The organism is Streptomyces sp. NPDC055955 (genome assembly GCF_042270245.1).
Lineage (GTDB): Bacteria > Actinomycetota > Actinomycetes > Streptomycetales > Streptomycetaceae > Streptomyces.
Genome location: NZ_JBHJYS010000014.1, coordinates 190,266 through 244,319 on the forward strand (window position 1 = coordinate 190,266; position 54,054 = coordinate 244,319).

The window sequence follows — 54,054 nt, forward strand, 5'->3', positions numbered from 1 at the left end:
GCAGGGCTGCCGACACGGATGTGTGGGTACAGGAGATCCTTGGAGTCGCGAACAGCCACGATGCCGGGCAGGTTAGTGGCCACCTCGACACACTCGCCGTTGCCGCTGCTGTAGGTGGACTTCGCGAACTCGAAGGCGGACATGTACTAGATCTCCTCGCGGATGCTCTCGATCAGGGCACGGGAGTCGTGCTGTGCCATGGAGAGCCGGGCGATGCGGCCGAACAACGTGTTGTGATGCGTCGCATCCTTCTCGCTCTCCAGCCACAGCGTAGAGGAGGTCGTGTCCATGTAGACCACGTCCATCGCGCCAGGATCCGTGAAGGAAACGATGTTGAAGGAGCTGGTCATACCGGGGTGGGCACCCGCGAGGCTGGGCATCACCTGAAGTTTGACGTTGGGGAGCTGGGCTGTCTTGAGGAGATGGTTCAACTGTGCGCGCATGACGGAACGTCCTCCGACGAGCTGTCGCAGAGCGGACTCCGCGACAATGGCCCAGATCTCGAGAGGCGAGTCTCCAGTGAGTCTGCTCTGTCGTGCGATTTTGGCCTCGACGAAGCGTTCGATCTCGTCAGGATCTTCCCAATCCGCACTGCCGACAGCGAGGGCGCGGGCGTAGTCGGGGGTCTGGAACAGGCCCGGAACGAAGGCGAGTTGCCAGGTTCTGACGGACGTGGCGACATCCTCAAGGGCAACGTACTCAACGAGAGTGCGCAGCTCGGGGTATTGATTCCACCAGCCGCGGGCCTTGCGTCGATCGCGATCCCTGTCTGCGAGCGTGAGCAAGTGCTTGATCAGGCCGAGGTCAGTGACGCCATAGCGGTCGCAGAGGGCGCGGATGTCAGGGTCGCGCATGGGGACCCAGCCGCTCTCCATCTTCGCGACCTTGGCCGTCGAAGCGGATAGAGCTTGGGCCGCCTGTCCCTGCGTAAGACCGGCTTCAAGACGCAGCTTGAGGAGCTCTCCGCCTAACCGTCGGCCAAGGACCGTGGAGGCACGATTTCCCTGTGACGGTGGATCTGGCTTCACGTGGCGCCCTCCCTGTATGCACGCACAGTTTGCGGTTCGGCGGCGTCGGCACGCAACCAGTCCGGGTGTAATTTTCCCCGAGCTGATTGCATCCAGTGTAGTCGTCTCCGTACTCTCTGTACCCAAGGGCCCAACCGGCGTTGCCAGTTGGCTGTGCGTGTCTTGCGTCCGGAGGTACATGCAGATGGCTGAGGTGAACGCTCAAGAGGGCGTCATCCGCTCCGACAAGCTCTCCTACACCGCGTACCCGAGAAGCGTGTCCCTGGCTCGGCGCCGCGCGGCCCGCCTGGTCGAGGAGTGGGGCCATGGGGATCAGGCAGGTGCGGTCGCCCTTCTGGTGTCGGAGCTGGCGACGAACGCGCTGTTGCACGGCTGCTTCCGGGGTCGCCTCTTTCAGGTGGAACTGATCCTCACCAGCGGCGCGTTGAGGATCTCGGTGTCCGACCCCAGGGGAGAGGTGCTCCCAGAGCCGCGCGCAGCGACCGAGAACGAGCAGTTCGGCCGAGGGCTGCTGATCGTGCAGGAGCTGGCGTCGGGCTGGGGAGTTGAGGGGCGAAACGTCGGTAAGACCGTGTGGTGCGAGGTACGTGTGGGTTAGCTCAAAGCCGCACGCTTTTCATTAGCCAGCCTCTTGAAGTCTGTCGAGATCGACGATGCGGCTGTCGAGCTGATCGCAGATTTGCGGCTCTGGACCGCGGCGAAAGGGCGTGATCCGGATTACTTCCTTGACGGCCTCATGCCCACTATGAGGCGGAATCGGGCGCCGCGTAGTGAGCGCTCTGAACGGACTTCCGGATCGCGGACCGAAGGGCATCTGGAGTGCGCCAGGATTCTCCTTGGTGACCCTTGTGACACATGCGGTGGCAGTTGGCGCACAGGAAAGCGAGATCGTCGAGCTTGGTCTCGGTCGGCCCGGAGATATGGAGGGGCAAGGTGTGGTGAACCTCGATGTACCCGTCTCCGAGGTCGCCGTAGAGGCGCTTGAAGTCAAAGGAGCAGACCTCGCACCGGATGGCTTGACCTTGGCGGCGAGCTTGCCGGATCTTGCGGTTGCGGAGGCCCCGGTCGCGCTCCCTGTACAGCGCCCACCGGGTCAGCAGCCGTCCTTCCGGAGCAGTCGTCTCACCGTCCTCGCCGGTTTCGTCGGGCTGAGGCGGGATCCGGTGAAGTTCTCCAGATGCGATGCCGAGGCGGATAGCTTCAGCGGAAGCGAGCATCTCTGTCGGGTGTTCCAGGAAGTCATTGACGACATCCCGCGTTGGCTGGCCACCTCGCGTGGCCGCGCCTCGGTGGTCGGGATGGGCAGTCGCGATGTCGGTGGTCTTACGGCTGACGCTATTGGGCGAGCGGAATCGAGGGTCGCCGGCAGCGTCGTGGTTGGTCGGGAGCGATCGGAGCAGGTCAGACAGTTCGAGTACGCTCGCGTCGCCCTGGCGGAGTTCGTGCCAGCCGTTGTGTACGACGAGCGCGCAGGCCAGAAGCAGTTCGTCCCGGGTCCAGTCGATTCGCGCCATGCGCCATATCGTATGAGTGTTCGCTATCGCCCGGGTAGTGGCTCGAGGGGCTTACGGGATGCCGCACACTTGTGGAGGCCGCGTTGTCAGTGGGGTCTGTCACCCTCTGTGATGGCTGGCGGTACAAGACGTCAGCGAGGTACGTGTAATGAGGAGGGTGCATGACCAGCACTGAGCGGGAGTTCACTTCGATCGAGATCTGCGCGGGCGCGGGCGGCCAAGCTGTTGGGCTCCATGCGGCTGGATTCAAGCACCTCGCCCTCGTGGAGATCGACGCGCACGCGAAGGCGACGCTCGACAAGAACATCGCAGTGCGCTCGGAGTGGGCCTGGGAGCGGGAGCACTGCGACGTCCTGGAGGCGGACGTCAAGGAGTTCGAACCGCACAGAGACCTCACAAAGGGTGGCAAGAGGCTTCCGAAGCGTGAGCTTGATCTCTTGGCCGGAGGAGTTCCGTGCCCGCCGTTCTCGCATGCGGGCAAGCAGCTGGGCAAGGACGATGAGAGGGACCTCTTCCCTCGGATGCTGAAGCTCGTCGAGCTCCTAGAGCCTCGCGCGGTAATGATCGAGAACGTGCGTGGCATCAAGGACCCGAAGTTTGCCAGCTACCGCGACTCAATCGAGGCCCGGCTGCAGGGCGGCCAATACCTGGGTGATGACGGCCAAGAGGTGACAGACGAGGGCCTCGGCTACACGGTGTGCAAGTGGGACGTTCTCGAGGCCAGTGACTTCGGAGTCCCGCAGCTCCGGCCGCGAGCCATTCTTGTGGCCTTCCGGAACGACGTACTCAAAGATCTGAAGTATGAGTGGCCGACCCCCACACACGAGGAACCGGTCAGTGTGGCGGACAAGCTTCAGCCGACGATGCACGACCGCTACAAGCCGTACTTTGAGGGGATTCACGCGGAGCGTGCCCGCGACGCGTACGACCGCTGGCTCGACACGGCGACGAAGCGTGACCTGGAGCTGAAGGGCAAGGGTGGGGGCATCGCGCCCACGCTGGTCGGAGGGTCGAAGAAGCACGGGGGCGCGGACCTGGGCCCCAGCCGAGCTAAGGCGGCCTGGAAGCAACTCGGTGTCTCAGGCCTTGGAGTCGCTAACGACCCCGAGGTGTGCAAGGAGAAGGGGACTGAGGACCGAGACCTCTTTGGTGACGCTGGCCCGATGCTCACTGTCCAGCAGGCGGCGATCATCCAGGGGTTCCCTGCGACATGGGAGTTCACTGGGGGCAAGACGGCGCGCTACCGGCAGGTCGGAAACGCGTTTCCCCCGCCCGTTGCTGAGGCGGTTGGCCGTTCGATCATCGAGGTTCTGCGGGCCGCCCGCGAGCGGGACACGGAGAATAGCTAACCCGCCTTGCTACGGCTTGCCGGATCGCCGCCGCGCCACTTCGTCAGCGATCCGCGAGGCGCATTCTTCCGATGGCTCGTGCTCCCAGAACCGGAGCACGAGCCATCCTGCTTCGGCGAGTTGCTGGTCGGTGTCCCGGTCGCGAGCCATGTTCCGGGCCACTTTTTCTGACCAGTAGCCGGGGTTTGTCTTAGGTGGAACGTAGTGCTCGGGGCAGCCGTGCCAGTAGCAGCCATCGATGAAGACGGCGACCTTGGTGGGGCGGAACACGAGGTCGGCGGTCCGGCGGAGACCGGGAAGAGGCTTGGCGGCTACCCGGTACCGCAAGCCCTGAGCGTGCACAAGCTTGCGGATCATTCGTTCCGGTTGAGTGTCCCTGCTTCGGATTGCCTGCATGTTCCGGCGGCGGGCTGCAGACGACGCCCAGGATCCGGTGGGAGGTTCCCAGCCAGCATCTGACATCTCAGGCCCCTTGTCCGCTCCAGCTCACAGGATGTCGCCACTGCTTCGGAGATCGCCAATGAGGATATCGAGTCCGTTGAGCGCGAGTACACGGGCCCTGGACTTCCCTTCCCTTCTGAGCGACTCAAGATCGGGCCAGTGCTCGTGGGGTGAGGCACCTGCGGGAAGCTCGTTTACGGCCATCCAAGCACCGGCCCACGATGGGCACAGGTGGTAAATGCGGTCTTCAACACTCTCGTGCGAGAGACTTGCTGCACGTGGGAATTCTGCGGTTGCCATAGCGTAAGGGACGTCAGGTCGATAGCGAGTCAGGGGGACCATCTGGGCGGCCTCAGTTCCTCGATCGGACCGCCAGCTCCACTTGGATGACAATGCGGCGACTAGTCGATTTCCGTCATCAATAATGAGGATGTCGCTCTTCCTGTCACTCACATCCCGGCGCATATGGAGCCCGCGGATGTGGGTAAGCGGTACTTCGTGGCGAACTTGCCACCCATTGGGAAGGCTTCGCTGCAGGAAGTAGATGAGGAGGTCGCGAAAGAGCGCCCCCCTTGTATTCCTTTCAAGTTCTTCCGGCCTGGTTACTTCGATTTCCCGCGAGGTGACTACCTGTGACCACAACGCAAGCACGGCAAGCTCGGCTGAAGAGCGCCGACGTCGGCTGTGCCCCCTGGCTGTGTCCTTAACCTTGTCGTCAAACCGAAATGTCCGGACTTTCGGTGTCCAGATGGCGGAGCCTGGGGCGCTGGCGCCCTCGTCGAGTGATGTTCCGGCTGAGTCGTACGCGGAATACCCGGCTTCCGTCAGCCAAGCGGGGTTCCATCCCAGAGCGTGGCGTTGGGATGCCTCAGTGAGTGTCTCGGTAGCACGGAGATCGATATTCGCTGCGGAAGCGATCTTGGAGTCGTTCCAGCAGAGACCGAGGAAGATGGCGCTGATGGCCTCGGGATCTCCCAAGTGTTGATCGAGCAGGGATTTTTGTTCAAGGGTGAGGGACATGTGTTGCTTTCAGAGATGCTCTACGCCGGAGCTAAGGAAGGGAGGTGTGGATTGGCAGTCGGGGGGCCATTTCTAGCGGATCGTCGGCACTGGCGACTACCCACGGTCGGCCGTCGAGAGACGCTTGGGGCAGTTCGCGACGGCTAGAAGTAGCCGCGACTACGCGGACGCTCACAAACTCCCCTTCCCTGGGGGGTGCGAGGCCGAGATTCCGGGCGACGTCTCGATGGCTGTCATAGTCGCCCATGATGAGGATGCCTTCTGGCCTCAAGGCTGAGCGCGCGCCACCGTTGCCTCGCACCCGCTTCATGTAGTCCTTCTGCTGTGCCACCGTGCGTACGACATTGCGCCCGATGCGGCGCTGCTGGGCCCGCCGGAAGAGTTCATTGATGCGTTGCTGTCCAGACTTTGGCGCGAAAACCGCGGCTCGGTCAGTCGGATCCATGTGTAGCAGTACATTCTCTGGCAGGTCTGCGTCACGCCAGAGCCAGAGGATCTTGTTTCGGTGTTCTGCTTTCACGGTGAGCTTTGAATCACGATTCCCGCCGTGATTCAACCAATCATCGTGCACACGGAAAAGTCCGGCACTCCAGCGGCTCTTGTAGTCATCAGCCCACACGAGTAGGCATAGGTGGCCCATCGCCTCGGGTGGTAGCATCCAGCCGCCGAACAGCTGAGAATATTTGCAGTCAACGTCGATTCCAGTGATCCGGTAGTCCATGGACAGTCCGTCTTCGAACCCGAACTCGCGCTGCAGGTTGATCTCGACAAGTGTTCCGGCGTGCGTCTTCTCTGTCTTGAACAGGGACTTCCAGTCGTAACGCCCCGTGGTCTCCCCGTTGAGTAGCTGGTCGATCGTGTCTCTGAGTACGGCAGCGAACCGAGATCCCTCAGGATCGCGTCTTATCAACTCTGCATGTACTGCGCGAAGCTCCGCGTCGTGTATCACTTCCTCGGGCAGGGATATGTTCTGTAAGGCGTTGATGTCGATCGGAAGCATGTGCCCCCTCAGAATGAACTGGTGAGAACAGTAACGTTGTTGAGGCGACGTGAGCCCTTGGCGTGGAAGCGCACAGACGAACGCCGACCCTCAACTCCACTCGCCTATATGTTATTTCTCTCCGGTCCGCGTCCCTGGGTCACTGGTCCGCTACACCCCCACTCCCATGGCACTCCCCATACCCCCGCCTCGACCCGCACCAGCACTCCGCCCCCCGCTCCGGTGGCCACGGGATGGCTCGGCCTCGGGCCGCCAGGGTCGTGGCGTACTGCGGCAGCAGCGACGCGTCTGTGGGGGACGAGGACTCCGACGCCGCGAACGCCTCGTACGACGGGACCGTGCCCGCGACGATGCCGAGGTTCGGTGTGCCCGAGGCCGCGAGTTCGCAGAGGGAGGACTCTATGGTCGACAAGTGCTCCTCGTGGGACGGGTATTCGGCGGAGAGCGTCGGGTACGCGGCCAGCAGTTCCGTCAGCTCCGTCGACGGCCAGTGCAGCACCGCCACCGGGAACGGGCGGGACAGCGCCTGCCTGTACGAGCCCAACTCCGCGCGCAGGCGCAGGATTTCGGCCTTCAACTCCGCCGGGTTGTCCGAGCCCAGCGCCCACGTCCGGCTCGGGTCGTGGAGCTCGTCCAGGGTCACCTCGGCCTTGTTGACGCGGTCGGCGAGCGCGTCCCACTCGTCGTGCTCCGAGCCGATCAGGCGGCGTACGCGGTGGCGGCCCAGGAGCAGCGGATGCGTCTCGTACGGCGGGTTCGTGCGCTCCGCCTCCGGCAGGAGCAGCGTCAGTGCCTCCGTGAAGGAGTCGTGCGCCGCTTCCAGCTCGTCGTGCGACTCCAGGGCCTCTGCGACGATCACGTACGCGGCCGGGTCCCTCGGGGCCGCGGTCCGGATGCCCGTGATGATCGCGCGGGCCTCGGCCTCGTGGCCGTACTCCCACAGGTTCGCGGCCATCAGGGCCTTCACCAGGTGCGGCTGCTCCAGCTCGGGCGGCGGTCCGGCGAGGAGGCTGTCGTACAGCGAGGCCGCGCGTTGGCGGGCGTCCGCCAGTTCGTAGTGCGCCGCGGCCTGGAGGAGCAGTTGCTCCGCGTCCTCCGGGTACAGGCCGGCGATGCGCTCCAGGCGCTCGGCTTCGGCGATGTGGTTGACAGGGTCTACAGGCTCGGCGGGCGTAGCAGGCGTGTCGGGGCGCATGGGTGACACCGTACTGCCGACCACCGTCACCGGCGCCAGGTCACCACAGGCTCGCGTAACCGTTGCTTTCGTTCAATACGTACGCCATGCGCCCGATCACCACGGCCAGCGTTCCCGCCCACAGGACCGTTCCCGCGCACAGCCAGGTCACGCACGAGCGGTAGCGGCCGTCGGTGTCCAGGGCCGCGAGACCGGGGTGTGCCGGGTCGAAGCGCACGCGTACGCGGCGGCCTTCCGGGAGCGCGTGGGCGCCCACCTCGTCGGGGAGCGCCTGTTCGTGCGCCGTGCCGTCGGCCGCCGTCCAGCTGACCACCGGGTGCAGCACCGCGTACGACGCCTCGTTCGACGCGACATGGCCCGTCACCGTCGCGTCGACCACCGTGCCGGTGCTGCGCCGGAGCGTCTCGGTGACGAGTTGCAGCACCTGCGTGGTGGCCAGGACGAGGCCGGAGACGAAGGGGATCAGCGCCAGTAGCCAGAGAGGACCCATGGGGCGCGAGCTTAAGGGCGGGCGGGCCGGCCGGGCTGCGGAGGGTGGGGAGAGCGGCTGGGGAAGGGGCCGGCCGGCCACACAGTCGGTCGGCCGACCACACAGATGCTCGACCGACCACACAGATGCTCGACCGACCACACATACTCGGCCGTCCGCAGCACTGGGCCGACCACAGCACTGGGCCAGCCCACAGCACTCGGGCCACCCCAGCACTCGGCCACACAGTCGGTCGGCCGGTCCCACAGGGAGTCGGTCAGGCAGTCGCCCGGTCACTTCCCTGGTGAGTTGCGGAGGCAGGGCCTATCTTGCGGCCGTGCGGGAGCGGAAGCAGTGGTGGCGGGAGCGGCAGCGGCGGCCTGTCGTCGTGCGGCAGGGGCCGCGCGCGGGACGCCGTATGTCCGGGCGGCGGCTCTCGGCGCGCTCGGGACGCCGTGCGTTCGGCCGCCGCCCCTCGCCCCCGGGCCGCCCGCAGGGGCCGCGCCCCTCGGCCCTGCGCCGCACCCTGTGGACCGGAGCCGAGGTCACCGTCACGCTCGGGGTCGTCCTTCTCCTTCTCGTCGTCCACCAGCTGTGGTGGACGAATCGCGAGGCCAGGGCCGGTGCCGAGCGCAAGGTGCGGGCGCTGGAGCGCGAGTGGGCGGCCACCCCCTCGGACGGACGGGGTGACGGGGGCGCGGGCAGCGCCTCGGATCCGGCCGGTGACGGAACTCCGGCCGGCTCGTCGGGCGGCGAGGGGGCCGGTGGCGGCTCCGCGCGCCGGGGATCAGCCGCCTCCGCCGCCCGTGAAACGCCCCGCTGGGACCAGGCCTACGCCGTCCTCAGCATCCCCCGCCTCGGCCTCACCGTTCCCGTCGCCGAGGGCGTCGGGAAGGAGAACGTCCTCAACAAGGGCTACGTCGGCCACTACCCCGGCACGGCCCAGCCCGGACGCCCCGGGAACTTCGCGCTCGCCGGGCACCGCAACACCCACGGGGAGCCGTTCCGGTACATCAACCGGCTGCGCAAGGGCGACGAGGTCCAGGTCCGTACCCGCGGCGCCGTGTACACGTACATCGTCGACAAGACCCTCGCGCAGACCTCCGCGCGCGACGGCGGCGTGATCAAGAGCGTGCCGCGCAGCGAGGTCGTGCGGGGCGCCGGGTACGGCGAGCCGGGGTACTACGTCACGCTCACCACCTGCACGCCCGAGTACACGTCGCGGTACCGGCTCGCGGTGTGGGGGAAGCTGCGGTCGATGCGGCCCAGGTGAGCGGTGGCCGGGAAGACGGCCCTTCTTCGGACGGGGGCGCATCCTGTATAACGGGCAGAACGCCACCACACGTGGGCACGGACCGAGCAGCGGGAAGGAGGGACGCCGGACATGACGCGTACCTGGGCCACGGCCCTGAGGCCCGCCGCCCTGCTCCTGTTCCTCCTCGTCGAGACCGTTCTCGTCGACACCGGCAGCCTCACCGCCGCCGTCGCCTTCGCCGCGACCGCCGCCGCGGGCTCCGCTCTCGCCGTCTGCTCCCTGCTCGCCGCGCGCTGCGCCCCGGCCGTGCCCCGCACCCGGGTCCGCACCGCGATGCGCGACCGTGAGCAACGCACCGCGTTCCTGCCGCAGCGCGATCCGGACGCCCGCGGCCGCAGCCGCCCCCGAGCACCCGGCCGTCTCCTCCTGACGGCCGCGTAGGGGACCAGCTACACCCGAAGTCCCCCTGCGCACGGGCCGTCACGCCGATCGGCCGCCCTTCCCGGCGGTCTTCCGATTCCGGCACGACGGGACCCCCGGAGGGCTCACCCATGTCGACGTTCATGTCTGTCTTCGCCAGTCTGGTCGAGCACATCGCCGACCTGCTCGACCCGATCTTCCACGCCTCGGCGACCGCGGCGGCGATCGTCCTGTTCACCGCGTTCGTACGCCTTCTCGTGCACCCCCTGTCCCGGGCCTCGGCCCGCGGGCAGCGCCAGCGCGCCAAGCTCCAGCCGCGCATCGCCGAGCTGCGCAAGAAGCACAAGAAGAGCCCGGAGAAGCTCCAGAAGGCGATCATGGAGCTGCACAAGGAGGAGAAGGTCTCACCGCTGTCCGGCTGTCTGCCGAGCCTCTTCCAGCTCCCCGCCTTCTTCCTGCTCTACCACCTGTTCTCGAACGGCAGCATCGGCGGCGAACCCAACGCCCTGCTCGGCCACACCCTCGGCGCCGCGCCGCTGGGCGGGCGCTTCAAGGACGCGCTCGCGGACGGTGGGCTCTTCGGCGCCCAGGGCGTCGTCTATCTGTGCCTGTTCGTGATCGTCGCGGCGGTGGCGAGCTTCAACTACGCGCGCACGAAGCGTCAGATGGCCGCCCAGCCGATGCTGCCGGCCGCCGCGGACGGGCCGCAGGCGCCGGGCGCGGGCGCGATGGCCTCGATGACGAAGATCATGCCGCTGATGTCGTTCATGACGCTGTTCACGGTGGCCTACGTGCCGCTCGCCGCCGCCCTGTACGTGGTGACGAGCACGACGTGGAGCGCCGTCGAGCGGGCCGTCCTCTACCGCGACATGCCCTCCGCCGCGGCGCTTGCTACTGCCGCGTAAAGGTCCAGTCCGTGAACGAGGTATTGCGGACTGGACAAGGACCTTGGACGATCGACCAGTCCTCCGATGGCTGCACCCGTCGCGAGGTCCCTCCTCGATCAAGGAGTCTCAACCATGAAGCTGCTGCGAGTCGGTACCGCTGGGGCGGAGCGCCCGGCCCTGCTCGACGCTGAAGGTGTCCTGCGTGACCTGGGCGGAGTCGTCCCCGACATCGACGGGGAGCTGCTCGCCGACGACGCGGCGCTGGGACGCGTACGGGCCGCCGCCGAGTCCGGCGAGCTGCCCGCGCTCGACGCGGACGGCCTGCGGATCGGCCCGCCGGTCGCGCGGATCGGCAAGGTCGTGTGCATCGGCCTGAACTACCACGACCACGCCGCCGAGACCGGCGCCGAGCCGCCGGCGGAGCCCGTCGTCTTCTTCAAGGCGGCGGACACGGTCATCGGCCCCGACGACACCGTGCTCGTGCCGCGCAAGTCCGTGAAGACGGACTGGGAGGTCGAGCTGGCGATCGTCATCGGGCGTACGGCGCGCTACCTGGAGTCGCACGAGGAGGCCCTCGCGCACGTCGCCGGATACGCGGTGGCGCACGACGTGTCCGAGCGCGAGTTCCAGATCGAGCGCGGCGGCACGTGGGACAAGGGCAAGAACTGCGAGACGTTCAACCCGCTGGGCCCCTGGCTCGTGACGGCGGACGAGGTCCCGGACCCGCAGGCGCTCGGCCTGAAACTGTGGGTCAACGGCGAGCTGAAGCAGAACGGCTCGACGGCCGACCAGATCTTCCCGGTCGCCGAGGTCGTGCGGTACGTCAGCCAGTTCATGACCCTGTACCCGGGCGACGTGATCAACACGGGGACGCCGGCGGGCGTGGCGATGGGGCAGCCCGAGCCGAAGCCGTACCTGCGCGCCGGGGACGTGGTGGAGCTGGAGATCGAGGGTCTGGGGCGCCAGCGCCAGGAACTCAAGGACGCGTAGCGCTCCGCGCGGGGGCGGGGGAACTGCGGGGGCCGTCGGCCGGTTGGTCGGCGGCTCGTCCGTCGGGACCGGCCGCGCAGTTCCCCGTGCCCCTGAGGGGGCGCGTGTCTAGCCCGTGATGAAGAGGTCCAGGGCCTTCACCACCAGTGCGTGGTCCTCCAGCTGGGGGAGGCCGGAGACCACCACCGCTCCGATGACTCCCGCGCCCTCGACGGCCAGCGGGAACGCGCCACCGTGCGCCGCGTACGTGTCCGGGTCGAGCCTGGACGAGTCCTCGAACGTCGTGCCCTTCGCCCGGAAACGGGTTCCGACCAGCAGCGACGAGCAGGAGTAGCGCTCCACGACACGGCGCTTGCGGGCGATCCAGGCGTCGTTGTCCGGGGTCGAGCCCGGGAGCGCCGCGTGGAAGAGCTGCTGGCCGCCGCGCGTGATGTCGATCGCCACCGGCGCCCGGCGCTCCCTGGCCAGCTCGACGAGCAGCGAGCCCAGCTCCCAGGCGTCCTCGTGAGTGAACTTCGGCAGGACCAGGCGGCGCTCCTGCTCCTCGATCTCCTCGACCGTCGGCGCGCTCACAGGGCCACCGTCACACCGTCGCGGGCCGAGTGGCGGGCCGCCTCCAGGACGTCGAGCGCGGCCGCGGCCTGCTCGGCGGTGACCGGGTTCTCGCCGGTGCCGCGCAGGGCGGCGGCGACGGCCGCGTAGTACGCGGGGTAGGCGCCGGGGAGCGTCTCGACGGCACGGCCGCCGCCGGTCAGCGGCGACTCGCCGGAGCCGATCCGCCCCCACATCGCCTCGGGCTCCACGCCCCAGGGCTCACCGGCCGCCGGGATCGCGCCCTCGCGCAGCACCGCCTCCTGCGGGTCGAGGCCGTACTTCACGTAGCCGGCCTGCGAGCCGAGGACGCGGAAGCGCGGGCCGAGCTGGGCCGCGGTCGCGGAGACGTACAGGTGGGAGCGGACGCCGTTCGCGTGCGTGACGGCGATGAACGTGTCGTCGTCGGCCGCCGCGCCCGCGCGCCGCACGTCGGACTCCGCGTAGACAGAGACGGCCGGGCCGAACAGGACGAGGGCCTGGTCGACGACGTGGCTGCCGAGATCGTAGAGGAGACCTCCGATCTCTTCCGGGTCGCCGGACTCGCGCCAGCCGCCCTTGGGCTGCGGACGCCAGCGCTCGAAGCGTGACTCGAAGCGCCAGACGTCGCCGAGCTCGCCCTGTGCGATCAGGCTGCGCAGCGTGAGGAAGTCGTTGTCCCAGCGGCGGTTCTGGAAGACCGAGAGCAGCAGGCCGCGCTCCTCGGCGAGAGCCGCCAGCTCGCGTGCCTCGGCCGCGGTGCCGGCGATCGGCTTGTCGACGACGACCGGGAGGCCCGCCTCGAGGGCGGCCGTCGCGATCGGTACGTGCGTCTTGTTCGGGGAGGCGATGACGATCAGGTCGAGCTCGTCGGCCCGCGCCCACAGCTCGTCCGGGGTGGCCACGCAGCGGATGCCGTCACCGAAGGAGGCGCGGGCCTGCGCCTGGCGCTCCGGGTTCGAGGTGACGACCGTGTCGAGCACGAGGCCGTCGGTCGCGGCGATCAGCGGGGCGTGGAAGACGGAGCCCGCCAGGCCGTAGCCGACGAGACCGACGCGGAGGGGGGAGCCGGTGGTCCCAGCCGTACCTGATGTCATGCCTTCAGTCATGCATCCACTTAAGCAACGGTGTTGCCAAAGTGCAAGCGGAGGGGACAATGGGGGAGTGAACAGGGCTTACTCCGGGGTCAATCTGGCGGTGCTGCGAGGCCATAACGCCGCACTCGTACTCGATCTGCTGCGCACGGCGGGTGACGAGGGCATCAGCAGGCTCGAACTGGCCGAGCGCACCGGCCTCACCCCGCAGGGCGTCAGCAAGATCACGGCACGGCTGCGGGAGCAGGGCCTGGTCACGGACACCGGGCGGCGCGCCTCGACGGGCGGCAAGCCGCGCACCGTCCTGCGCCTCGTGCCGGACGCGGGATACGCGGTCGGACTGCACCTGGACCGCGACGAACTGACGGCCGTCCTGGTCGACCTCGCGGGCACGGGCGTCGCCGAACGCCGCTCCCCGCTGGCCTTCGGCGCGGGCGGAGACGCGGTGGTGGAGGCGGCGGCGAGCGAGGTGGAGGCCCTGCTCACGGATGCGGGAGCGGGAGCGGGAGCGGACGCCGGGGACGCGACCGACCGCGACCCGGACCACTTCGACGCGCAGGACCCCGTACCCCCGGAACTGCCCACCCCCCGCGTCCTCGGCGTGGGCGTCGCCCTGCCCGGTCCCCTCGACCACTCCTCCGGAGTGCTGCACCGCGTCACCGGTTTCCCCGAGTGGGACGGGTTCCCCCTGCGGGACGCGCTCGCGACGCGGCTCGGGCTGCCCGTGGTCGTGGACAAGGACACCAACGCGGCCGCGCTCGGCCTCGCGCTCGCCGGGTGCGGCGACTCGTTCGCGTACCTCCACCTCGGTACGGGACTCGGCGCCGGACTCGTCCTGGGCGGCGCGCCCTACCGCGGGCCGCGCACCGGAGCGGGCGAATTCGGCCACCAGGTGATCCAGCTGGACGGCCCGCCCTGCGGCTGCGGCAACCGCGGCTGCATCGAGGCGCTGTGCCTCGCGGCGGTCGCCGCCGGTTCCTTCGACGAGGCCGCGCGCGTGCTCGGCGAGGGTGCGGCGAACATGGTCGGCCTCCTCGACATCGACCTCGTCCTGCTCGGCGGGCGCACGGTCGCGGCCGCCGAGGAGCGCTTCGTCGAAGGGGTGCGGGCGGTCCTCGGGGAGCGGGCGCGGCGCGGCGGCACGGTGGAGGTGCCGGTGCTGCGCGCGCCGGGGTCGGAGAGTGCGGTGGTCGAGGGCGCGGCCCAGCTGGTCCTCGCACCCCTGTTCGGTCGGGCGCACGGTCGCTTCCCGGCCAACCGGAATGACAGAAATCTGAGCTGATCGAGCGGAATCTCTCGTGCATCGGGCCGAATGGGGCTCCGCCGGGCCGGTACAGGGCGCGGCGCGCGTGAGATGGTCGCGGCGGCAGTACCCTTCCCGACCCGCGATCAGCAAAGGCTCTCCATGCGACCGCGTCTCCCGCTCGCCGTCACTGCCGTGGCCCTGACTTCCGTGGTGACCGCCGGCCCCGCCCTCGCGGCCGACCCGGTCGGGTCCGGGGCCGACCCGCGCGAGCCCAGCTGCGCCGCCCAGCACCCCGCCGACTTCCCGATCGCCACCCGGATCCACGGCGGCCCCACGACCTATCACCCCGGCGGCGGCTTCCGGGCCTGGTCCCTCGACCTGACGAACAAGACCGACGCCGAGTGCGCCGCCATCCACCCCGTCCTCGTACTCATCGACAAGAAGCGGACGCTGGTGACCCGGCAGATCCGGCTGGAGTTCTCCGACGGCAGGCGCTACCACCCCGTCCGCTTCGAACGGACCGACCGGGACGAGAACATCGGCGTCTTCGACGACGGCTTCCCCGGCTTCCGGGTGGGCCCGGGCAAGACCGTCACCGTCCGGGCCCGGCTCACCTTCACCTCCGACGCCCGGCCGAACAGCGTCGTCGCCAACGCGGCCGTCGTGCGGCGCCGGGACGACGACGGCGACTGGGTGGGGGAGTCGGGCGACTACCGGTTCACGCTGGCCGACGAGGAGAAGGGCGGGGGCGGCGTTCAGTCCAAACGGCCCCCCGGCGAGCAGCCCGTACGGTCCCCCGGCGCGCGGCGCGACGAACCCGGCGCAGGGGATGACGGCCTGGTGAAGCCCGGCCGCGACAGCGGCACCGCGAGCGGCCGGCCCACCGACGGCCCCGGCCCCACCACTACCGCGCCCAGTCCGCCCTCCACCCCCACCCCCACTGTCACCGCTGGAACTGGCACAAGCGCAGACACCGGCACAGGTGCGGACACAGGAACCGGTACAGGCACCGGAACCGGTCGGGACACCGGTAGGGACGCAGGCGCAGACACTGGCGGCGACCGCGGCGACCTCCCCCTCACGCCCAGCGAACTCGCGCGGACCGGGCCGCGCTCCCTGCGCGGACTCGGCCTCACGTCGGGCGCCCTGCTCATCGGTGGGGCGGCCCTCGTGGCGGGCTCCAGGCGGCTGCGCACCGACCGCCGGTGAGGGCCGATTCCGGCCACGGCGTCCGCCGCGCGCAGCGCACTCCGGGACGGCCCCCGACACCCCGTTAACAAATGTCTGCGAACATCCCTGGGTGGATTACCCGAACGACCAGGCGCCTGGCGCACCCGTACGCGCCGGCATCCCCGAGCACGGCCGCATCCCGAAGTACTACGCGGTCAAGGCCCATGTCTCCGCGCTCCTCGACGAGCTGGGCGAGGGCGAGCCGCTGCCCACCGAACGGGACCTGGCCCTGCGCTTCGAGGTGGCGCGCGAGACCGTGCGCCAGGCGCTGCGCGAGCTGCTGCTCGAAGGGCGACTGCGCCGCCGGGGCAGGGCGACGGTCGTGGCCGGGCCCAAGCTGGAGCAGCCGCTGTCGATGGCCAGTTACACCGAGGGCGTGCGCCGCCAGGGCCGCCGCCCCGGACGTACGCTCATCGGCCTCGACCGCTTCCCGTGCCCGGCCGCCCTCGCCGGCGAGATCGAGGTCGAGCGGGGCGAGCCGGTGTGGCACATGGAGCGTGTGCTGCTCGCCGACGACGAGCGCGTCGGTCTGGAGAGCACCTATGTCGCCGTGGCGCGGATGCCACGCCTCGACGTGGACTTCGACCCGGACTCGTCGTTCTACACGTATGTGCACGAGCGCCTCGGGATCGAGTTCGGGTCCGCGGACGAGCGCATCGAGACCGTGCTGGCCACCCCGCGCGAGGCTCTCCTGATCGGCACGCCGCCCGCCCTGCCGATGCTCCTCATCCACCGGGTGTCGTCCGACACGAGCGGCCGGCCCACGGAAAGGGTGCGGACGCTTTACCGGGGGGACCGGTTCTCGTTCACCACGCGTTTGGGCAACTGACCGCCGGAGGGCGGCAGTTGACCCATTCGGGTAACGGGAACGTAACGGGTCTAGGCCAACCTTGGGTGGCCGTTCACCGTCCCGTTGCCGTGCGGACCTGTACGGGTCATCCATCCCGAGGAGCGTGGCCGCCGTGAGAGAGAAGACCGACCCCATACCCGCCGTGTGCCTGGGAGCTGAGCGCTGATGGCCGGCGGCATCCGCTTCGACAAGGTGTCCGTCGCCTACGGTGCGAACACCGTCCTCCACTCCCTCGACCTGACGGTCGAGCCCGGCGAGGTCATGGCGCTGCTCGGCCCGTCCGGCTCCGGCAAGACGACGGCCCTGCGCGCCGTCGCCGGATTCGTGCGGCCCGCGTCGGGCCGCGTCCTGATCGGCGACCGCGACGTCACGGACCTGCCGCCCCACCGGCGCGGCATCGGCATGGTCGTCCAGCAGTACGCCCTCTTCCCGCACCTGCGCGTGGAGGACAATGTCGCCTTCGGCCTGAAAGCGCAGAAGGTCGCCAAGGCCGAGATCCCCGCCAGGGTCACCGAGGCCCTGGAAATGACCGGCATGGCGTCCTACGCGAAGCGCTACCCGCGCGAGCTGTCCGGTGGACAGCAGCAGCGCGTCGCCATCGCGAGGGCCCTCGCCATCCGGCCCGGTGTGCTCCTGCTCGACGAGCCGCTCTCCGCGCTCGACGCGCAGCTGCGCTCCGGCATGTTGGCCGAACTGGCCCGCCTGCACCGCGAACTGCCCGACGTGTCGATCCTCTACGTCACCCACGACCAGGTCGAGGCCCTCACCCTCGCCGACCGGATCGCGGTCATGGACAAGGCGCGGCTCCAGGACTGCGGGACCCCGCAGGAGCTGTACCGCAGGCCCCGCACCGAGTTCACCGCCTCCTTCGTGGGCAACGCCAACCTCCTTCCCGTACAGGTGGGTTCGGGTTCGGTGTCCTTCGCCGGCGCCCGGCTGAAGGTGCCCACCGGCGACGTCGCCTCCGGGGCGTCCGCCACGCTGTGCGTGCGCCCGCACCTCGTCGGACTCGGCGACGGGCCCAACGCTCTCACCGGCTCCGTGTCCGAGGTCCAGTGGCGCGGCTCCACCCACCGCCTGTACGTCGACGTGGACGGCCACCGGCTCAAGGCCGACCTGCGCGAACTGCGCACCCCGCCCGCGCTCGGCGACGAGGTCACCGTGCACTTCGCCCCCGAGGACGCGGTGCTGCTCTCGGCCGGGGTGAGCAAGGATGGCTAGTGCCACGCTGAGCACGCCGGTGAGCAAGGAGGCGAGCTCCCGCAAGGGGATGCCGAAGTGGGTGTGGGCGCTGCCGCCCGTCGCCGTACTCGCCCTCGTGTTCCTCTACCCGCTCGCCCTCGTCGTGCAGCAGTCCGTGCAACCCGACACCGGGGGCACCTCGCTCGAGCCGTACGCCGACGTCTTCGCCTCGTCCGCGTTCCGGGAGGCGCTCGGGACGACGGTGTGGCTGGCGCTGGGGGCGACCGTCGGATGCCTCGTGCTCGGGTTCGGGCTCGCGCTCGTCATCGCGTTCGTCCCGTTCCCCGGCGGGAAGGCCGTCGCCAAGTTCATCGACGTGTTCCTCTCCTTCCCGTCCTTCCTGATCACCCTCGCGCTGCTCTTCGTCTACGGATCCGTGGGCATGGCCAACGGACTGTGGACGGACGTCACGGGTGCCGCCTCGGGGCCCTTCCAGTTCCTGACCACCCCGTGGGGCGTGCTCCTCGCCGAGATCACGTACTTCACGCCGTTCGTGATGCGCCCGCTGCTCGCCGCGTTCTCGCAGATCGAGACCGCGCAGGTGGAGGTGGCGTCCTCCCTGGGCGCGAAGCCCGCCCGCATCGTGCGCCAGGTCATCCTGCCCGAGGCGCTGCCCGCGCTCGCCGCCGGCGGCAGCCTCGTCCTCGTCATGTGCCTCAACGAGTTCGGGATCGTTCTCTTCACCGGCGCCAAGGGCGTCACCACGCTCCCGATGCTCGTGTACAGCAAGGCGATCCTCGAGTCCGACTACCCGGGCGCGTGCGTGGTCGCCGTCGTCAACGTCCTGATCTCCGTGGGCCTCTACGGCCTCTACCGGGTGGTGAGCCGCCGTGCTGGTGCATAGCCGTAAGGGCAAGTGGGCGACCTGGGTCCTCTTCTTCGCCCTCTTCCTGCCGCTGTTCGCGCTGCCGCTGCTCGTCATCGTCGCCGCGTCGTTCGCCACGAGCTGGTCGAGCGCCCTGCCGACCGGGTTCACCGGCGGTCACTACCAGGCCGCCACCAGCGGCGCGTCGCTCCAGGCGCTCACCACCAGCCTGGTCACCGCCGTCGGCGCCAGCCTCCTCGCCCTCCTGATCGGCACGTGGGCCGCGCTCGCGGCCGCCGCGCTGAAGAAGGGCGGCCGCCGGGTGCTCGACGCCCTGTTCATGCTGCCGGTCGCCGTGCCGTCCGTCGTGGTCGGCCTCGCCGTGCTCGTCGCGTTCTCCAAGCCGCCGATGGTGCTCAACGGCACCCGCTGGATCGTCGTCCTGGCGCACACGATTCTTGTCACGGCGTTCGCCCACCAGTCGGTTTCGGCCGCGATCGTACGACTCGACCCCGCGTACGAGCAGGCCGCGGCGTCGCTCGGCGCCCGCCCCTCGTACGTCCTGTGGAAGGTGAAGCTGCCCCTCCTGCTGCCGTCGCTGAACGCGGCCGCGGGACTCTGCTTCGCCCTGTCCATGGGCGAGCTGAGCGCCACGATGATGCTCTACCCGCCGGACTGGATGCCGCTGCCCGTGCAGATCTACGCGATCACCGACCGCGGCTCCCTGTTCACCGGATCGGCGCTCTCCGTGATCCTCATGGCGACGACGCTGCTCGTCCTGCTGCTCGTCTCGCGGATCCGCACCAAAGCCTCTTACCGCTAGGCCCCGCGCCGCCCTCATGTCCTGACCCTCTGCAAGGAGTTCACCTCGCCATGCGCAGAAACACGCTCAAGCCGATCGCCGCCGTCACCGGAAGCATCGCCCTCGCCGCCACCCTCTCCGCCTGCGGCGGCAACTCCGCCGCCTCCGACGACAAGACCGTCACCGTGTACAGCGCGGACGGCCTCAAGGGCGAGAACGGCGACGGCTGGTACGACCAGGTCTTCAAGGACTTCACGAAGAAGACCGGCATCAAGGTCGAGTACGTCGAGGGCGGCTCCGGCGAGATGGTGCAGCGCGCCGCCCGCGAGAAGTCGAACACCCAGGCCGACGTCATCGTGACGCTCCCGCCGTTCATCCAGCAGGCCGACGGCAAGGGCCTCCTGCAGAAGTACACGCCCCGGGGCGCCGACCAGGTCGACGGGGCCGACAAGGCCGCCGACGGCACCTGGACCTCCGTCGTCAACAACTACTTCGGCTTCGTCTACAACAAGAAGGACCTGAAGACGGCGCCCACCACGTGGGACGAGCTCCTCGACGGCACGTACAAGAACAAGCTCCAGTACTCCACGCCCGGCGTCGCCGGCGACGGCACCGCCGTCGTCGTCAAGGCCCTGCACGACTTCGGCGGGAAGAAGCCCGCCATGGACTACCTGAAGAAGCTCCAGGCCAACAACGTCGGCCCGTCCGCCTCCACCGGCAAGCTCGCCCCCAAGGTCGACAAGGGTGAACTCCTCGTCGCCAACGGCGATGTGCAGATGAGCTTCGCGCAGTCCAAGACCATGCCGAACCTCGGCATCTGGTTCCCGAAGAAGGCCGGCGGCAAGCCGACCTCGTTCGCCCTGCCCTACGCCGGCGGCCTCGTGAAGAACGCCCCGCACAGCGAGAACGGCAAGAAGCTCCTCGACTTCATGCTGTCCGCCGGGGCGCAGCAGCAGGTCAGCTCCATCGGCGGCGGCTTCTCCGCGCGCAAGGACGTCAAGGCGACCGACGAGAACGCCATCGCCCTCGCCAAGGTGATGGACGGCGTCGAGATCTTCGAGCCCGACTGGAACGACATCGACAAGAACCTCCAGACGTACGTGGAGGACTGGAAGTCGGCGACCGGCAGCTGACCTGCCGGCCGTCTCCGCGGCGGTCCCGCCCGTCCCGGCCGGTCCCGGCGGACTCGGCGGGGTCGAGATCAGCCAGGCCTGATTAGGCTTGGGGGCGTCGGCACAGAGTGGTCCCGGCGTCCCAGCTATTTCTTGACCCCAGTGTTTTCTTGTATGGCAGGAGACCGGCACATGGCAGAGCGCAAGCCCATCGAATCGTGGCTCACCGACATGGACGGTGTGCTCATCCACGAGGGCGTGCCGATCCCCGGCGCCGATGCCTTCGTCAAGAAGCTCCGCGAGTCGGGCAAGCCCTTCCTGGTGCTGACGAACAACTCGATCTACACCGCCCGTGACCTCCAGGCCCGGCTGACCCGCATGGGCCTGGAGGTGCCGGTCGAGAACATCTGGACGTCGGCCCTGGCCACCGCCAAGTTCCTCGACGACCAGCGCCCCGGCGGCACGGCGTACGTCATCGGCGAGGCCGGCCTGACGACGGCGCTGCACGACATCGGATACGTCCTCACCGACCACGACCCCGATTACGTGGTGCTCGGCGAGACACGCACCTACTCGTTCGAGGCCATGACGAAGGCCGTCCGCCTGATCAACGACGGCGCCCGCTTCATCTGCACCAACCCGGACGAGACCGGCCCCTCCACCGAGGGACCGCTGCCCGCCACCGGCGCCGTCGCCGCGCTGATCACCAAGGCGACCGGCAAGCAGCCGTACTTCGCGGGCAAGCCGAACCCGCTGATGATGCGCACCGGCCTGAACGCGATCGGGGCGCACTCGGAGAGCAGCGCCATGATCGGCGACCGCATGGACACCGACGTCCTCGCGGGCCTCGAGGCCGGGATGAAGACCTTCCTCGTCCTGACGGGGCTTACCGGCAGGGCAGACATCGACCGCTATCCCTTCCGGCCTTCCGAGGTCGTCAATTCCATCGCTGACCTGGTCGAACTCGTCTGATCCCGGTCCCGGGGGCGGCCTTTTCCGGCGCCCCCGGGATGCGGATCGGGCCTGCGCGCGTGACCCTTCCAGTACAGGAGGTTCACCATGCGTAGAGAGATGTTCGCTCTCCGTGCCATAGGGGCGGCCGCCGTTCTGGTGACACTGCCCGTCGCCGCCGCCCACGCCGAAGGCGGGGGACCCGACGAATCCAGCGGTTCCGTCACCGTCACCCCCTTCGCCCCCGCCACCGGGACCCAGGTAGACCTCAGGGTCTCCGGTTGCAGGGAATCCAAGGGCAAGGCCTACTCGGACGCCTTCGAGGCGCCCGGCGATCTCGTCCCGTCCGCGGACCAGCCCACACTGACCAGCCAGGCCCGCATCCGCTCGTCCGCGACACCCGGGATCTACGAGATCAGGGTGACCTGCGACGGCGTCACCAGCAAGGTCAAGGGCAGCGTCCAGGTCCTCCAGCCGGGCCGGCCCACGCCGGTGCCCACCGCACCCGTGCACGCGGGCGGCGGCGGTACCGCACAGCTCACCGCGGCCCACACCACCGAGATCGTCGACGGTCTGCGCGCGGAGGGCCCCGGCACCTGGCACACGGTGCTCGGCCTGGTGCTCGCGGCGGTCGCGGCCGTGGCCGTGGCCCTGCGCAGCGTCCGCCGGCGCCGCTCCGACTGAGCGGGGGCCGATCATGGCTGACGGCGAACGACCGCACGGCAACGGGCGGCTCGTGACCGGAGTGGCCTGGGCCGTACTGCTGCTCGGCCTGTGGCTGTGGGGCCGCGGAGTCACCGACATCCACGGCCTGTCCGCGCCCACCACGGGCGACGCTGCCGCCGTCGGACGGCCGCTCGGCATCGAACTGCCGCCCGCGCACAAGCCGATGGCCGGCGCGGAACCGCAGCGCGTCGATGTCTCCGCACTGAAGATCGAGGCGCCGGTGAAGGCCCGCGGCCTCGACGGGAGCGGCGCGATCGACCCGCCGCCGTTCTCGCAGGCAGGCGTCGTCGGCTGGTACGGCGGCGGCGCGAAGCCGGGCGAGCGCGGCACGGCCCTGCTCGTCGGGCACGTCGACACGGACACCAGGCCCGCCGTGTTCTACCGTCTCAGCTCGGCCAAGCCGGGCGACAAGGTGCGGGTCGCACGGGACGACGGCTCCGTCGCCGAGTTCACCGTCGACGACGTGCAGGTCTTCAGCCGCGCCCGGTTCGACGCGCAGAAGGCATACGGCCAGCGGCAGTCCGACCGGGCCGAGCTGCGGCTGATCACGTGCGGCGGCTCCTTCGACCGGGCGTCGCGCAGCTACACCGCCAACGTCGTCGTGTCCGCGTACCTCACCGGCGTGTCCGACGCGCCCGCGCACTGACAACCTGGCCCGGCCGGCGGCCCGCTCCCCCTGGGGAGACGCCGGCCGGGCTGGTCCTCGACCGCGCGCGCTCGGGCTGCGGGAGTAACCCGGCGTCGGCGCGGGAGGTCTGGAGAGACCTGCCCTCCCCGGAGCGGTGGTGCGGTCCGGGGCTCGGGCCGCTCACGACGACTCTAGAGGGGAAGGGCGACGCGGCCTAGAGGCTGTCCGACGCCGAGTCCGGATGTGCTCGCACCCCTGGTGAACACCGAACACGGGCGCTGTAACAGGTAGTTGACGAACCCTGTCCGCCCTCGTGGTCGCGGCGGCCCGTATGCCAGGATTGAGAGCCGTACAGGGCACCCGAGGGGGAGTGGATGTACCGCAAGGACGCAGGCCGCGTACGCGGTGTCGGCGCCTGGGGGGTGAGGGCGGGCGCGGCGGCCGTGGGGGCGGCACTGCTGGTGTCCGGATGTTCCTCCGGGGACGGCAAGGACAAGAACGGCTCGTCGTCACCCGTGAAGCAGCAGCCGAAGGGGTCCGACCCGTTCTGGGTCAACCCGGACGGCAGCGCCGCCAAGCAGGTCGCCGCCTACGAGAAGGCCGGCAAGAAGGACGACGCCGAGCAGATCCGGAAGATAGCCGAGCAGCCGAGCGGCGAGTGGATCCTCCCGGAGAACGCGGAGGACCAGGCCCGGGGCTACACCGAGGCCGCCGACCGGGCCGACCGGGACGCCCTGCTCGTGCTCTACAACATCCCGCACCGCGACTGCGGCCAGTTCTCCAAGGGCGGCGCGGCCGACGGGAACCAGTACCGGGCGTTCATCGACAGCGTCGCCCAGGGCATCGGGGACCGGCGCGCGACGGTGATTCTGGAGCCAGACGCCGTGCAGCACATGGTGGACAACTGCACGCCCGAGGAGTTCCACGAGGAGCGCTACGACCTTCTCAAAGGTGCCGTCGGCAAGCTCAAGTCGCTGAAGAACACGACGGTTTACCTCGACGCGGGCAACGCCGGCTGGGGCAAGCCCGACCAGATCTTCCAGCCGCTGCAGTGGTCCGGTATCGACCAGGCCGACGGCTTCTCGGTCAACGTGTCGAACTTCTACACCACCGCGGACTCCGTGAAGTACGGCAAGGAGCTCTCGGCGAAGGTCGGCGACAAGCCGTTCGTCATCGACACCAGCCGCAACGGCAACGGGCCCTACACGGGCGGCAACCCCGACCAGCGCTGGTGCAACCCGCCCGGTCGGGCGCTGGGCGAGGAGCCCGGCACCAAGACGGGTGACCCGCTGGTCAAGGCGTACCTGTGGGTCAAGCGGCCCGGCGAGTCGGACGGCGACTGCAAGGGCGGCCCGAAGGCCGGGGCCTGGTGGCCGGAGTACGCGATGGGTCTCGCCAAGGCCACCCAATAGGGACGGCGGCCCAAAAGCCGTAAGGGGGGTGAGGGCCCGGGCCCTCACCCCCCTCACGTGCGGGCCCCTACGGCACGTGCACCCACTGTGCCTTGCTGGGCGTGCCCTGATCATCCGTCACGAACAGCATGTACCAGCCCGACTCGACCAGGCTGCGGTTGTCCGGGACGGTCACCGTGACGCTGTCCTTCGACTTCTTCAGGTCGAGGGCGATCGACGTCTGGTCGACGTCCGTGACGTGCGTGGACGCGCTCGGCCTGATCAGCCGGGCCGTCCGGATCGCCGTCGCGTGGTCCGACCTGTACGTCGCCGTGCCGCCGCGCGCGACGGTCTTCGTGCCGCCGCTGAGCGTGGGCCGTGCATCCTGGTACAGGTACGGCGGCGTGTAGATCTCGATCCGCTGCTCGAAGACGCCGGGCTTGGTGTTCGCCTTGTCGGCGTAGAGCGAGTCCGAGCCGAAGAACATCACGCGGCCGTCGGGCAGCAGGATCGAGCCCGAGTGGTAGTTGCGGCCGACGAGCGGGTCGGCGACGCGCTTGAACGTGTCGGTCTTCACGTCGTACAGCCGCGCCTGGTGGATGTTGGAGTCGCCGCGGCCGCGGTAGTCCTCGGAGCCGCCGGACACCAGGACCGTGTCGTCGGGGAGCGTGGAGGACTGCGGGTAGCGCGTGCCCTTCTCCAGCTCGGGGCCGTCGACGAACTTCGGGTCCTTCGCCTTGAGGTCGACGATCCGCGTCTTGCGGCTCGACTCCTTGGACTCGCCGACCCCGCCGCCGCCGACCACCATGTAGCGCTGGTCCTGCGCGGGCGGCAGTTCCACCGTGCCGGCGGTCTCCATCAGCTTGGGGTCGCTCAGCCCGGGAATCTTCTGGAACTTGTTGGTCGTGAGGTCCCAGATGCCGGGCGTGCGCCCGACGTTGTCGGGTCCGTACCCCGCGTTGGCACCCGAGTAGAAGATCTTCCCGTCCTCCATCTGGAAGAGGGCCGGGTACGTCGGGAACTGACGGATCCCCTTCGTGTACGTCCACTTCCTGGTCTTCGGGTCGTACGTCTCGTTCTTGCCGGGGACGAGCTGGCCGATGTCGTCGAGCCCGGAGACCGAGAGGACCTTGCCGTCCGAGAGCGTGGTCAGTGTCGGGTACCAGCGCGCCTCGTTCATCGGGTCGACCTTGATGTACTTCTCGGCGACCGGGTCGAACTCGTAGCTGTCCCGGATCCCCTGGAAGTCCTTCTTGTCCAGGGCGAGCTTCTGCGCGATGCCGTAGACGTTGCGGGCGTCGGCGCCCTTGAGGCCCTGCACGCGGTAGTTGTCCTGCGTACCCGTCTCGTACTTCGTGCCGCTGTTCTGCGCCTCGACGTAGACCCGGCGGATGCCCGGGTCGTTGCGCAGGAACTTGCCCGTCTGGGGGTCGAAGACCTTCTTCGCCCGCTCGATGGTGATGTTCTCGCTGGTGACGAAGGTCTTGCCGTTCTCCTTGCCGGTGAACCTGGACCCCTTGGGGATCGTCTTCGGCTCGTCCGGGTCCTCGTTGTGGACGATCATCAGGCCACCGGCCTTGGTGACGTCGCCCTTGAGCTTCTCGTAGCTCTTGGTGCCGCCGGCGATGAGCAGATTGCCGTTGGCCAGCTGCGTGTGGCCCGTACAGAACAGGTCGCTGGGCGTGGGGATCTTCTTGATCGTCCCCTTCACCGGGTCCCACAGCCGGGTGTCGAACTTCTTCGCGTCGAAGTTGTCCTGGTTGTTCCCGGACCCGGCCACGAGCAGGATCTTGCCCGTGTGCAGCAGGGCGGCGTGGATCGTGTTCTGCCGGTACTCCTCGGGGAACTCGACGATGTCCCACTTGCCGTTCTCGGCCTTGTACTCGGGTCTGTCGATCTTGTACGCGTGATACTTCGCCGAACCGAACCGGTAGAGCCACGGGCCGTTCATCCCGGCGAGCGCTAGCACCACCACCGAGCCGATGGCTATGCGTCGGGCACGGCGGCGGCCGGCACCGTCTTTCATTTCTTACGTCCCCCAAGGGCGATCTGCATGGTCTGGTCGGGCGCGGTCCAACTCGGCTTCTCCTGCGCGGCATGCGCCGGCGCGGCCGGGTGCCCCCCTTGGTCCGCGGGAGCGGCCGGAGCCTTCGGCTTCTTCCTGTCCTGCCGCATCGTCCACCGCCAGGCGACGATCGGCGAGGCCGTGATGAGCAGCGCGAACGAGGCCCAGGTGAGCATCGCCGGGTGGGCGTGCCCGAACACGAAGGACGCGATCATGGAGGCCGCGAAGACCAGGATGAAGAACAGGTGGATGCGGAACGTGCCGAACAGCGTGTCGGGGCTGGCCGACTCGCCCTTGGGGGTCACCACGAACTTGCTCTTGCGCCGCAGCACGGCGTCCATCAGGGAGCGTGCGTAGATCGGCGCGGACAGTGCCGACATCACCATGCCCGCGATACCGCCGGAGCCCTCGGGCTCGTGCGGCGACACGTTGTGGCGGCGGTTCCAGATGTAGAGGCCGATCTGCAGCGCGGACGCGTTGCCGTACAGCATCAGCCAGATGGTCGGGTCGATGTTCACGCCGGAGGCGCCGAGACCGAGGAACAGGGCACAACTGAGCGCCGCCAGAATCCAGTTCATGGCGGACATCGGGTAGAAGATGACCATCATCGTGTAGTTGAAGAAGCGGCCCGGCGGGAGCGAGAACGGCGCCTTCCAGAACTGCTTGAGGATCGTCTCGTACGTGCCCCGGGACCAGCGCAGCTGCTGCGTGAAGAAGTCGGTCCAGGCGTTCGGGCCCTCACCGACGGCGAGTACGTCGGGCGTGTAGACCGACTTCCACTTCTTGCCCGTGGCCGGGTTCTCGGCGCGGTGGATCTCGAAGCCCGTCGCCATGTCCTCGGTGATCGAGTCGTACAGACCGCCGATCTGCTTGAGCGTCCTGATGCGTACGGCGTTGGAGGTACCGACGAACATCGGAGCGCCGTAGGCGTTGCCCGCGCGCTGGATCAGGGCGTGGAAGAGGAACTGCTGGGACTCGGCGGCCTTCGTGACGAAGGAGTCGTAGTTGCCGTAGACCTGCGGGCCGATGACGAAGCCGACGTTCTCGTCGCGGAAGAAGCCGAGCATCCGCTCCAGGTAGTTGGGCAGCGGCACATGGTCGGTGTCGACGGAGGCGAAGTAGTCGTAGTCGTCGCCGTGCGCGTCCAGCCAGGCGTTGTAGTTGCCGTGCTTGGTCTTCGCGCGGTGCGGGCCCTTGGCCTGGTTCCACCTCGCCACGCCCTTGCGCGAGAAGTGGTGCACGCCGAGGCGCTCGCAGACCGCCTTCACCTCGGGGTCGTCGCCCTCGTCGAGGAGCCAGATGTGCAAGAGCCCTCGGTGGCGCAGCTTCACGGCCGCCTCCAGGGTCTTCGTCACCATCTCGATCGGCTCCTTGCCGGGCACGAACGAGGTCAGGAACGCGACCCTCGTGCCGGTCTCGGGCACCACCGGGATCGGGTCACGGGCGACGAGTGTGGCGTGCGCGTTCGACAGCACGTTCAGGCAGCGGAAGAACTCGATCAGGCCGATCGACACCAGCATCACGACGTCGAGCACCGGCAGGAAGTCGTACGCCGGGTAGTCGCGCTCCGTCCAGTGCTCGGGCTGGAGCAGCCAGAAGAGCAGTACGAGAGACAGGAGCGGCGCGGCGCCCAGCATCAGCGCGGCCCGCAGCCGGTGCGGCTCCTGCGAGAGCAGCGAGCGGTACCGCACCGTGTACGGCTTGCCGGGGTCGGGCTGGGTCAGCGGCCCCGCGAGCCGGCTGTAGTGCTCGTAGTCGTAACGCGGCAGGGACTTCTGGATACGCCGGAAGCCGCCGGTCCGATGCGGCGGCACGCGTAGCTGGGTGGTCTGGGACGGATCGAAGTTCTGCCGGGCGCCTGTCGGCGTCGACGTCATGAGTCATTCCCCCCGCACGCAAGTCACTGCGTGGTCGTCGGTCATCCGTCCGGTCCGGTCCCCCTTGACCTCGCCGGACGTGTCAGTGGCAGGCCACGGTCCCCCGTCTAAGACTGAGACGACGGCCTTCCGGTTGCATGATGCCCCCCTCGGCATCGCTTCATGAACGGGGCCCCCACCCCTGAGTCGAGCGCAACCGGCGTCGGTCGCGTGCCGGCCCCAACTGCCCTGTGCCGCCTGCCTCATCGGAGCCATCGGCTCCCGGACAGGGTTCTATGCGCCTCCTCATGATCGCAAGGGCGGCACGAAGCGAAACAAGCTGTTTACCGGTCATACGTACGATTTGGCAGGCCTGTTGGGGCGGATGAGGCACTGGCACGCAGGCATCGTTCGCGGGGGCGCGCGCCGGGGGCGCGGGCGGTGCTCATGAGGTGCGCGCCGGGGGTGCAGGTAGTGCTCATGGAGTGCGCGCCGGGATGCTCAGGTGTTGCTCACGCCTTGCCCGTCGGATTGCTTGTCGGGTTGCCCGTCGGGGTGCTCAGCCGGGTGCGGATGTCGCCGAAGTGCTCCCTTATGGCGCGCTCCGCACGCAGCGGGTCGCCGGAGCGCACCGCGTCGACGATCTCGCGGTGCTGGAGTCCGGTGTCCTTCGGGTCGTGCGGGATGGCGACGAGGTCGGTGCGCACCCGGTGGAAGGCGTCCCAGAACGCCTCCATGACCTCGCCGAGCAGCGGATTCCCGAGGCCGCGGTAGAGCGTCGCGTGGAAGGCGCGGTCGGTGCCCGGGCTCACGGCGCCGTCGGTGGCCGCCTCGGCGTCCATACGGTCGACGAGGGCGTCCAGTTCGGCGAGGTCGGCCTCGGGGACACGGCCGGCGAGGCGCGCGATGAGGCCGGTCTCGACGGCCTCGCGCAGTTCGAGGAGCTGGAGCAGGCTGTCCTCGCCGCGGTAGTGCCCGGCGACGGTGCGGAAGGTGAGCCCCTCGATCATGGGGGCCATGGACATCGGTCCGACGTAGGTGCCGAAGCCGTGCCGGATCTCTACGATGCCCATGGCCTGGAGGGCCTTGAGCGCCTCGCGCACGGAGTTCCGGCTGACGCCGAGGAGCTCCATCAGTTCGGGCTCGGTGGGCAGGGAGGCACCGGACGGAAGCCGCCGGTCGATGATGAGCTTTTTGATCCGCTCCTGGAGGTCGCGCGCCATGGGCCCACGTTATCGGCAGGAGCGGCAGCCGTAGCCCCCCGAGCAGCAGAAAGGGCCCCGCTTCCGCGGGGGCCCGGGTATGACGAAGGCCCCCACTCGCGCGTGTGGAGGGGCCCGCGCATGACGAAGGCCCCCCACTCGCGTGGAGGGCCTTCGTCTGTCGGTGCGCCGCCAGGGACTCGAACCCCGGACCCGCTGATTAAGAGTCAGCTGCTCTAACCAACTGAGCTAGCGGCGCCTGCTGACCTGGAGAACTCTACCCGAATCCCGGGGGTGCTCCGGACCACCACGCGCGTCCGTATCACCCTATTTATTCATTAAGGCATCATTCGGACCGTCAACATGCGATATCGCCAGAGAGTTGAGAGGCTTCCGTTTGTGCAGATTGTTGGACATTTCATTCTGGAGTGTGAGGGGAATCGCATGAAGGCTCCGGTGTTCGAGGAATTCGACCCGGCGAGCGACTGCGACTGCCCGGGGTGCCTCCGCTGGCGGAGTGCCGCCCGGAGCTCCCCGTCGTCGCTGACCATCGGCCTCGGCGGCCACCCCGCCGCCCACGGCGCCCGGCGCGCCCTCGTCCTCGCGGCCGCGGCCGGCACGGTCATCGGTGGCGCGCACGCGGTCCCCGCCGTCGCGTCCGACCACGGAACGGCCAGGCCGGGGCTGCCGTCCTCGGACGAGCCGCCGACCCCGCAGGGCGGGTCGGGCCCGCTGCACGGACCGGTGGGCCGCCCGGCCTCGCCCTTGGGCCTCGTGGCCGGACTGCCGGCCACGACCCGCGCGGCGATCGTCAACCGGGCCAAGGTCTGGCTCTCCGCCAAGGTGCCGTACAGCATGGTGAAGTTCTGGAGCGACGGATACCGGCAGGACTGCTCCGGCTTCGTCTCCATGGCGTGGAACCTCGGCAGCAACGAATGGACCGGGAGTCTCGGCAAGTTCGGGACGCGCATCACGCGCGACAAGCTCCAGCCCGGCGACATGCTGCTCTTCCACAATCCGGCGAACCCTCAGAAGGGCTCGCACGTCGTCCTCTTCGGTGGCTGGACCGACTACACGCACACCTACTACGTCGCGTACGAGCAGACGCCCCCCAGGGTCCGCAAGCAGTCCACGCCCTATGCCTACTGGAGCAACTCGTCCCACTACGTGCCCTATCGCTACAAAGGGCTGAAGCAGGAGAAGGCGGTGGCGGTCGGCGGTTCGACGTCGACGCAGTTCCCGGGTGTGAAGTCGTTCGGTACCGGGGCCGGCAACGCGAACGTCACGCGGCTCGGGAAGCTGCTCGTCGCCCGGGGCGGGGGGCGGTTCTACACGAGCGGACCCGGGCCGCGCTGGGGTGCGGCCGACCGGCTCGCCACGCAGGCGTTCCAGCGCGCGCAGGGCTGGACGGGCGCGAACGCCGACGGCCTGCCCGGGCCCACGACCTGGGCCTATCTGGTCGGCGGCAAGGGCAAGGACATTCCCCCCGTCGCCGGCGGCGCGTCCGGTCACGGCTCCGCCGCGTCCAAGGTGCCGCCCTATCCCGGGCGCGGCGTGTTCCGGCCGGGCGCGAACAACGCGCACGTCACCCGGCTCGGCAAACAGCTGGTGAAGAAGGGGTTCGGCAAGAACTACACGAAGGGCCCGGGCCCCCGCTGGGGCGAGGCCGACCGGCGGGGCGTCGAGGCGTTCCAGCGGTCCCAGGGCTGGCGCGGCGGCGCGGCCGACGGCTATCCGGGGCCCGAGACCTGGCGGCGGCTCTTCTCGTGAACGCCCACCGGCCGGCCGTCGGCGGGGCGTGAGGTCCCGCCGGCCGCACGCGGCCCCGGGCGTGTGCGGCGACTCGCCTCGCCGCGCGCCCCGACCCTCCGGCTCTGCCGGGCCGGAGGCCATCACGGATGTACGGATCCAGCACGGAGGCAAGGATGAGTACGACGACGCAGTGGCCGGAGGGGCCCGAGCTGCCCGCGGAGGCCGACGACGGCGGTGCGCGTGGCGGTCACGGGGCGTCCGGGGGCGTCCGCGCCGCGGGCTTCGCCGAGGAGGGATCAGGGACGTCCGGCGGGTGGGGCGCCCGGCTCGTCCGGGGCGGGGTCACCACGGAGATCCCGGTCCACCTGCTGTCCCGGGACGGACCCGCCCCTGTCTCGGTGCGGCTGCGGCCGGCCGTCGTCGGGCGCCGGCGGAGCAGCGGGGAGCAGTCGCAGGCCCCGCGCCGGCTGCCGCCGCGCCCGCCCGCGCGCCCGGCGCCGGTCGTCGACCCGGAACTCGTCGAGCGCCCCGGGCGCACGCTGCCCGGCGTGGTCGGTGTGCTCGGCGGTCTCGCGGGCGCGGTGGGTGGCGCCGCGTCGCTGTGGTGGGGCGGGGTGCTGCCGCACGTCACGGCGCTGCCCGTCCCGGCGGGGGCTCAGTCCGGGCCCGTGCAGTGGGCGGCCGTCGCGGGGTCGGGGGCGCTCGCCCTGTTCGGGTTCGGCGGTCTCGCGCGCGGCCGGACCGGCAGGGCGTGGGTGCTCACGCTCTTCGGCCGGTACCGCGGAACCGTCCGCCGTACCGGCCTGACGTGGGTGAACCCGCTGTTCCTGCGCCGCCGTACCGACGTACGTCTGCGGCACTGGCGCAGCGAGGCGATGCCGGCGGTCGACGCGAACGGGGTCGCGCTGCGTGTCGTCGTCCTCGTCGTGTGGCGCGTCAAGGACACCGCGCGCGCCGCCCTCGCCGTGGAGGACCACCAGGAGTATCTGCGCCAGTGCGTGGAGGCGGCGCTGGCTCGGGTGCTCTCCCAGCTGCCCGCCGACGCCTTCCATCAGGACGCCCCGACCCTGCGCGACGCGGAGGCCGTCGGTGACGCGCTCACCCGGCAGCTCGCCGCCGACGCGGCGCCCGTCGGCATCGAGGTGTTCTCGGCGCAGCCGACGCGGATCGAGTACGCGCCCGAGGTCGCCGCCGCGATGCAGCGACGCCGGATCGCCGCCCTCGACGCACAGCACCGGGACAGCGTCCTGACGTCGGTGGTCGACTCGGTCGAGGACACGATGACGCGGCTGACGGCGCGTGGCCTGGTCGACCTGGACGACTATGAGCGAAAGGCGCTGGTCAAGGATCTGACGGTGGCGTTCTACACAGGCCGGGGCGGCGACGCGTCGTAGAGTCCCCGCCCATGGGGATCTCGAGACTGACGTCCGAAGCCTGGAAGCTCACCGCGTCGGGCCCGCGTGTCCTGCTGGGGATCGCGGGCCCGCCCGGTGCCGGCAAGTCCACGCTCGCGCGGGCCCTGGTCGAGCGGATCGGCGAGCGGGCCGCGTATCTGCCGCTCGACGGATTCCATCTGGCCAACGCCCAGTTGGAGCGCCTCGGGCTGACCGCGCGCAAGGGCTCCGAGCCGAGCTTCGACGTGCGGGGGTATGTGGCGCTGCTGCGCCGGGTCCTCGACGACACCGCCGTGGACATCTACGTACCCGATTACGACCGCACCCTGCACGAACCCGTCGCCGCCCGGCATCTGGTGCCGCCCGCGGCCCGGCTCGTCGTGACCGAGGGGAACTATCTGGCGTGCGACCTGCCGGGCTGGCGGGAGGCGCGGGAGCTGATGGCGCGGTGCTGGTATGTCGAGGCTCCGGAGGAGGTGCGTCAAGTCCGACTGGTGGAACGGCAGTTGGCGGGCGGGCGGGACGCCGCGGGAGCCCGCGCGTGGGTGGCCGGGAACGACGCGCCCAATGGCGAGCTGGTCGAGAGCTCCCGGGGGAGATGCGACCGGATCCTCTCCACTATTGGTATGGACATGTTCAACTGACGGCAATAATCTGTGCCTTGGTCTAGACCTGATGTAGCGCTGTGCGCACGGCTCACCGGAACTCCCCCACGTTCTCCAGGAGCGGCAGCATGCGAAAGAAGATCTACGCGGCCCTGCTCGGCCTCACCACGGCCGGGGCCTTCGTGCTCTCGTCCGGCGGCGCGAGCAGCCACGGCTACACCGACCTCCCCGTCAGCCGGCAGAAACTCTGCGCCGACGGCACCGTCACCGGATGCGGCAACATCCAGTGGGAACCGCAGAGCGTCGAGGGCCCCAAGGGTTTCCCGGCCGCCGGTCCCGCCGACGGGACGATCTGTTCCGCCAACCATGGCGAGTTCGCCGCGCTCAACGGCGCCAAGGCTCCCGACGGCACCGCCTGGCCGACGACCAAGGTCACCGCGGGTGCGAGCCAGACCTTCCGCTGGCAGTTCACCGCGCGGCACTCCACCACGGACTTCCGCTACTACATCACCAAGAACGGCTGGGACGACAGCAAGCCGCTGACCAGGGCCGACCTGGACACCGCGCCCTTCCTCACCGTGCCGTTCAGCGGCCAGCCCCCGGCCACCCTCTCGCACACCGGCACCCTGCCGTCCGGCAAGAGCGGCCATCACGTGATCCTCGCGGTGTGGACGATCGCGGACACGGCGAACGCGTTCTACGCGTGCTCGGACGTTCAGTTCTGAGCATGGCTTGAGGCTCCCGGGGCCTTCGCGCGGGTACGTTCCGTGCACGCCGTCCCGACCGGGGGGGCGTGCACGGAACGTGGTATCGGGGGATGGCCATGCAGGTGTTGTTCGTGATCGTGCCGGCGTTCATCGCGTCGGTGGCGCTCTTCATGGCGGTGACGCTGACCCGCCGCGCGATGCAGGTCAGAAGGGCCTGGGCGAGCGGACTGACGGCAGAGGCCCGCTGTCTGCGCGCGTTCACCTCGACGAGGCGTGACAGCGACGGGCACCGGAGCACCACACAGCACCACGTGTACGAGTTCACGGCCGGTGACGGACGCCCCGTCAGGTTCGAGGAGGAGCACGGCCCCGCGACCACCGTGGAGGGTGATGTCGTGACGGTGTACTACACCGCCGACCGCCCCGACCGTGCCACGGCGCACGCCCCGGCCCCGGTGCGGGCCGCGGCGGGCATGGTGTTCCTCCTGGGCTTCCTCGGTCTCGTCGTCGGCTTCTGCGTATTCTTCGTTGTCACCGCCGCCGAGATGCCCTTCTGACCCGAGGCCCCCATGGACGCCGTCTTTCACATACTCTTCCCGGCCCTGATCCTCGTCCTGATCTGGGCCGGGTACGCGATCGTCCGCAGAAGCAACGAACGGCAGGCCGCCTGGCGGAGCGGGCTGACCGCGCGGGCGCGGGTCGTCCGGGCCTATGTGACGGTCCAGGTGGTCAACAACGTCGCCCGCCGGATCCAGTGGCACGAGTACGACTTCACCACCGCCGACCGGCGCGCGATCCGGTTCAAGGAGTCCGGTGGGCCGCCGAGCCGTGCCGCCGGCGACGAGGCGGTCGTCTACTACACGGTCCAGCAGCCCGACAAGGCCACCGCGTCGGAGCCGAGTCCCGGCAAGGACGCGTTCGGCATGATTTTCGGCCTCGTCGTCATCGTCGCGACCATCGGCATACTCATCAGCGTCATGGTCCGGTACGGCTGATCCACCGCTGGGGGTCTCCACTTCTGACGATGCGTCAATTAGGGTGCGCGGTCATGGGTCCCATGAGGCGTACCGTCGCGGAACTCGTACAGGAGCGATGGGGTGACCACCGCCCCGGACTGTGGTGCGAGGACCAGGTCCTCAGTCATCACCAGGTGGTCGCGGGCGCCGCCGCGCGGGCCGCGCTCCTCGCCGACCTGCTGCCCCGTGGGGCCGATCCGCACCTCGGCGTGCTCCTCGACAACACCCCGGAGTTCCCGCTCTGGCTGAGCGCCGCGGCCCTCGCGGGCGCCGCCGTCGTCGGCGTCAACCCGACCCGGCGCGGCCCCGAACTCGCCCGCGACATCCTGCACACCGACTGCCGCGTCCTCGTCACCGAGCGCGCCCATCTGCCGCTGCTCGACGGACTCCCACTACCGGGCGTGCGCCTCCTGGTGACGGATTCCGACGCGTACGCCGAACTGCTCGCGCCGTACGAGGGCGCCAGGCCCGATCCCGCCCGCGCCACCCCACAGACCCGCATGCTGCTGTACTTCACCTCCGGCTCCACGGGCGCGCCCAAGGCCGCGATCTGCTCACAGGGACGCCTGGCGGCCGCCGGACAGTCCCTCGTCGGCCAGTTCGGGGTGCGCCGCGACGACGTCCACTACATCTGCATGCCGCTCTTCCACGGCAACGCGGTGATCGCCGACTGGGCGCCGGCCGTCGCGGCGGGCGCGGGCGTGGCACTGCGGCGCCGGTTCTCGGCCTCGCGCTTCCTGGACGACGTACGAGCGTACGAAGCCACGTACTTCACGTATGTCGGGCGGGCCGTGCAGTACATCCTGGCCACCGACGAGCGGCCCGACGACCGGGACAACCCGCTGCGGGTCGGCTTCGGCACGGAGGCGGGGGCGGTGGACGCGGAGCGGTTCGCCGTGCGGTTCGGGGTGCGGCTCGTCGAGGGATACGGATCCTCCGAGGGCGGCGCCGCCATCCAGCGGTCGGAGGGGACACCGGCCGGGGCGATAGGGCGGGCGGCGCCGGGGGACGACCTGGCTGTCATCGACGCGGCCACCCGGCGGGAGTGCCCGCCCGCGGACTTCGACGCGGACGGACGGCTCCTCAACGGGGCGGTGGCGATAGGGGAGTTGGTCAACCGCGGCCGTACGCCCTTCGAGGGGTACTGGCGCAACGAGGACGCGTACGGACAGCGGGTGAGGGACGGCTGGTACTGGACGGGGGACCTCTTCTACCGCGACCGCGAGGGGTTCCTCTACTTCGCGGGCCGCACCGACGACCGGCTGCGGGTCGACAGCGAGAACCTGGCGCCCGCGATGATCGAGAACATCCTCGCCCGGCACGAACACGCCGCCGCCGTCGCCGTGTACGGGGTGCCGGACCCGGTGGCCGGTGACCAGGTGATGGCGACACTCGCCCTGCGCGGGACGGACCCGGCCGGCCCCTTCGACCCGCTCGCCTTCACCGAGTTCCTGCTGTCGCAGGCCGACCTCGGGACGAAGATGGCGCCGCGCTTCGTCCGGATCGTGGAGCGGATGCCCGTCACCGCGACGAACAAGGTGCACCGGGTGGGGCTGCGCCGTGAGGGGTTCCGGTGTGCCGACCCCGTGTGGTGGCGGCCGCCGGGGGAGAGCGAGTACCGGCGCCTCACCGACGCCGACGTCGCGGCGCTCACGGCGGAGTACGCGGCGCACGGGAGGTCGGAACTGCTGGACCGGTGAGCCGGGCGCGCTCCGGGGCCGGTCAGGCGAAGGCCGCCGCGTTGCGGGCCGCCCACTGGGTGAACGTGCCGGGCTCGCGGCCGAGCAGGGTCCGCACGTCCGGGCTCACCCGCCGCTCGGCGGGGTGCGGCGAACCGAGGATGTCGAGCGTGCCGTCCGCGACCGGCTCGGGCATGAACCGCGTCATGAAGGCGCGGGCCTCGGCGCGGCTCAGTTCGGTGAACCGCACCTCGGCACCGATCGCCTCGCCGAGTGCCGCGGCCTGCTCACGCGGTGAGACCGCCGCCGGTCCCGTCAGCTCGTAGGCCCGCCCCGCGTGACCGTCCTCGCGCAGCACGACGGCTGCCGCCGCGGCGATGTCCGCCGGGTCGATCACCGGCAGCGCCACATCGGGGAACGGGGCGGCGACGGTGCGGTGGGCGCGTACGGAGTCGGCCCAGGCGAAGGCGTTCGAGGCGAACCCGCCCGGACGCAGGAGCGTCCAGTCCGGGCCCGACTGCCGTACGGCCTCCTCGAACGCGTGCAGCCTGGCGTGCGAGACGGCGTCGGGCCGCGTCACCGCCCCCTGGGAGGAGAGCAGGACCACCCGGCGCACGCCGGCCGCCTTCGCCGCGTCGAGCACGGCGGCGGGCGGCTCCCCGGCCTGCAGCAGCTCCGCGCCGATCAGCAGGAACAGCGCGTCGGCCCCCTCCAGCGCGGGCCGCAGACTCTCCGCGTCGCCGACGTCCGCCCGGACGTGGCGTACGGGCAGATCGGGCGCGGGACGGCGCGATACGGCGGTGACCTGCTCGCCCGCCGCGGTCAGAGCGGTGACGAGCGGACGGCCGACGTTCCCGGTGGCGCCTGTGACAACGATCATCTTCAACTCCCTTGTCCTGTGCGGACCTTGAGGCCTCGCCCGGTTCTCGAAAGCTAGCATCCTGAGTAAAGTGGGTACCTAGAGGAAAGTGACTTCCCAGGAGGGCTGTATGAGTGGCAGCGCGCGGTGGGAGGGCGGCGGACCCGAGCAGGCCTGCCCGATCTCGCCGGTCCTCGACATCGTCTTCAGCCGCTGGACCACGCCGATCCTGTGGGCGCTCAACGAGTACGGCACCCAGCGCTTCGTGCAGCTCCAGCGCGCCATCGGCACCATCACGCCGAAGGTGCTCACACAGCGCCTGCGGCAGATGGAGCGCGACGGGCTCGTCGTGCGCACGTACTACCCGGAGGTGCCGCCCCGGGTCGAGTACGAGATCAGCGACCTGGGCCGCAGCCTCGCCCCGCTGTTCGCGACGCTCGCCGAGTGGTCGTCCGGACATCTGCCCCTGGTCGAGGAGGCCCGGCGGAGGTTCGACGCGGGCGAGCCGACAGGGTCGTCTCCGGTCACGGGGACGCCTCCGGTTGCGGGGCGGTCGCCCGCCGGCGGGCCGTCCCCGGCCGTCGGGCGCTCTCCAGCGGCAGGCCCCGCCCGATGACCTCCCTCGCCGCCTCTCTGCGGGGCCCCTCCTACCTGCGCGGCAGCGCCCCGTGGCGCGCCGCCGCGTATCTCGCGGGAGGGGTGCTCGTGGGGGCGCCGCTCCTGGTCACCTTCGTGACGCTCGGCGTCGCAGGCGCCGTACTCTCCCTCGTCCTCGTGGGCCTGCCGCTGCTCGCCCTGTTCGCGCTCGCCGGGGTCCCGGTCGGCGCGCTGGAGCGACGGCGCCTGCGGCCCGTGACCGGGCAGGCGGCGCCCAGCCCGCACCGCACACCGGCCGAGCCCGGCGCGGCGGCCTGGCTGCGGCTGCGCCTCGGCGAGCAGGCCACCTGGCGCGAACTCGCCTACGCCGCACTCCTCGCGCTCGTCCTGTGGCCGCTCGACCTGCTGGTCCTGGCCTGCACGATCGGCCTGGCGGGGGCGGTCGCGGCGGCGCCGCTCCAGCTCGCGAGCGCCGGGCACGACACCCGGGTCGTGAAGCTCTGGCTCATCGACTCGTACGGGCAGGCCGCCCTGTGCACCGTCGCCGGGCTCGCCCTGCTCGCGGCGCTCCTCTACCCGCTCGGCGCCTACGCCGCGGCCCGGGGCGCGCTCGCCCGGCTGCTGCTCGCGCCCCGCGAGACGGAGGAGGAGGCGCGGCTCGCGGAGGTCACCCGGTCGCGGGCGCGCCTGGTCGCCGCGTTCGAGGCCGAGCGGCGCCGCATCGAGCGCGACCTGCACGACGGCGCCCAACAGCGCCTGGTCGCCCTCACGATGAGCCTCGGACTCGCCCGCCTCGACGCCCCCGCGACGGGACCGCTCGCCGAGCGCATCGCCGCCGCGCACGACGAGGCCGGCCAGGTCCTCGTGGAGCTACGGGAGTTGATCCACGGCATCCATCCCCAGGTCCTCGCCGACTACGGGCTCGCGGCCGCCCTCGATGACGCCGCCGACCGCTCGGCCGTCCCCGTCGACACCTGTGTCGACCTGCCCCGACTGCCGGGACCCGTCGAGTCCGCCGCCTACTTCGCGGTGTGCGAGGCCCTCGCCAACACCGCCAAGCACAGCGGCGCCACCCGCGCCCGGCTCACCGCACGCCACGAGCGCGGCCGCCTCGTCGTCGACGTGCACGACGACGGAGCCGGCGGCGCCGACCCCGCACGCGGCAGCGGCCTCACCGGACTCACCGACCGGCTCGCCGTCCTCGATGGCACACTGACGATCACCAGCCCGGCCGGCGGGCCGACCGCACTGTCCCTGGAGATTCCGTGCCCGGTGCTCTGAGAGTGGTCCTCGCCGAGGACGCCGTGCTGCTGCGCGAGGGCCTCGTGGGCCTGCTCGCCCGGTTCGGGCACGAGGTGGTCGCCGCGGTCGGCGACGCGGACGCGCTGCGCGCCGCCGTCGCCGAGCACACGCCGGACCTCGTCCTCACCGACGTACGGATGCCGCCCGGCTTCCAGGACGAGGGCCTGCGCGCCGCGCTCGCCCTGCGCGCGGACCGCCCCGGCCTGCCGGTCCTGGTCCTCAGCCAGTACGTGCAGCGCGCGTACGCGGCCGAGCTCCTCGACACGGGCGACGGCACCGGCGTCGGCTATCTGCTCAAGGACCGCGTCGGGCAGGTCGAGCAGTTCGTCGAGGCGGTGGAACGGGTCGCCTCCGGCGGCACGGTCGTCGACCCCGAAGTGGTACGCCAGCTGCTGCGCCGCCGCCGCGACCCCCTGGAGCGCCTCACCCCGCGCGAGCGCGAGGTCCTCGCCCTGGTCGCCGAGGGCAGGTCGAACGGGGCGATCGCCCGTGACCTGGTGGTGAGCGAGGCCGCGGTCGGCAAGCACATCGGCAACATCCTGGGAAAACTGGACCTGCCACCGGCCGACGACTCGGACACCCACCGAAGAGTGCTGGCGGTGCTGGCGTACCTGCGGGCCTGAGGCCGCGCGCGGCTCACACGCAAAGGGCCCCGCTTCCGCGGGGGCCCGCGTATGACGAAGGCCCCCACTCGCGCGCGTGGAGGGCCCCGCCCATGACGAAGGCCCCCCACTCGCGTGGAGGGCCTTCGTCTGTCGGTGCGCCGCCAGGGACTCGAACCCCGGACCCGCTGATTAAGAGTCAGCTGCTCTAACCAACTGAGCTAGCGGCGCCTGCTGACTCGAAAATAATACCTGGTCCTGAGGGGTGCTTCGCACACCCCGGTCTGTGGGGCCTAGATCGCCAGGGAGAGCAGGACCGGGGCCGCCCCGCGGTTCAGGGTGTCGGCCGCGTGGTGCAGGCGGTGGGCGTGCTCGATCGGGAGGGAGAGGGCCAGCGCGCCCACCGAGGAACCTGCCGTGATCGGGACGGCCGCGCACACCGTGCCCACCGCGTACTCCTGGAGGTCCAGGACCGGCACCGTCGCGGGCTGGGCGTCGAGCTTGGAGAGCAGGACGCGCTCGTTCGTGATCGTGCGCGAGGTGAGGCGGGCCATCTTGTGGCGGGAGAGATGGTCGCGCCGCCCGTTGAGGTCGAGCTGGCCGAGGAGGCTCTTGCCGATCGCGCTGGCGTGCGCCGCGGAGCGGAAGTCCACCCACTCGTTCACCGCGGGGGTCGTGGGGCCCTGGGCGAACTGGGTGATGCGGATCTCGCCGTCCACGTACCGGCTGAGATAGACCGCCGCGCCCACCGTCTCGCGCAGCCGGTCGAGGGTGCGCTGGAGGCTCGTGGTGAGGGCGTCCTCGCGGCTCTGCGCCGAGCCGAGGCTGGTCAGCGTGTCACCCGTGAGGTACGCGCCGTCGGAGCTCTGCTCCACGTACCCCTCGCGTCGCAGCATGCGCAGCAGTGGGGCCAGCCGGTCGGAGGGCAGCCCCGTCTCGCTGCTGAGCTCGGTGTCGGTGACGCCGACGCCGCGTCGCGCGACGGTTTCGAGCACACGAAGGGCGTGCTGCACCGAGTGGTGCTGCGCGATCGACTCGTGCTTCAGCGCCACGGCATCCCCCTGCAAGGACCGGTTCCGGACAGCTGGCCTCGATCCACGATAGCCGCCAAGAGGCCTTTGTGGGGCGCCTGTTGGCGACTTCGGTGGCGCGCTCCGGGTCTGTCAGCAGGAACGCGCCACCCTGGCATATGCCAAAGTCATGCCCCGGGTTCGGGACCTCGCTACTTACCGGCCCTCACCGATCGTGCTCACAGGACTGCGCTGAGAAATTCCCGCGTCCGCTCGTGCTCCGGGTCGCTGAAGATCCTCTCCGGCGACCCGGACTCGATGACCCGGCCCGCGTCGAACATCAGGACCTGGTCCGAGATGTCGCGGGCGAAATTCATCTCGTGGGTCACGCAGAGCATCGTGATGTCCGTGGTGTGCGCGATGTCGCGCAGCACGTCCAGGACACCGGCGACGAGCTCCGGGTCGAGCGCGGAGGTGACCTCGTCGAGGAGCAGCACCTGCGGCCGCATCGCGAGGGCGCGGGCGATGGCGACGCGCTGCTGCTGGCCGCCCGAGAGCTGCGTCGGATACGCGTCGCAGCGGTCGCCGAGACCGACCATGTCGAGCAGCTCGCGGGCGCGCTCCTCCGCCTCGTCCTTGGAGAGGCCGAGCACGGTGACCGGCGCCTCCATGATGTTGCGCAGGACCTTCATGTTCGGGAAGAGGTTGAACTGCTGGAAGACCATCCCGATGTTCTTGCGGACCTCGCGGATGTGCTTCTCGCCGGCCGGGACGAGCTTGCCGGCCCGCTCCTCGTGCGTGAGGTAGTCGCCGTTGACCTTGATCGTGCCCTCGTCGGGCTTGATCAGGGTCATCAGGAGCCGGAGGATCGTCGTCTTGCCGGAGCCCGACGGGCCGATCAGCGTGACGTGCTTGCCCGAGTCGACGGAGAAGTCGAGCTCGTCGAGGACGGTGTTGCCGCCGAAGCGCTTGACGACCTTGTCGAAGCGGATCAGCTCGCTGCCGTCCACCTTGGGGTTCGGCTGGTCTTTGGGGAGGTTCGCGTCAGCGGACAAGACGTCGCTCCAGGGCTCGGAGGAGGAGGGAGGAGGGGTAGGCGATGACGATGAAGGCGACACCCACGACGGTCAGGGCCTCCGTGTACTGGAAGGTCTGGGCCGCTTCCAGGCGGGACCGCTGAAGCAGTTCGAGCACGCCGATCCCGGCGAGCAGCGGGGTGTCCTTCAGCATCGCGATCACGTAGTTGCCCAGCGCCGGGATCACGCGGCGGATCGCCTGCGGCAGGATCACCGCGGTCCACGTCCTGCGGTACGGCAGGCTCAGCGCCCGTGCCGCCTCCCACTGGCCGACGGGCACGGCCTCGATGCCCGCGCGGTAGACCTGCGCGGTGTACGTCGAGTAGTGCAGGCCGATGGCGACGATGCCGGTGGTCAGGGCGGAGAACTGGATGCCCCACTCCGGCAGCACGAAGTACAGGAAGAAGAGCTGCACGAGCAGCGGGGTGTTGCGGATGAACTCGGTGACGACGCCCACGGGCCAGCGCACGAAGCGCGTCGGGGCGCGGAAGGCGATGGCCCAGACCAGGCCGAGGCTGAAGGAGATCAGCGAGCCGAGGACGAGGGCCTGGAGCGTGACGAGCACGCCGTCCCAGAAGTGCGGCATGAAGTCGGCGACGGCCGACCAGTCCCAGGCGCCGGATGCGGTGGTGATCACGCGCCGCCACCTCCCGCGCTGGTGGGAACGGGAGCGGTCTCCGTCGTCCGACGGATGTTGAGCTTGCGCATGATGCCGGTTCCCGGGTCGGGGCGACGGCCTGTGCCGGCCTTGGTCTTGCGCTCGAGCGCGCGCATCCCGCGCGTGAGCAGGAAGGCGATCACGAAGTAGATGACCAGGGTGATCGCGTAGATCTGGGCGCTCTCCTGGGTGGCGAGGCGCACCAGGTAGGCGGCGAACGAGACGTCACCGATGCCGAGCAGGGAGACCAGGGCGGTGCCCTTGAGGAGCTCGACCAGCAGGTTCGAGAACGGGGGGATCATCTCCGGCACGGCCTGCGGAAGAAGGATCAGCCGCATCCGCTGCCAGGGGGTGAAGCTCAGCGCGACCCCCGCTTCGCGCTGGGCGGGCGCCACGGCGTTCAGCGCGCCGCGCACCACCTCGGCGCCGTACGCGCCGTAGGACAGGCCGAGTGCCAGGACCGCGGCCCACATCGGGACCAGCGACCAGCCGGCGAGCTGCGGCAGTACGAAGAAGATCCAGAACATCAGGATCAGCGCCGACGTGCCGCGGAAGACCTCGGTGTAGAAGCCGGCGACGAACCGCACGATCTTGAGCCGGTGGGTGCGGGCCATGCCCACGCCGAAGGCGACGACGGTCGCGAGGGCCGCGCTGTACACGGTCAGCTGGATGGTGATCCAGATGCCCGGAAGGACCCAGTGTTCCCACAGTCCCGCTGTCATTTGCACAGCTCCTCTGCGGTCAGCTTCGTCATCTCGGCCTGGGCGAAGCCGAACGGCCGCAGGATGCGGAAGAGTTCGCCGCTCGCCTTCATCTTGTGGATCTCCTTGTTGAAGGCGTCGCGCATCTTGGTGTCGTTCGAGCGGAACGTGAATCCGCCGCCGTCGACGTGCTTCTTGCCTCCGACCAGGGGAGCGAACGGCTCGGTGTGCTCGGCCTTGCGGCTCTTCTTCGTCACCTCACGCGTGGTGAGGGCGGTGCCGGCGAACACGTCGATGCGTCCCGCCTCCACGGCGTTCAGGCCGGCGACCTGGTCCTGGAGGATGACGATGTCGCTCTCCTTGTAGCCCGCCTCGACCGCGTAGGCGATCTCCGCGTAGCCGGTGCCCGTGCCGAACTTCGCCTTCGCCTTCACGCAGTCCGCGTAGTCGTGCAGGCCCTTCGGATTGCCCTTGCGGACGATGAAGGAGTCCAGCATCTGGTACTCGGGGTCCGAGAAGATGACCTGCTGGCAGCGTTCCTTGTTGATGTACATCCCGGCCGACACCACGTCGAACTGCTGGGTCTGCAGGCCGGGTATCAGGGAGCTGAAGTCGGTGGCGACGGGCTGGACATGGCCGACACCGAGCCGTTTGAAGATGACCTTGGCGAGTTCGACGGCCTCCCCCGTGAACTTTCCGCTGTCGTCGATGTAGCCGTAGGGCACCTCGCCCGCGATCCCGAGCCGCACCGTTCCCTGGGCCTGCAGTCGCGCGAGGGTGTCGCCGTCCGGTACGCGGCTGCACCCCGCGGCCCCGACGGCGCCGGCCGCGCCGAGGGCGGTGGCGCCGATGAGCAGGGATCGTCGGCGTATGCCCTTTCTGTTGCTTTCTAGGCTTCGTGTTCCTTCTGTGACATTCCCAATAGGTGGAGCCATGGGCGCGCGGCTACCCGACTCGACACGACCTATGCGTATCAATTCAAGCCCCTGATGCGAGCGGGGCGCCCTTGACCCAGGGGGGAGCATGGGGCTGAACATGGAGGGCATGGCCGACCGATACATCGAAGTCTCCCTCGCCAAGCGGGGAGTTCAGTGCACGGCAAAGCTGCTCGACGACCGCGCTCCGCTGACCTGTTCGGCGGTGTGGGACGCGCTTCCACTGGGCTCCGACGTCTACCACGCGAAATACGCGCGCAACGAGATCTACGCCCTTTTCCCGGCATTCGCGGACCGGGAGCCACCCCTGGAGAATCCGACCATCACCCCCATTCCGGGGGACCTCTGCTATTTCTCCTTTTCCGGAACGGAACTGGGGACGCAGGCGTACGGCTACGAATCCGGCGCCGAGCTCAGGCCCGGCGCGGCCGTCGTCGACCTCGCCCTCTTCTACGAGCGCAACAACCTGCTGATCAACGGCGACGTAGGCTGGGTCCCCGGCATCGTCTGGGGCCAGGTCGTGGAAGGCCTCGACCGGATGGCCGAGGCCTGCCAGGACCTGTGGCGGGGCGGCGCGCTGGGCGAGACGCTCGCGTTCAGGCGAGCGTAGGCGCCGCGATCCCGGCGATCCCCGCCTCGTACAGGCTGTGCGCGGCACGCAGGACCAGCGCGTCCGCGTGCCGCGCGCCGACGATCTGAAGGCCCACCGGCAGCCCGTCCGCGTCCACCCCCACCGGGACGGTCGCCGCCGGCTGCTGCGTCAGGTTGAACGGGTACGTGAACGGCGTCCACCCCGTCCAGCGGCGCAGCCCCGACCCCTTGGGCACCTCGGCGCCCGCCTCGAACGCCGTCAGCGGCAGCGTCGGCGTCACCAGCAGGTCGTACGACGAGTGGAACCGGCCCATCCGCCGCCCGAGTTCGGCCCGCACGTCGACCGCCGCGAGATACGTGAGCGCGCTGATCCCGGACCCCTGCGCACAGATCTCGCGCAGGCCCGGATCGAGCAGCGCGCGCTGCGCGGGCGACAGGTTCTGCGTCACCCGCGCCGCCCCGCTGAACCACAGCGTGTGGAACGCCTCCACCGGGTCCGTGACGTCCGGATCGGCCTCCTCGACGTACGCCCCCAGCCCCGCGAGCTCCTCCACAGCCTTGCGGACCGCCGCCGCGACCGCCGGCCGCACCGCGACCTGCCCGCCGAACGACGGCGAGAACGCGACGCGCAGGCCACGCACCCCGCCCCGCAGCCCGTCGCGGAAGCCGTCCCCGACCGGGCCGAGCTGGGACCAGTCACGCCAGTCCGCGCCCGTGATCACGTCCATCATCAGCGCCGCGTCGGCCGCGTCCCGCGTCATCGGCCCCACATGCGCGAGCGTCCCGAACGCGGACGCGGGATAGAGCGGCACCCGCCCGTACGTCGGCTTCAGACCGAAGATCCCGCAGAACGCCGCCGGGATCCGCACCGATCCGCCGCCGTCGGTGCCCAGCGACAGCGGGCCCGCCCCGAGCGCCACCGCCGCCGCGCTGCCGCCGCTCGATCCGCCCGAGGTGCGCGAGAGGTCGTACGGATTGCGGGTCACGCCTGACAGCGGCGAGTCCGTGACGCCCTTCCAGCCGAACTCCGGCGTCGTCGTGCGGCCCACGAACACCGCGCCGTGCTCACGCAGCCTTGCCACGGACGGCGCGTCCTCGTCCCACGCGCCCTCGGCCCGCACCGTGCGCGAGCCGCGCAGCGTCGGCCCCCCGCGCATCAGCAGGATGTCCTTCACCGACACCGGGACGCCGTCCACCAGGCCCTGCGGCTCACCTCTGCGCCAGCGCTCCGCGCTCGCCTCCGCCTGCGCGAGGGCGGTCTCCGCGTCGAGCCGCACGAAGGCGTTGACCGCGGGATCCACCTCCTCGACGCGGCGCAGGACGGCCCGCGTGGCATCGACGGGGCTGAACCCGCCCTTGCGATAGCCGTCGACGAGTGCTTCCGCGGTCAGCTCGGTGAGCTCGGTCATCCGCTCTCCTCAGGTCGATCCGGGAGTGCCGATCCGGGACGTGATCCAACAGATCGGTCAGTGTCCGGGGACATACCCACGTTTCTTGTCGACCACGTTCGGAAGCGGCTCCCCGGACGCCCACTTCTCGTAGAACTCCACGAACTGGCGCGACAGTTCGTCCCGCCAGCCGACCGTGTCGCCGCTCATGTGCGGGGAGACGATCAGGCCGGGCGCGGTCCACAGGGCGCTGTCCGGCGGGAGCGGCTCGTGCTCGAACACGTCGAGCGCGGCGCCCGCGATCCACCGCTTGGCCAGCGCGTCGGCGAGGTCGTCCTCGACGACGAGCTGCCCCCGGCCCACGTTGATGAAGCGGGCGGACGGCTGCATCATCCCGAAGAGCCGCGCGTCGAACATGCCGCGCGTGTCGTCGGTCAGCGGCGCCGCGCACACCACCCAGTCCGCGCGGGACGTCAGGCGGCCCAGATCCGCCGGCCCGTGCACGCCGGCCCGCGCGGTGCGCCCGACGAGCGCCGTCGTGATCCCGAGCGCCTTCAGCGTCGCGACGATCGCCCGGCCGATCGGTCCGGAACCCACCACGCACGCCCGGGTACCCGCCACGCGCTGCGTCTCACGGTGGCGCCATGCGCGCTCGCCCTGGAGAGCGAGCGTGCGCGGCAGGTCCTTCGCCATGGCGAGGACGAGCGCGCCGACGTACTCGGCGATCGGCTGGTCGAAGACGCCGCGCGCGTTCGTCACGACCGTGTCCGACGCGGCGAGTTCCGGGCACATCAGCCGGTCGACGCCCGCGCTCGCGGTGTGCACCCAGCGCGGGCGAGGGCCCTCGCCGGGCCAGGCGCGGCGCACCGCGTCGGACAGGAAGTCCCAGACCAGCAGCACGTCGGCCGAGGGGAGTTGGGCAGCGAGCGTCGACTCGTCGGCGTGCACCACGCGCGCCCGTCCCATGAGCCGGCCCAGGCGCGGTGGGGGGTCGTCGTCGAGCACCAGCAGGGTTACTTCAGACACGTTCGCTCCGGTCGTCGGGCCACGCACTGAGGGGCATCGGGCCGGGAATCGGGCTGGTCGTCGAGCCGGTCACCGGACCGGTCATCGGCTGAAACCGTTTCGCAACGATGGTCCGCTTCATTGGTAGGAAAAAGTGCGGATTGACCACGCTGGCACTCGAATCTACCTTCGTCAACAGAGGCACTTTTGCGTTGCCCACGCCCTGTCCCGACGTCCCGGCCCGCCGGCCGGCTCTCCGTTGCATCGTCTCGAACGTCTCAAGAGACTTGGGGCCTGTCATGGACGTCTCCTTCCTCGGTGGACCGCACCCGCAACGCGGTGTCGGTGTCGTCGCACCCTTCGACTTCGCTCTCGACCGCGAACTGTGGCGCTGGGTTCCGGACGAGGTGTCACTGCACCTCACCCGTACCCCGTACGTGCCCGTCGAGGTCAGCCTCGACCTGGCCCGTCTGGTCAGTGAGCACGAGACGCTCGGCGAGGCGGTGCGGGCGCTGAGCGCCGCCGAACCCGAGGTCCTCGCGTACGCCTGTACATCGGGCAGCTTCGTCGGCGGCATCGCGGGCGAACGCGCCATGTGCGAGGCCATGTTCCGGTCGGGTGAACGCCCCTCCGTCACCACGTCGGGCGCGCTCCTCGAGGCGCTCGCCGAGCTGGGCGCCCGCCGCATCGCCCTGGTCACGCCGTACACGCGGTCGGTGACCGAGTCGCTGGAGGAGTATCTGGCCGAGGCCGGCATCACTGTCACGGGCCGCGCCTTCCTCGGCCTGACCCGGCACATCTGGAAGGTCCCGTACCGGGACGTGGCCGACATGGCCAGGGGCGCCGCCCGCCTGGACGCCGACGCGCTGTTCATCAGCTGCACGAACCTGCCGACGTACGACGTCATCCCGCAGCTGGAGGCCGAGCTGCGGATCCCGGTGATCTCAGCCAATCAGGTCACGGTGTGGGCAGCGCTGCGCAGGCTGGGTACCCGTGCCGTGGGGCCGTATCAGGCGCTGCTCGACGAGTCGGCACGGCACTGGCCGAGCCCCGAGCTGCCGCAGCTGCCGCAGGAACCGGCCCATGAGCTGCCGGAAGAACAGGAAGGGTGGGCATGACCGCAGTCGGATTTCTCTACCCGGGACACTCGGCCGAGGACGACTATCCGCGTATCGAAATGCTGATCGACAGCGATGTGAGGCTGTCGGTCGTCCACACCGACATCGGCGAGGACGCGCACCGCGTCGACGCGCTGATCGAGATGGGCTCCCCGCAGCGGCTCGCCGCCGGTGTCGAGGAGTTGCGTCTGTCCGGCGCCGAGGCGGTCGTCTGGGCGTGCACCAGCGGCAGCTTCGTCCGGGGCTGGGAGGGCGCGCACGAACAGGTGCGGGACCTGGCCAGGGCCGCGGGCCTGCCCGCCTCCAGTACGTCGTTCGCGTTCGCCCACGCCGTGGCCGAGGTCGGCGCGCGCAGCGTCGCGATCGCGGCGACGTATCCGGAGGACGTGGCGGACCACTTCCGCACGTTCCTGAAGGCTGCGGGGACCGAGGTCGTCTCGGTGCGCGGCAGCGGCATCATCACGGCGGCCGAGGTCGGCACCTGGGGGTGGCCGGAGGTCAGGGCGATGGCGAAGGCGAGTGATCACGCGGACGCGCAGGCGCTGCTCCTGCCGGACACGGCCCTGCACACGGCGGCCTATGTCCGCGACCTGGAGCAGGAGCTGGGCAAGCCGGTCCTGACGGCCAACCAGGTCACCGTGTGGGAGGCGCTGCGGCTGGCGGGGCGGCGGGTGAACGCGCCGGCGCTCGGCGCGCTCTTCACGAAGGAGCCGCTGGTGCAGGTGTGACCCCTGTCAGCCTTCGGAACAAGGCGTCCGGAATAAACCGGAGCCATCCTCCGTTAAGTCCGGGCGCAGACAGCACCGTACTTACAGGAGGACTCCGTGGCCGGTAACGACGAGATCCGGGCAACCGCCCAGGGCACCGCCCCCGTGCCCCTCTCGGTCCTCGATCTGGTGACCGTGGGCGCCGGCCGCACCGCCACCGACGCCCTGCGGACCAGCGTCAAGATCGCCAAGCTCGCCGAGAACCGCGGCTTCAACCGCTACTGGGTCGCCGAACACCACTCCATGCCCGGCGTGGCGTCCTCGTCCCCGGCCGTGATCCTGGCGCATCTCGCCGCCCACACCGAGCGCATCCGCCTCGGCTCGGGCGGCGTCATGCTGCCCAACCACGCGCCGCTGGTCATCGCCGAGCAGTTCGGCACCCTGGAGGCGATGGCCCCGGGCCGTATCGACCTCGGCCTCGGCCGCGCCCCCGGCACCGACGGCGCGACGGCCGCCGCCCTGCGCCGCACCGACCGGCTCAACGAGGGCGCCGACGACTTCCCCCAGCAGCTGGCGGAGCTGACCCGGTTCCTCGACGACGACTTCCCGGACGGCCACCCCTACGCCCGCATCCACGCGGTCCCGGGCCCGGTCCAGGCCACGTCCCCCGGCGGCGTGCAGTCCCCGCACCGCCCGCCGATCTGGCTCCTCGGCTCCTCCGGCTTCAGCGCCCGCCTCGCCGGTGTCCTCGGCCTGCCCTTCGCGTTCGCGCACCACTTCTCCGCGCAGAACACGGTCCCGGCCCTCGACCTCTACCGCGAGTCCTTCAAGCCGTCCGCGGTCCTGTCCTCCCCGTACGCCCTCATCGGCGTCTCCGCGCTCGCCGCGGACGAGGAGAAGGAGGCCCGCCGCCAGGTTCTCGCGGCCGCCCTCAACATGGTCCGCCTGCGCACCGGCCGCCCCGGCCTCGTCCCGACCCCCGAGGAGGCGGAGACCTACGCATTCAGCCCGATGGAGCGGGAGTTCGTCGACAGCTGGAACGCGAACGTCATCCACGGCACCGCCGACGAGGTGCGCGCGGGCCTCGACGACCTCCAGAAGCGCACCGGCGCCGACGAGCTGATGCTCACCGCCAACGCCCACACCGCCGAGATCCGTCTGCGCAGCTACGAACTCGTCGCCGACGCGTACGGGCTTCCGCTCGGCTGACCCGGCCGACCGGGGTGCCGCCTCGCTCGGGGGAGGCGGCACCCCGTGGTCTGTCCCCACCCCGAGGAAGGCGCCAGGAAGCGGTCAGGAAGCCGTCAGGAAGCGGTCAGCAGCGCGGAGATACGATCCGGCGCCACCGGGCGTGAGTACAGCCAGCCCTGGCCCGTGTCACAGCCGATCTGACGCAGGCGCGCGGCCTGAGCCGCCGTCTCCACACACTCCGCGGTGACCGTGAGTCCGAGCCGGTGCGCGAGCTGCACCATGGCCTCGACGATGACGGCGTCCGCGGGAGTCGCGTGCTCGCCCCCGTCGTCGTACTGGAATCCGCGCACGAACGAGCCGTCCAGCTTCAGGGCCGACACCGGGAGCCTGCTCAGATACGCGAGGTTCGAGTAGCCGGTGCCGAAGTCGTCGATGGCGATGTGCACGCCCATGTCGCTGAGCGACTGCAGGGCCTGGAGGGGGCGGCCCGCCGAGCCCATCACCGCCGACTCCGTCAGTTCCAGCTGGAGGAGTTCCGGGGCGAGACCGGTCTCCGCGAGGACCTCGGCGACATCCGCCACCAGGTCCGAGTCCCACACCTGACGCACCGCCACGTTCACGCTCACGTAGACCGGCGGCGCCTCCGGGTGCTCCAGCTGCCAGCTGCGCGCCTGCCGGCACGCCGTGCGCAGGACCCACCGGCCCAGCTGCACGATCGAGCCGTCCTCCTCGGCCAGTCCGATGAACCGATTCGGCGTGAGCATCCCGAACTGGGGGTGGTCCCAGCGCACGAGCGCCTCGACGCCGCGCAGCACCCCGTCGCCCAGATTCACCAGCGGCTGGTACTCGAGGACGAACTCGCCGCGCTCCACCGCGGGACGCAGGCCCGACGACAGGGCCTGGCGGGTCATCCGGTGCGCGTTGCGCTCCGGGTCGAAGAGCGTCCAGCGCGCCTTGCCGTCGGCCTTCGCCCAGTACAGCGTGGTGTCCGCGGCCTGCATCAGGCCCGTCGCCGTCGTGCCCTCCATGTGCCGCTCCACCACCCCGATCGAGGCCGACACGGCGAGCCGCTGCCCCGACAGGTCGAACGGTTCCTGGATCGCGCGGAGCACCGATTCGGCGAGGCCCGCGAGCTGTTCCGTACCGGCCGAGTCCTCCACGAGCAGCGCGAACTCGTCGCCGCCGAGCCGCGCCACCAGCGGCGCCGCGGTCCCCGGCCCGTAGCCGATACGGTCGGCGCAGCGCGTCAGGCGCTCGGCGACGGCGGCGAGCAGCCGGTCCCCGATGCCGTGCCCGAGCGTGTCGTTGACCGCCTTGAACCCGTCGAGGTCGAGGTAGCAGAGCCCGATCCGGCCGCTGCCCGCCCCGTCGTACGCGCCCGCCTCCAGCGCGGCGGAGAGCCGCTCGAAGAACAGCGTGCGGTTCGGCAGCCGGGTCACCGGGTCGTGCATCTGCAAGTGCCGCAGCCGCGCCTGGAGTTCACGGCGGGCGCTGATGTCGGCGAGGGAGAGCAGGACCGTACGACCGCCCGGCACGGGCGAGACGGTGACCTGCACCCACACGGAGTGCCCGTCGGCGTGCTTGATCCTGCGGGTGCACGTCAGCCGCGCCTGCCGCCCGCGCAGCACCTCTTGGTACGTGTGCCAGGTGCGGGAGTCGGACGCCAGGTCCACCAGCTCCGCCGCCGTGAGCCCGGTCAGCCGGCCGGGGTCCTCCACGCCGAGCGTCACGGCGAGCGCGGCGTTCGCGGTGACCACCTGGCCCCGGCGGTCCACGACGGCCAGGGCGAGGGGTGCGGCGAGGAAGGCCGAGAGGTAGGGCGCGGGCGGGGGAGGGGGTTCGACGCCGAGCGCCTCGTGGGCCCGGCCGTCCGGGCCCGTGCGTACGGAGTCGGGGGCGAGGGTGTGCGGGGGCGCCGCCACCGCTGCGGAACTCTCCGTGACGGCGCGGCGGGTGGAGTCGGGTGCCGCGTCGGCCGCGCTCATCGGCCCTTCGGACATTCCGCTCACCGCTCGCTCCCGCAGTGCAGTCGTTCCGGGGGTCCGGGAGGGTTGCTCCCGGCTCATCACAGTCTGGGTGGCGAACGGCCTTCGCAGCCGGGCCCGCGCAGGAAAGTGTGCCGATCATAGAGGCAGCCCCGAGGCGCGATCCAGCCTTGCCCGCCCGATCCGCCGGTTCGGCGGCATCCCGGGGTAGCCGGCAGATCGTTTCTGCTCGTGCCTGGCACCGCTTCTGGTCTCCCGCGATCGCGCGTGACGTTCTGTGACCGCCCGGGGTGTCGCCCCCTCACTCGACCGGGCCAGATAAACAGGGCGAAGTAGTACAAATCCACACACTCTGGGTTGGGTGTCCCGCTTTCCCCATCCGGAGGTCGACTTGCCGCGTCCGCTGCCACCCGGTGGAGTGGAGAGGCCGCGTCTGCGTTCCGTCGGCGCGGCCTTCACCGCGCTCACCGCCATGGCCGCCACCTCCCTGGTCGCGGGCCCCGCGGTCGCCGCCCCGTACGGGGGGCCCTGCGCGCTGGAGCGCACGGCTGCGCATCACTCGGAGGGCCTCGACACCTGGAACAACGCCTACCCGCGCCCGGTCCGGACCCTCAACGCGGTGATGGTCTTCCTCTCCTTCCCCGACTCTCGGCCGACGACCACTCCCGGGGAACTCGCCTCCGACTACTTCCCCGCCACCAGCGACTTCTACGAGCGGGCCTCCTACGGGAAGTTCCGCCTGGTCGCGCATCCGCAGCGCCGCTGGCTCCGCATGCCGCACGCCTCGACCTCGTACGCCATAGAGCGCGACTGGGACGCCGCGCGCCGCAGCGCCTATCTGCGTGACGCCCTCGCCACGGCCGACCCGCACACCGACTTCAGCAAGTACGACATCGTCTACTTCGTCGCCGACCCCGACGCCCCGGGCGTCGACTCGGACGCCACGAAGGTCGTCAACTTCGATCAGCCGATGCGCGCCGACGGTACGGACATCAAGCGCATCGTGACCGTCTTCGAGCAGCATCCGCCCGACCGCAACGTCCTGGCCCACGAGACGGGCCACGTCTTCGACCTGCCGGACCTCTATCACCGGCCGACCGACGGCAAGGGCGACTGGGACACGTATGTCGGTGACTGGGACGTCATGGGCAGCCAGTTCGGGCTCGCGCCCGACTTCTTCGGCTGGCACAAGTGGAAGCTGGGGTGGCTGGACCGGCGGCAGGTGGTGTGCGTGACGAGCAGCCGGCGGCTCACCCTCGAGCCCCTGACGTCCGCACCCGCGGGGGCGGGCGCCGCGCCCGGAACCGAGGGTGCCTTCGGCTCGGGTGACGGCGCGAAGCTCGCCGTCGTGCGCACGGGGGCGGACAGCGCGATCGCCCTGGAGGCCCGCAGCGCCGACGGCAACGACACGGCGACGTGCTCCGAGGGCATCCTCGTCTACCGCGTGCGCAACGAGACTCCGTCCGGCAGCGGCCCGGTCGAGGTGCTCGACGCTCACCCCGACACGGACGCGTGCTCCGGCGACTCGGTCTATGCGCCGCTCGCGGACGCGCCGGTACGGGTGGGTGAGAGCTTCTCCGTGCCGGGCGACAACGTACGGGTCAAGGTCGAGGGGCGCACGCGGTCGGGGTCCTGGACGGTCAAGGTCGAGACGGGCTGAACGGCTGTCGTGGTGTCCCCTCCGGCACACGGCCCCACCTGCACACGCCAGGAGCTTTCAGCGCTCGCGCGGGGCATCTTGCCGCCGGTGCGCCGCCAGGGACTCGAACCCCGGACCCGCTGATGCTGTGTCTTTGCGGGGGATGACCCCCGGACCCCCAGCCGTCTTCGCTGGTTCG

The 54,054-nt window shown here is 70.3% G+C and carries 54 protein-coding genes, 2 tRNA genes and 1 pseudogene (1 of these 57 cut by a window edge); 32 read left to right on the forward strand and 25 right to left on the reverse strand.

Annotated elements, in window-relative coordinates:
- Both ACFC96_RS27250 and ACFC96_RS27255 read right to left on the reverse strand, forming a co-directional pair.
- A protein-coding gene (locus ACFC96_RS27250; protein ID WP_376614566.1) for a DUF397 domain-containing protein crosses the window boundary here: on the reverse strand, positions 1–143 show its 5' portion. It extends 52 nt beyond the left edge of the window; the window shows 143 of its 195 coding nt (coding positions 1–143); it begins with the start codon at positions 141–143; the stop codon falls past the left edge of the window.
- A gap of 3 nt (positions 144–146) precedes the next feature.
- Positions 147–1,028 (reverse strand): helix-turn-helix domain-containing protein, encoded by an 882-nt coding sequence (locus ACFC96_RS27255; protein WP_376614568.1) that lies wholly within the window; start codon positions 1,026–1,028, stop codon positions 147–149.
- A gap of 184 nt (positions 1,029–1,212) precedes the next feature.
- Between ACFC96_RS27255 and ACFC96_RS27260 the strand changes: the two genes are divergently transcribed.
- Positions 1,213–1,626 carry an ATP-binding protein gene (locus tag ACFC96_RS27260; RefSeq protein ID WP_376614569.1) on the forward strand — a complete coding sequence of 138 codons (414 nt, stop codon included), beginning with the start codon at positions 1,213–1,215 and terminating at the stop codon, positions 1,624–1,626.
- A 145-nt stretch (positions 1,627–1,771) separates the two neighbouring features.
- Here the strand turns inward: ACFC96_RS27260 and ACFC96_RS27265 are convergent, their stop codons facing one another.
- On the reverse strand, positions 1,772–2,542 hold the full coding sequence (locus tag ACFC96_RS27265; RefSeq protein WP_376614571.1) for an HNH endonuclease: 771 nt from the start codon (positions 2,540–2,542) through the stop codon (positions 1,772–1,774).
- A gap of 161 nt (positions 2,543–2,703) precedes the next feature.
- On the opposite strand from ACFC96_RS27265, the gene ACFC96_RS27270 reads away from it, so the two are divergent.
- Positions 2,704–3,891: a DNA cytosine methyltransferase gene (locus ACFC96_RS27270; protein ID WP_376614573.1), complete on the forward strand. Its 1,188-nt coding sequence runs from the start codon at positions 2,704–2,706 to the stop codon at positions 3,889–3,891.
- Between the two features lie 9 nt (positions 3,892–3,900).
- Here the strand turns inward: ACFC96_RS27270 and ACFC96_RS27275 are convergent, their stop codons facing one another.
- The 5 genes from ACFC96_RS27275 to ACFC96_RS27295 form a co-directional block, all read right to left on the reverse strand.
- On the reverse strand, positions 3,901–4,353 hold the full coding sequence (locus ACFC96_RS27275) for a very short patch repair endonuclease (protein ID WP_376614574.1): 453 nt from the start codon (positions 4,351–4,353) through the stop codon (positions 3,901–3,903).
- 24 nt (positions 4,354–4,377) lie between these two features.
- The gene (locus ACFC96_RS27280; RefSeq protein WP_376614576.1) at positions 4,378–5,352 is read right to left on the reverse strand and encodes a hypothetical protein; all 975 of its coding nucleotides are present in this window, start codon (positions 5,350–5,352) and stop codon (positions 4,378–4,380) included.
- A gap of 31 nt (positions 5,353–5,383) precedes the next feature.
- A complete protein-coding gene (locus tag ACFC96_RS27285; RefSeq protein ID WP_376614578.1) occupies positions 5,384–6,352 on the reverse strand; it encodes a NaeI family type II restriction endonuclease in 969 nt (322 codons plus the stop codon).
- Between the two features lie 139 nt (positions 6,353–6,491).
- Positions 6,492–7,547 carry a hypothetical protein gene (locus tag ACFC96_RS27290; RefSeq protein ID WP_376614580.1) on the reverse strand — a complete coding sequence of 352 codons (1,056 nt, stop codon included), beginning with the start codon at positions 7,545–7,547 and terminating at the stop codon, positions 6,492–6,494.
- 40 nt (positions 7,548–7,587) lie between these two features.
- The gene (locus tag ACFC96_RS27295) at positions 7,588–8,037 is read right to left on the reverse strand and encodes a DUF3592 domain-containing protein (RefSeq protein ID WP_376614581.1); all 450 of its coding nucleotides are present in this window, start codon (positions 8,035–8,037) and stop codon (positions 7,588–7,590) included.
- Positions 8,038–8,353: 316 nt separating this feature from the next.
- Between ACFC96_RS27295 and ACFC96_RS27300 the strand changes: the two genes are divergently transcribed.
- The 4 genes from ACFC96_RS27300 to ACFC96_RS27315 all read left to right on the forward strand — a co-directional run bounded on the left by ACFC96_RS27300 (position 8,354) and on the right by ACFC96_RS27315 (position 11,568).
- A complete protein-coding gene (locus ACFC96_RS27300; RefSeq protein ID WP_376614583.1) occupies positions 8,354–9,289 on the forward strand; it encodes a class E sortase in 936 nt (311 codons plus the stop codon).
- A gap of 111 nt (positions 9,290–9,400) precedes the next feature.
- Entirely contained in the window at positions 9,401–9,712 is a 312-nt protein-coding gene (locus ACFC96_RS27305) for a DUF6412 domain-containing protein (protein WP_376256564.1), read from the forward strand.
- Between the two features lie 110 nt (positions 9,713–9,822).
- Complete coding sequence (locus tag ACFC96_RS27310; protein WP_376614585.1) at positions 9,823–10,596, forward strand: YidC/Oxa1 family membrane protein insertase; 774 nt, start codon at positions 9,823–9,825, stop codon at positions 10,594–10,596.
- 114 nt (positions 10,597–10,710) lie between these two features.
- Positions 10,711–11,568 carry a fumarylacetoacetate hydrolase family protein gene (locus ACFC96_RS27315; protein ID WP_376256560.1) on the forward strand — a complete coding sequence of 286 codons (858 nt, stop codon included), beginning with the start codon at positions 10,711–10,713 and terminating at the stop codon, positions 11,566–11,568.
- A 108-nt stretch (positions 11,569–11,676) separates the two neighbouring features.
- On the opposite strand, the gene ACFC96_RS27320 is transcribed toward ACFC96_RS27315, so the two are convergent.
- Positions 11,677–12,141, reverse strand: coding sequence for a heme-degrading domain-containing protein (locus ACFC96_RS27320; RefSeq protein WP_376614587.1), 465 nt, complete (start codon positions 12,139–12,141; stop codon positions 11,677–11,679).
- Positions 12,138–13,247: a Gfo/Idh/MocA family oxidoreductase gene (locus ACFC96_RS27325; RefSeq protein ID WP_376614589.1), complete on the reverse strand. Its 1,110-nt coding sequence runs from the start codon at positions 13,245–13,247 to the stop codon at positions 12,138–12,140. Before ACFC96_RS27325 ends, ACFC96_RS27320 begins: the two co-directional genes overlap by 4 nt.
- Positions 13,248–13,302: 55 nt before the next feature.
- Here ACFC96_RS27325 and ACFC96_RS27330 point away from each other — a divergent pair, with 55 nt between their 5' ends.
- From ACFC96_RS27330 to ACFC96_RS27380, 11 genes are all read left to right on the forward strand, one after another.
- On the forward strand, positions 13,303–14,514 hold the full coding sequence (locus tag ACFC96_RS27330; RefSeq protein WP_376614590.1) for an ROK family transcriptional regulator: 1,212 nt from the start codon (positions 13,303–13,305) through the stop codon (positions 14,512–14,514).
- Positions 14,515–14,637: 123 nt separating this feature from the next.
- Entirely contained in the window at positions 14,638–15,687 is a 1,050-nt protein-coding gene (locus ACFC96_RS27335) for a hypothetical protein (RefSeq protein ID WP_376614592.1), read from the forward strand.
- 91 nt (positions 15,688–15,778) lie between these two features.
- The gene (locus ACFC96_RS27340; RefSeq protein WP_376256551.1) at positions 15,779–16,537 is read left to right on the forward strand and encodes a GntR family transcriptional regulator; all 759 of its coding nucleotides are present in this window, start codon (positions 15,779–15,781) and stop codon (positions 16,535–16,537) included.
- Positions 16,538–16,723: 186 nt separating this feature from the next.
- Positions 16,724–17,779, forward strand: a complete 1,056-nt coding sequence (locus ACFC96_RS27345; RefSeq protein ID WP_376256549.1) for an ABC transporter ATP-binding protein — start codon at positions 16,724–16,726, stop codon at positions 17,777–17,779.
- Positions 17,772–18,644 (forward strand): 2-aminoethylphosphonate ABC transporter permease subunit, encoded by an 873-nt coding sequence (locus ACFC96_RS27350; protein ID WP_376256547.1) that lies wholly within the window; start codon positions 17,772–17,774, stop codon positions 18,642–18,644. Before ACFC96_RS27345 ends, ACFC96_RS27350 begins: the two co-directional genes overlap by 8 nt.
- Positions 18,631–19,428, forward strand: a complete 798-nt coding sequence (locus ACFC96_RS27355) for an ABC transporter permease (RefSeq protein WP_376614594.1) — start codon at positions 18,631–18,633, stop codon at positions 19,426–19,428. The genes ACFC96_RS27350 and ACFC96_RS27355 overlap by 14 nt, the downstream gene beginning before the upstream one ends.
- Positions 19,429–19,478: 50 nt before the next feature.
- Entirely contained in the window at positions 19,479–20,540 is a 1,062-nt protein-coding gene (locus ACFC96_RS27360) for a 2-aminoethylphosphonate ABC transporter substrate-binding protein (RefSeq protein ID WP_376614596.1), read from the forward strand.
- A 171-nt stretch (positions 20,541–20,711) separates the two neighbouring features.
- On the forward strand, positions 20,712–21,491 hold the full coding sequence (locus ACFC96_RS27365; RefSeq protein WP_376256541.1) for an HAD-IIA family hydrolase: 780 nt from the start codon (positions 20,712–20,714) through the stop codon (positions 21,489–21,491).
- 87 nt (positions 21,492–21,578) lie between these two features.
- Entirely contained in the window at positions 21,579–22,154 is a 576-nt protein-coding gene (locus ACFC96_RS27370) for a hypothetical protein (protein WP_376614597.1), read from the forward strand.
- A 13-nt stretch (positions 22,155–22,167) separates the two neighbouring features.
- Positions 22,168–22,842, forward strand: a complete 675-nt coding sequence (locus tag ACFC96_RS27375; protein WP_376614599.1) for a class F sortase — start codon at positions 22,168–22,170, stop codon at positions 22,840–22,842.
- A 356-nt stretch (positions 22,843–23,198) separates the two neighbouring features.
- Positions 23,199–24,236, forward strand: coding sequence for a glycoside hydrolase family 6 protein (locus ACFC96_RS27380; RefSeq protein WP_376256535.1), 1,038 nt, complete (start codon positions 23,199–23,201; stop codon positions 24,234–24,236).
- A gap of 67 nt (positions 24,237–24,303) precedes the next feature.
- Here ACFC96_RS27380 and ACFC96_RS27385 read toward each other — a convergent pair whose 3' ends face one another.
- From ACFC96_RS27385 to ACFC96_RS27400, 4 genes are all read right to left on the reverse strand, one after another.
- A complete protein-coding gene (locus tag ACFC96_RS27385) occupies positions 24,304–26,241 on the reverse strand; it encodes a galactose oxidase-like domain-containing protein (RefSeq protein ID WP_376614601.1) in 1,938 nt (645 codons plus the stop codon).
- Entirely contained in the window at positions 26,238–28,157 is a 1,920-nt protein-coding gene (locus tag ACFC96_RS27390; RefSeq protein WP_376614603.1) for a glycosyltransferase family 2 protein, read from the reverse strand. Before ACFC96_RS27390 ends, ACFC96_RS27385 begins: the two co-directional genes overlap by 4 nt.
- A gap of 491 nt (positions 28,158–28,648) precedes the next feature.
- Entirely contained in the window at positions 28,649–29,359 is a 711-nt protein-coding gene (locus ACFC96_RS27395) for a FadR/GntR family transcriptional regulator (RefSeq protein ID WP_376256529.1), read from the reverse strand.
- A gap of 164 nt (positions 29,360–29,523) precedes the next feature.
- Positions 29,524–29,597, reverse strand: a tRNA-Lys gene (locus ACFC96_RS27400).
- A gap of 185 nt (positions 29,598–29,782) precedes the next feature.
- Between ACFC96_RS27400 and ACFC96_RS27405 the strand changes: the two genes are divergently transcribed.
- From ACFC96_RS27405 to ACFC96_RS27435, 7 genes are all read left to right on the forward strand, one after another.
- Positions 29,783–31,108, forward strand: coding sequence for a peptidoglycan-binding protein (locus ACFC96_RS27405; RefSeq protein WP_376256527.1), 1,326 nt, complete (start codon positions 29,783–29,785; stop codon positions 31,106–31,108).
- A 155-nt stretch (positions 31,109–31,263) separates the two neighbouring features.
- Positions 31,264–32,484 carry an SPFH domain-containing protein gene (locus ACFC96_RS27410; RefSeq protein ID WP_376256525.1) on the forward strand — a complete coding sequence of 407 codons (1,221 nt, stop codon included), beginning with the start codon at positions 31,264–31,266 and terminating at the stop codon, positions 32,482–32,484.
- An 11-nt stretch (positions 32,485–32,495) separates the two neighbouring features.
- Entirely contained in the window at positions 32,496–33,128 is a 633-nt protein-coding gene (locus tag ACFC96_RS27415; protein ID WP_376256523.1) for a nucleoside/nucleotide kinase family protein, read from the forward strand.
- Between the two features lie 89 nt (positions 33,129–33,217).
- On the forward strand, positions 33,218–33,814 hold the full coding sequence (locus ACFC96_RS27420) for a lytic polysaccharide monooxygenase (RefSeq protein ID WP_376614605.1): 597 nt from the start codon (positions 33,218–33,220) through the stop codon (positions 33,812–33,814).
- A 98-nt stretch (positions 33,815–33,912) separates the two neighbouring features.
- A complete protein-coding gene (locus ACFC96_RS27425; RefSeq protein WP_376614606.1) occupies positions 33,913–34,353 on the forward strand; it encodes a DUF3592 domain-containing protein in 441 nt (146 codons plus the stop codon).
- Positions 34,354–34,365: 12 nt separating this feature from the next.
- Positions 34,366–34,791, forward strand: a complete 426-nt coding sequence (locus ACFC96_RS27430) for a hypothetical protein (protein WP_376614608.1) — start codon at positions 34,366–34,368, stop codon at positions 34,789–34,791.
- Between the two features lie 53 nt (positions 34,792–34,844).
- A complete protein-coding gene (locus ACFC96_RS27435; protein WP_376614610.1) occupies positions 34,845–36,512 on the forward strand; it encodes an AMP-binding protein in 1,668 nt (555 codons plus the stop codon).
- 22 nt (positions 36,513–36,534) lie between these two features.
- Here the strand turns inward: ACFC96_RS27435 and ACFC96_RS27440 are convergent, their stop codons facing one another.
- The gene (locus tag ACFC96_RS27440; RefSeq protein WP_376614612.1) at positions 36,535–37,371 is read right to left on the reverse strand and encodes an NAD(P)H-binding protein; all 837 of its coding nucleotides are present in this window, start codon (positions 37,369–37,371) and stop codon (positions 36,535–36,537) included.
- 109 nt (positions 37,372–37,480) lie between these two features.
- Between ACFC96_RS27440 and ACFC96_RS27445 the strand changes: the two are divergent.
- The 3 genes and pseudogenes from ACFC96_RS27445 to ACFC96_RS27455 all read left to right on the forward strand — a co-directional run.
- Positions 37,481–37,855, forward strand: a pseudogene (locus tag ACFC96_RS27445) (winged helix-turn-helix transcriptional regulator); the annotation flags it as partial.
- A 107-nt stretch (positions 37,856–37,962) separates the two neighbouring features.
- Positions 37,963–39,228 (forward strand): sensor histidine kinase, encoded by a 1,266-nt coding sequence (locus tag ACFC96_RS27450; protein ID WP_376614614.1) that lies wholly within the window; start codon positions 37,963–37,965, stop codon positions 39,226–39,228.
- Positions 39,213–39,872: a response regulator gene (locus ACFC96_RS27455; RefSeq protein WP_376256511.1), complete on the forward strand. Its 660-nt coding sequence runs from the start codon at positions 39,213–39,215 to the stop codon at positions 39,870–39,872. Before ACFC96_RS27450 ends, ACFC96_RS27455 begins: the two co-directional genes overlap by 16 nt.
- 136 nt (positions 39,873–40,008) lie before the next feature.
- Here the strand turns inward: ACFC96_RS27455 and ACFC96_RS27460 are convergent.
- From ACFC96_RS27460 to ehuB, 6 genes are all read right to left on the reverse strand, one after another.
- Positions 40,009–40,082 (reverse strand) — tRNA-Lys (locus tag ACFC96_RS27460).
- Between the two features lie 62 nt (positions 40,083–40,144).
- Complete coding sequence (locus ACFC96_RS27465) at positions 40,145–40,903, reverse strand: IclR family transcriptional regulator (protein WP_376256510.1); 759 nt, start codon at positions 40,901–40,903, stop codon at positions 40,145–40,147.
- Between the two features lie 197 nt (positions 40,904–41,100).
- Positions 41,101–41,916, reverse strand: a complete 816-nt coding sequence (ehuA, locus tag ACFC96_RS27470; protein ID WP_376256509.1) for an ectoine/hydroxyectoine ABC transporter ATP-binding protein EhuA — start codon at positions 41,914–41,916, stop codon at positions 41,101–41,103.
- A complete protein-coding gene (gene ehuD, locus ACFC96_RS27475) occupies positions 41,906–42,523 on the reverse strand; it encodes an ectoine/hydroxyectoine ABC transporter permease subunit EhuD (RefSeq protein WP_376256854.1) in 618 nt (205 codons plus the stop codon). Before ehuD ends, ehuA begins: the two co-directional genes overlap by 11 nt.
- Positions 42,524–42,570: 47 nt before the next feature.
- Positions 42,571–43,317: an ectoine/hydroxyectoine ABC transporter permease subunit EhuC gene (gene ehuC / locus ACFC96_RS27480; protein ID WP_376256507.1), complete on the reverse strand. Its 747-nt coding sequence runs from the start codon at positions 43,315–43,317 to the stop codon at positions 42,571–42,573.
- Positions 43,314–44,231, reverse strand: coding sequence for an ectoine/hydroxyectoine ABC transporter substrate-binding protein EhuB (gene ehuB, locus ACFC96_RS27485; RefSeq protein WP_376614616.1), 918 nt, complete (start codon positions 44,229–44,231; stop codon positions 43,314–43,316). The genes ehuC and ehuB overlap by 4 nt, the downstream gene beginning before the upstream one ends.
- A gap of 109 nt (positions 44,232–44,340) precedes the next feature.
- Here ehuB and ACFC96_RS27490 point away from each other — a divergent pair, with 109 nt between their 5' ends.
- Positions 44,341–44,841, forward strand: a complete 501-nt coding sequence (locus ACFC96_RS27490; protein WP_376256852.1) for a DUF3830 family protein — start codon at positions 44,341–44,343, stop codon at positions 44,839–44,841.
- Here ACFC96_RS27490 and ACFC96_RS27495 read toward each other — a convergent pair.
- From ACFC96_RS27495 to ACFC96_RS27505, 3 genes are read right to left on the reverse strand one after another with little or no spacing between them, the layout of a single operon-like run.
- Positions 44,828–46,231: an amidase gene (locus tag ACFC96_RS27495; protein WP_376256503.1), complete on the reverse strand. Its 1,404-nt coding sequence runs from the start codon at positions 46,229–46,231 to the stop codon at positions 44,828–44,830. The genes ACFC96_RS27490 and ACFC96_RS27495 overlap by 14 nt on opposite strands.
- A gap of 57 nt (positions 46,232–46,288) precedes the next feature.
- Positions 46,289–47,176 carry a D-2-hydroxyacid dehydrogenase gene (locus tag ACFC96_RS27500; RefSeq protein ID WP_376256850.1) on the reverse strand — a complete coding sequence of 296 codons (888 nt, stop codon included), beginning with the start codon at positions 47,174–47,176 and terminating at the stop codon, positions 46,289–46,291.
- A gap of 52 nt (positions 47,177–47,228) precedes the next feature.
- The gene (locus ACFC96_RS27505; protein WP_376256501.1) at positions 47,229–47,516 is read right to left on the reverse strand and encodes a hypothetical protein; all 288 of its coding nucleotides are present in this window, start codon (positions 47,514–47,516) and stop codon (positions 47,229–47,231) included.
- Between ACFC96_RS27505 and ACFC96_RS27510 the strand changes: the two genes are divergently transcribed.
- The 3 genes from ACFC96_RS27510 to ACFC96_RS27520 all read left to right on the forward strand — a co-directional run bounded on the left by ACFC96_RS27510 (position 47,515) and on the right by ACFC96_RS27520 (position 50,249).
- On the forward strand, positions 47,515–48,333 hold the full coding sequence (locus ACFC96_RS27510) for an aspartate/glutamate racemase family protein (RefSeq protein WP_376614617.1): 819 nt from the start codon (positions 47,515–47,517) through the stop codon (positions 48,331–48,333). The two genes, ACFC96_RS27505 and ACFC96_RS27510, sit on opposite strands and share 2 nt — an antisense overlap.
- Entirely contained in the window at positions 48,330–49,061 is a 732-nt protein-coding gene (locus ACFC96_RS27515; RefSeq protein ID WP_376256498.1) for a decarboxylase, read from the forward strand. The genes ACFC96_RS27510 and ACFC96_RS27515 overlap by 4 nt, the downstream gene beginning before the upstream one ends.
- 96 nt (positions 49,062–49,157) lie before the next feature.
- On the forward strand, positions 49,158–50,249 hold the full coding sequence (locus tag ACFC96_RS27520) for an LLM class flavin-dependent oxidoreductase (RefSeq protein WP_266670825.1): 1,092 nt from the start codon (positions 49,158–49,160) through the stop codon (positions 50,247–50,249).
- A gap of 95 nt (positions 50,250–50,344) precedes the next feature.
- Here the strand turns inward: ACFC96_RS27520 and ACFC96_RS27525 are convergent, their stop codons facing one another.
- Entirely contained in the window at positions 50,345–52,231 is a 1,887-nt protein-coding gene (locus tag ACFC96_RS27525) for a putative bifunctional diguanylate cyclase/phosphodiesterase (RefSeq protein ID WP_376614625.1), read from the reverse strand.
- Between the two features lie 403 nt (positions 52,232–52,634).
- Between ACFC96_RS27525 and ACFC96_RS27530 the strand changes: the two genes are divergently transcribed.
- Complete coding sequence (locus ACFC96_RS27530) at positions 52,635–53,876, forward strand: M6 family metalloprotease domain-containing protein (protein WP_376614618.1); 1,242 nt, start codon at positions 52,635–52,637, stop codon at positions 53,874–53,876.
- Positions 53,877–54,054 lie beyond the last annotated feature (178 nt).

Excerpts from the sequence above, each read along its gene's own strand:
- ACFC96_RS27260 (WP_376614569.1), top strand. The coding sequence starts at position 1,213 with ATGGCTGAGGTGAACGCTCAAGAGGGCGTCATCCGCTCCGACAAGCTC.
- ACFC96_RS27265 (WP_376614571.1), bottom strand. The coding sequence starts at position 2,542 with ATGGCGCGAATCGACTGGACCCGGGACGAACTGCTTCTGGCCTGCGCG.
- ACFC96_RS27270 (WP_376614573.1), top strand. The coding sequence starts at position 2,704 with ATGACCAGCACTGAGCGGGAGTTCACTTCGATCGAGATCTGCGCGGGC.
- ACFC96_RS27275 (WP_376614574.1), bottom strand. The coding sequence starts at position 4,353 with ATGTCAGATGCTGGCTGGGAACCTCCCACCGGATCCTGGGCGTCGTCT.
- ACFC96_RS27280 (WP_376614576.1), bottom strand. The coding sequence starts at position 5,352 with ATGTCCCTCACCCTTGAACAAAAATCCCTGCTCGATCAACACTTGGGA.
- ACFC96_RS27285 (WP_376614578.1), bottom strand. The coding sequence starts at position 6,352 with ATGCTTCCGATCGACATCAACGCCTTACAGAACATATCCCTGCCCGAG.
- ACFC96_RS27290 (WP_376614580.1), bottom strand. The coding sequence starts at position 7,547 with ATGCGCCCCGACACGCCTGCTACGCCCGCCGAGCCTGTAGACCCTGTC.
- ACFC96_RS27295 (WP_376614581.1), bottom strand. The coding sequence starts at position 8,037 with ATGGGTCCTCTCTGGCTACTGGCGCTGATCCCCTTCGTCTCCGGCCTC.
- ACFC96_RS27305 (WP_376256564.1), top strand. The coding sequence starts at position 9,401 with ATGACGCGTACCTGGGCCACGGCCCTGAGGCCCGCCGCCCTGCTCCTG.
- ACFC96_RS27310 (WP_376614585.1), top strand. The coding sequence starts at position 9,823 with ATGTCGACGTTCATGTCTGTCTTCGCCAGTCTGGTCGAGCACATCGCC.
- ACFC96_RS27315 (WP_376256560.1), top strand. The coding sequence starts at position 10,711 with ATGAAGCTGCTGCGAGTCGGTACCGCTGGGGCGGAGCGCCCGGCCCTG.
- ACFC96_RS27325 (WP_376614589.1), bottom strand. The coding sequence starts at position 13,247 with ATGACTGAAGGCATGACATCAGGTACGGCTGGGACCACCGGCTCCCCC.
- ACFC96_RS27335 (WP_376614592.1), top strand. The coding sequence starts at position 14,638 with ATGCGACCGCGTCTCCCGCTCGCCGTCACTGCCGTGGCCCTGACTTCC.
- ACFC96_RS27345 (WP_376256549.1), top strand. The coding sequence starts at position 16,724 with ATGGCCGGCGGCATCCGCTTCGACAAGGTGTCCGTCGCCTACGGTGCG.
- ACFC96_RS27350 (WP_376256547.1), top strand. The coding sequence starts at position 17,772 with ATGGCTAGTGCCACGCTGAGCACGCCGGTGAGCAAGGAGGCGAGCTCC.
- ACFC96_RS27360 (WP_376614596.1), top strand. The coding sequence starts at position 19,479 with ATGCGCAGAAACACGCTCAAGCCGATCGCCGCCGTCACCGGAAGCATC.
- ACFC96_RS27365 (WP_376256541.1), top strand. The coding sequence starts at position 20,712 with ATGGCAGAGCGCAAGCCCATCGAATCGTGGCTCACCGACATGGACGGT.
- ACFC96_RS27370 (WP_376614597.1), top strand. The coding sequence starts at position 21,579 with ATGCGTAGAGAGATGTTCGCTCTCCGTGCCATAGGGGCGGCCGCCGTT.
- ACFC96_RS27375 (WP_376614599.1), top strand. The coding sequence starts at position 22,168 with ATGGCTGACGGCGAACGACCGCACGGCAACGGGCGGCTCGTGACCGGA.
- ACFC96_RS27380 (WP_376256535.1), top strand. The coding sequence starts at position 23,199 with ATGTACCGCAAGGACGCAGGCCGCGTACGCGGTGTCGGCGCCTGGGGG.
- ACFC96_RS27385 (WP_376614601.1), bottom strand. The coding sequence starts at position 26,241 with ATGAAAGACGGTGCCGGCCGCCGCCGTGCCCGACGCATAGCCATCGGC.
- ACFC96_RS27390 (WP_376614603.1), bottom strand. The coding sequence starts at position 28,157 with ATGACGTCGACGCCGACAGGCGCCCGGCAGAACTTCGATCCGTCCCAG.
- ACFC96_RS27395 (WP_376256529.1), bottom strand. The coding sequence starts at position 29,359 with ATGGCGCGCGACCTCCAGGAGCGGATCAAAAAGCTCATCATCGACCGG.
- ACFC96_RS27405 (WP_376256527.1), top strand. The coding sequence starts at position 29,783 with ATGAAGGCTCCGGTGTTCGAGGAATTCGACCCGGCGAGCGACTGCGAC.
- ACFC96_RS27410 (WP_376256525.1), top strand. The coding sequence starts at position 31,264 with ATGAGTACGACGACGCAGTGGCCGGAGGGGCCCGAGCTGCCCGCGGAG.
- ACFC96_RS27415 (WP_376256523.1), top strand. The coding sequence starts at position 32,496 with ATGGGGATCTCGAGACTGACGTCCGAAGCCTGGAAGCTCACCGCGTCG.
- ACFC96_RS27420 (WP_376614605.1), top strand. The coding sequence starts at position 33,218 with ATGCGAAAGAAGATCTACGCGGCCCTGCTCGGCCTCACCACGGCCGGG.
- ACFC96_RS27425 (WP_376614606.1), top strand. The coding sequence starts at position 33,913 with ATGCAGGTGTTGTTCGTGATCGTGCCGGCGTTCATCGCGTCGGTGGCG.
- ACFC96_RS27430 (WP_376614608.1), top strand. The coding sequence starts at position 34,366 with ATGGACGCCGTCTTTCACATACTCTTCCCGGCCCTGATCCTCGTCCTG.
- ACFC96_RS27435 (WP_376614610.1), top strand. The coding sequence starts at position 34,845 with ATGGGTCCCATGAGGCGTACCGTCGCGGAACTCGTACAGGAGCGATGG.
- ACFC96_RS27440 (WP_376614612.1), bottom strand. The coding sequence starts at position 37,371 with ATGATCGTTGTCACAGGCGCCACCGGGAACGTCGGCCGTCCGCTCGTC.
- ACFC96_RS27450 (WP_376614614.1), top strand. The coding sequence starts at position 37,963 with ATGACCTCCCTCGCCGCCTCTCTGCGGGGCCCCTCCTACCTGCGCGGC.
- ehuD (WP_376256854.1), bottom strand. The coding sequence starts at position 42,523 with ATGCCGCACTTCTGGGACGGCGTGCTCGTCACGCTCCAGGCCCTCGTC.
- ehuC (WP_376256507.1), bottom strand. The coding sequence starts at position 43,317 with ATGACAGCGGGACTGTGGGAACACTGGGTCCTTCCGGGCATCTGGATC.
- ehuB (WP_376614616.1), bottom strand. The coding sequence starts at position 44,231 with ATGGCTCCACCTATTGGGAATGTCACAGAAGGAACACGAAGCCTAGAA.
- ACFC96_RS27490 (WP_376256852.1), top strand. The coding sequence starts at position 44,341 with ATGGCCGACCGATACATCGAAGTCTCCCTCGCCAAGCGGGGAGTTCAG.
- ACFC96_RS27495 (WP_376256503.1), bottom strand. The coding sequence starts at position 46,231 with ATGACCGAGCTCACCGAGCTGACCGCGGAAGCACTCGTCGACGGCTAT.
- ACFC96_RS27500 (WP_376256850.1), bottom strand. The coding sequence starts at position 47,176 with ATGGGACGGGCGCGCGTGGTGCACGCCGACGAGTCGACGCTCGCTGCC.
- ACFC96_RS27510 (WP_376614617.1), top strand. The coding sequence starts at position 47,515 with ATGGACGTCTCCTTCCTCGGTGGACCGCACCCGCAACGCGGTGTCGGT.
- ACFC96_RS27505 (WP_376256501.1), bottom strand. The coding sequence starts at position 47,516 with ATGACAGGCCCCAAGTCTCTTGAGACGTTCGAGACGATGCAACGGAGA.
- ACFC96_RS27515 (WP_376256498.1), top strand. The coding sequence starts at position 48,330 with ATGACCGCAGTCGGATTTCTCTACCCGGGACACTCGGCCGAGGACGAC.
- ACFC96_RS27525 (WP_376614625.1), bottom strand. The coding sequence starts at position 52,231 with ATGTCCGAAGGGCCGATGAGCGCGGCCGACGCGGCACCCGACTCCACC.